Source organism: Marinobacter sp. V34, from assembly GCF_055524115.1.
Genome location: NZ_JBUPZY010000010.1, coordinates 57,238 through 114,908 on the forward strand (window position 1 = coordinate 57,238; position 57,671 = coordinate 114,908).

The window sequence follows — 57,671 nt, forward strand, 5'->3', positions numbered from 1 at the left end:
GAGTCAGCAATCTGAGGGACTATGCCCGGGTGAATGGCATTCTTAAAAACCTGTCGCCGGTGGTTGATGCGGGAGCAACCAGAGCGAGGAAGGACCAACTGACACTCCGGGTCGCGTTTTCAGGGGAAATGGAGCAGCTGAAGCAGTACATTGCCCTGGACCCGCGGCTGGTTCCGCTTTCAGACGCCGAGATCTCCCGCATGCCCACCGGTGATGAGAGTCAATCCGGCGGTCAGCCGCAGGCGCAACCGGTACAGCGGTCGCCGGAGGGTGGTATTGCACTGGCGGAACAAAGCACGGAAAGCGCTGCGGCCTCAGCAAACCCGCTGTTCGTCTACCAACCTCTGCTGGCAAACGAGGAAGAATCAGAGCAGGCGTTTGAGTCACTCTATCAGGTGCTTCATTATCGCTGGCAGCCTGCCTCCATCGTCGAGTCGGGAGACGGGGAATAATATCGCGGTGTTCGGTATTGGGGGAGTCATGTCATGACGCACCGCTGGCGCTGGATTCCAAATGCGCTGACTTTTTTGCGCATTTTGTTGATTGCTCCCTTTGCCGCAGCCCTGATGGCCAAGGAATACCGTTTTGCTCTGGTGATATTTTTTCTGGCATCCGCAACGGATGCCTTTGACGGGTTCCTGGCTCGCCATTACAACTGGCGAACCCGGCTTGGCGCCATTGCCGACCCACTCGCCGACAAGGCGCTGCTGATCACCGCTTATCTGATGCTGGTGCTGACTGGCGTACTTCCAGCCTGGCTGTTCTGGTTGGTGCTGGGCCGGGATCTCCTGATTGTCTGTGGCGGGCTGGTGTTTCATTACGGTGTCGGTCGCTTCGAGATGCAGCCAAGCCTACCCGGTAAACTCAATACTCTGATCCAGATTCTGGTCGCCCTCGCGATCATCATTCTGCTGGCGGATCTGCCGATGCAACCCTGGGTTATGGAGGTTGGCATTCTGCTGGTGGCGGCTTCAGCCATATTCAGCGGCGCTCACTACATTGGCGTGTGGAGCCTGAGAGCATGGAGGGTAAAAAGACAGTGAGTGCGTCACAGCTGGTGTTAGGGGTCAAGCTTCGAGACGACGCCCGTTTCGACAATTTTCATGGCAGCCGAAATGCAGATGCTGCGGCGAGGCTTAAGTCCGCCTGCGAACAGGTTGGCGCTGTACCCGTCATCGCCGTCTGCGGCGACGCTGATACCGGCAAAAGCCATCTGTTACAGGCGGCCTGCCATCTCGCGGAGCAAAACCAGCGGAGCGCCGTTTGTGTCAGCATGGAGGAGTTGTTGCCCCTGGGCCCTGACTCGCTCTCAGGGCTTGAAGGCCAGTCCGTCATCTGCCTGGATGACCTGGATCTCATAGCGGGCCAGGAACACTGGGAAGAGGCCATCTTCCATCTGTACAATCGAGTGAGTGACCACGGTAATCTGATGGTCGTCAGCCTGTCGGAGCTCCCGGCGTCGCTGCCATTCGGGCTGCAGGATCTGGTGTCCCGGTTGAGCCATGGGCTGACCATTCAATTGGGGATCCATCGCGACGATGATCGCCTGAGGATACTGATGGCGCGGGCTGAGCAGCGCGGCCTTGTCCTCAGTGATGATGTGGCTGTATTCATACTCAGGCGAGCACCCCGAAAGCTGGCTGATCTACTGGCGATTCTGGATCGTCTGGATGAGAACTCATTACGCGCCCAGCGGCGGCTGACGATTCCGTTCGTTAAGTCGGTGTTGGGCTGGTAAGGCGTTATATTCGCAGGGAAACTGTCAGAGGAAGCAACATGAGACGAGTAGTGTTTAACCAGAAAGGTGGCGTCGGCAAGTCCAGTATCACCTGTAACCTGGCCGCGATCAGCGCCGCCCGGGGCAAACGAACACTGGTTGTCGATCTTGATCCCCAGGGTAATTCCACCCACTACCTGCTGGGTAAGCCAGCAGGTGAGCTCAAAGATACCGTCGCCGACTATCTTGAGCAGACGGTGGCGTTTACCGTGTTTAATCGGCGCGCTGACGAATTTGTCCACGCCTCTCCCTTCGACAACCTCTTTGTCATGCCTTCCAGTCCGGAGCTGGATTTTCTGGAGCGTAAACTGGAAGCCAAGCACAAGATCTACAAGCTGCGGGAAGCGTTGAAGAAACTCGGTGAGTCGTTTGACGAAATCTACATTGATACGGCGCCGGCGCTCAATTTCTACACTCGATCGGCATTGATTGCGGCGCAGCGTTGCCTGATACCCTTCGATTGCGATGATTTTTCCCGTCAGGCCCTCTACAGCATCCTTCACGAGATTCAGGAGCTGCAGGAAGACCACAACGAAGACCTCGTGGTCGAAGGTATTGTCGCAAACCAGTTCCAGCCACGCGCCAGCCTGCCAAAGAAACTGGTACGCGAGCTGCTGGAAGAGGGGCTACCGGTACTGCCGGTGAGGTTGTCCAGTTCCGTGAAGATGAAGGAGTCGCACCAGAGCCGGCAACCGTTGATCCATATGGCACCGAAACACCCACTGACACGGCAGTATGAAGACCTGTACCGAGTGCTTCATGGCGAATCCGTTGAACTGGAACCCCTGGCAGATTGAGAGTGAGCGTAACTATGGCGAATTCGTCCGACCATACCACCCGTGTCGCGGACAGCCTGCTTCAGATAGAGATTGAGTTGCGTCGGATCGATGCATGGGAGAGTGAGCCGCCACCGCCAGAGGCGCTGCAGAGCGCCCAGCCGTTTGCCGTGGACACCCTGGAATTTACCCAGTGGCTGCAGTTCGTCTTTGTTAGCCGGATGAAAGAGTTGATTGAGGGCGGTCACCCCCTGCCTCAGGTGTCGGGTATGGCGTCGATGGCGGAAGAGCACTTCCGGGGCAGGGGAGAGTCCGGGGCCGGCCTGATTGGTGAGCTGGCGGAAATGGACCGCCTGCTGTCCGGTCAGCCCTGAGTGGATAGGCTGGTTCCCCGGCAGAATCAGTCGTGGGTATCCAGGCGCATGGACAGGTCCACTGCCCGGACATCCTTGGTGAGTGCTCCGATAGAGATATAGTCAACACCGGTCTCGGCAATCGGTACCAGCGTCTTGCTGTTGATGCCGCCGGACGCTTCCAGCTTTGCGGTGCCGGCCGTGCGGATAACCGCCTGACGCATGTCCTCCAGTGAAAACTCATCCAGCATAATGATATCCGCGCCTGCGGCCAGGGCCTGGTCCAGTTCGTTCAGGTTTTCGGTTTCCACTTCCACCGGTCGGCCAGGGGCAACGCGGCGGGCCTCCCTGACTGCATTGGCAATGGAGCCACAGGCGGCGATGTGATTTTCCTTGATCAGGAAGGCGTCCCACAGGCCAATGCGATGGTTATGGCAGCCACCACAGGTGACCGCGTATTTCTGCGCAAGCCTTAGGCCTGGCAGCGTCTTTCGGGTATCCAGTAGCTGAACATCGGTATGGGCTACCCGGCGGGCATAGCTGGCACACGTGGTGGCAATGCCGGACAGCAACTGCAGCCAGTTCAGGGCTGAGCGCTCGGCGGTGAGCAGGCTCCGGGCGGGGCCCTCCATGACGAACAACGACTGATTGGGGTTCGCTTCGTCTCCGTCCTGCACGTGCCAGCTCAGGCTGACTCCCGGATCTACCTGCCTGAACACCTCTTCTACCCATGCCCGCCCAGCAATGGTTGCGGCATCACGGGTAATGACATGGCCGCGACTGATACGCTCCTGTGGAATCAGCATGGCAGTGATGTCGCCATCTCCAATGTCTTCACGCAGGCTTTGTGCAACGGTTTCGATGCGGGACTGACGAAGCAGTTCGGCTGGGATCATGGCAGAGTTTCCGGTCGTTCAGTGGCGGTTTGGAGGCACATTTTATGCGCGGATGTGATTCTATAGGCCACAGCCAGATTCGCCAAACGTGGATGGGTGGGGGTGCTAAACTGTGACGACCATCACTTAAACACAAAAGGTGACAAATTCTGACACAAGGTGACGTGTGTAAGGCCTAAGATGTGCAATAACACATTTCTCCAGATACCACCCGGAGCAGCCGAATGGCGCAGGATAACAAGGTTGTAAGTCTCAAAAGCCAGAAGCTTCCTGACAGGTTTTCCCTGCCGGGCTCTCTGGTACGCCTGCGTGACGTATCGGGTCAATCACTGAAGTCTGTGCTGTCTGGTTTTTTCGACAAGGCAGATGACGCGCTTTTTGAGCTGGCGGACAAGGCTGGAAGCAACCAGGATCAGACCGCGTACTTTGACGCCATGCGTGAGTTGAGGCTGCGTCGCAAGAATATGACAGTGTCGGTGCTGCAGTATGTCAGCCGCGCTTTCAATGACATTGGCTCGTTCAAGCCGGGCGGTGGCAGTGGCACCCTGGATGAAGTGGACCAGGACTCGCTGGAGTTGCTGGACCATTCCGATCTGGAGCAACAGGTCGCCATCGACAACCTGATAAACAAACTGCGTAACCAGCATGCGGACGTTATACGTCTACTGAATGTGCGGGTAGCTCACCTGCTGCCCTCGGTGCGTCTGGAGGACAGCCAGATGCCCTTGAGCCCGGAGGTAATCTGCGGGGGGGTTGCGGAAGCCTGTTCTGACCTGGATATCGATATCCGTGCCAAGCTGGTGGTGCTTAAACTGTTCGACCGCTTGCTGGTGGGTGTCCTGGGCGATTTTTACAAGGACGCCAACAAAACACTGATCGCCGAAGGGGTGCTGCCCGACATGCGTCGCCCGCCGGTTGGTGGCCAGGGTGCGTCTGGCAAGTCTGCCCCTGCTGGGGGACGGACCACCGGCGCGCTGTCAGCAAGCTCGGAATCGGATGCGTCTGGGCCTCTCACTGCGCCGTCTGACGATGTGCGGGCAACATTTTCCGAACTGAGTGCTCTGTTGCACCAGGGGCAGAGCTCGACGGAGCACGGCACGGAGAGCGGTGGTGTGCCGAGCGCCGGCGCGCTCGATACCCGCACACTGATGACCAGGCTTCACGAAATCCAGTCTCAGTCTGTCCATTGGGGGCAGGGTGAGGTTGTGCCCCTGTCAGAGCAACTACAGCAGGTGTTCCGGTCGGAAACCGGGAGAAAACATGACGTCGGCCAGGTGGACAGCGACGTCATCAACCTGGTGTCCATGTTGTTTGATTTTATCCTGGAGGACCGTCAGCTCCACCCGGTGATGAAGGCTGTGATCGGGCGCCTTCAGATTCCCGTACTCAAGGTGGCTCTGAGCGACAATAATTTCTTTAATCGGGGTGGGCATCCTGTACGGAAGCTGTTGAATGAGCTGGCCATGTCCGCTATCGGTTGGACCGAGAAGAAGGCCGGCCAGCGTGATCCGCTAAGGGACAAGATCGAGTCGGTGGTCGATCGCGTGCTGAATGAATTCACCGACAACGTCGATATTTTCAGTGAGCTGCTCAGCGATTTCGGTCATTTCATGGATCTGGACCGGCGTCGCAGGGAGCTTGTGGAGCAGCGCCTGCGTGATGCAGAGGAAGGCAGGGCAAAGCAGGAGAGGGCATCCAAGGCGTCTGAGAACCTGCTGAATGAACAGATTACCGGTCGGGATTTGTCTCCACCGGTTGTCACGCTGTTGAATGAGGCGTGGGCCAAGTATTTGCAGTGGATTGTGCTGCGTGAGGGTGAAGACAGTGAACGCTGGGCTGAAGCATGTGATCTTACCCGGAAACTCATATGGAGTGTTGATCCCAGGCCCGTTGAGGACAGCACCCGCAGCGAGCTGTTGAGGTCGATTCCAGGAATCGTCGACGGTCTGAGAAGTGCCCTGCAGGAAATCTCGTGGGACCCGTTTGCGACCGACGCCGCCATAAGAGACCTTGAGCTGGCCCACGTGGACGTGTTCCAGCGCCTTGTCACCACGACACGACCTGTCGTGGCGCCCGAACCTGAACCTCAGACTGCGCCCGAAAAGGTAGCGGCAGAACCGCCTGTGATCTCCAGGGGTGTGCCGGATGCAGCGCCCAAAGCTCCGGAAAAAGTGGAGCCACCTACTGAGGGCGTAGTGTCAGGCGCCTCCGAGCCCTTGGATACCGCCGTGTCTGCATCAGCGAGCCCCGCGGCAAGCCCTGAAGAGCCGGCGACAGAGGCCCCGGCCCCGGTGGAGACCTCCGGGGCAAGTGTCGAGCCTCAGTGGCTGGAGCGGGCTGACGGCCTTCGTGTTGGTTCCTGGATCGAGCTGACCCGTGATGGCAGCAAAACCCGCTGCAAGCTGGCGGCGTTTATCAAGGCGACGGGCAAGTACATCTTCGTAAATCGCAGTGGTGCCAAAGTGGCCGAATATCAGCGTGAAAACCTGGCACTGGCACTCGCAGCGGATGAGATCTCCATGTTGGACGACGGTCTGATATTCGATCGAGCGCTGGAATCCATCATCGACAACCTTCGCAGTAGCCGCAAGGACTGATCGTATAGCAAGACCGGGGACTTTGTGCTTCAATCAGGAGCATCAAAGCAACAATGACGAACGTATCGACTATACGGTCCGTTCGACACCGGCCTGTTGGAACGACATTGTCTGAAACCATTCCTTCCCGTAACACCATTGACCTTTCGCCACCGGCTGTCGCCGGATTACGGACGACCGGTCGGGTAGCCGGCGCCCGTTGGTGCCCGTCTCCAAATTTTGGCAAACGCCCCGAAGGGGCGGCAATATCCCTGCTGGTTGTTCATAACATCAGCCTTCCTCCTGGGCAGTTCGGAGGCGATGCCATCGAACGGTTTTTTTGCAACCAACTGTCCCCCTCAGAACACCCCTATTTCGAGACCATCGCCGATATGAAGGTTTCGTCACACCTGCTGATACGACGGGATGGCGCATGCCTTCAATTTGTCAGCTTGTTGGACCGCGCCTGGCATGCGGGGCGGTCCTGCTTTCAGGGCCAAGAGGAGTGCAATGATTACTCAATCGGTATTGAGCTGGAGGGCGCAGACGACATCCCCTACACCGCGGCTCAGTATGAGGTACTTACTGATTTGTCAGTACTGATCATGAAGTCGTGGCCGACCATCACGCCAGAGCGGATCACGGGGCACAGCGATATCGCACCCGGTCGCAAAACCGATCCTGGCCCGGCTTTTGACTGGCCCCGATACCGGCAACTGCTTGGTCCCGGGCATGGCAACGGAGCGGATAACTGATGGTATTGGTGGTTTTCCTACTCGCCTACCTGGTCAGGCGCAAGCTGGATGCGGCGAACGCCTGGTCGTCTGAGCCGTTGTGGCGTTCCGCCTTTAACCGGGAGGATGCCGGAAGATCTGGTAGCGAGGCGAGCCGGTGGAAAGGGCTGGTTATTATTCTTGTGCCTTCGCTGATGTTGGCGGTTGGGGAGTACTATCTGCACACCATTGGCTGGCGCATGACTGCGTATCCACTGGAATTTTTGCTGATGGTGTTGTTGATGGGTGCGCCGGGTTGGCGTGCGCGCCTGGAGGTATACAGTCAATCCTGGGCCAGGGGCGACATGCAGTCCGCGTGGCATCACGTTAGGGATAGTTTGCCGGCCGAGGAGCGTGGCTCGGCAACGTCGCCTGATGAAATGCATCTGGTATTGTCACGTACGCTGATGGTCAACGTCTTTGAGCGCTTTTTTCTGGTCGCTTTCTGGTATGCCGTTGGCGGTATTGCGGCAGCCTTCTTTGCGAGGGGGATTATCGCATTGAGGGATCACTGGCCACATGCGGCGGCGAGGCCGGGGTTTTTCGTGCTGGCGGAGATACTCAACTGGCTTCCCTCACGACTACTGTCCTTCACGTTCGGAGTTGCGGGTGACCTCGCTGGTTGGATGAAAGAAGGAAAACGGATGCTGTTTGATTCCAGCCTCAGAACCAGCCAGCTATTGATGGGAGCTGCGAGCGCGGCGTTGACGGGTTATGCGCTCGACCCGGAACGGTTCTCCAGAATCCATCCAGATGAATGGGCCAGTTTTGGTGGCCGCAGCCTGGAGGCAATGCGGGATTTGTTGAACCGAAGCATGCTGGTCTGGATCTGCATCCTTGCGCTGCTGGTTATTGCTGGTGTGCTCTGATCGCAACATTTTGACAAAAATTACATATTTACGCCAAAAAACACTCAAGTTTGTAGTACTTTAGTCGTCAATATAAACAAATAGAATAAAGTTCCATCCTTTCGATGCTTTCTGTGGGGGTACACGTGAACCAGCTTATCAAGCCTGCAGTAGCGCTGATGAATCGGCTGCCGATGTTCTACAAGTTCAGCCTGATCAGTGTGTTGTTCCTGCTTCCCATTATTGCCCTTTCCTGGTTGGTCATCAGTGAGCTGAACCGGTCGGTTGATACCATGACCCGGGGCGTTGAGGGGTTGGAGCAGCTCGAAAAGGTGGATGCTCTGCTGGCAGAGTCCATGGCGTACCGGGACTTTCGCGCCCCTGGCAAGATCAAGGATGACAATGAACTGCTTTCGAAATCTGCAGAGTCGTCAGAAACGATTGATAGAATTCTCGAGGAACTTGTTAGCGCAGAGGCTCATTTTGATGCTTCCGGTAACTGGTCTCAGCAGGTAACGATGCTGCTGGAAGAGTGGCAAACGCTCAAATCGACTGACAGTTATCAGGGTAATATCGATCCCCAGTTCAAGTATTATCAGGAGTTCGTCCAGAAAGTGCGGGCGCTTTTGTCCGCGACCATTGAAATTTCTGGCCTGGGGCAGGACGCATCCCGGGAAAACCTACTGCTCCTGGGACTATTACGTGAATCGCTGCCTGATGCCCGTAGCATTATTGGTCGTGCAAGAACCTTCGGAATATTTGCGCTCCTTGATGGGCAGGTGGGCTACAACCTCAGTGACGGGCTCAATGAGATCTATGATGAGCTGACCAACCGCGCCTCGTTGCTTGGGCCTGCATTAACCGTATCGATGGACGCATCGCAGACCCTGGAAGACACGACAGGTAATGCTGTGGAGGGCATTCTCGAGAGTCTGGTGATTGTGCGTGACGAGTTGGATATCAATATCATTACGCCCATGCGCCTGGAGTTACCCTGGCAGGATTTCAACCGTACCATCGAAAACCAGCTTGCCCATTACGATGCGCTCAAGGCCGGAATTTTCGACGTCGTTGGCGCGAACCTTAACTCACGCCTGGTAGGTGAACTGCAGCAACGGCAGTTGATTATTGCCGCACTGGTGATTGTTCTGTTGGTGGTGGTTTACCTCTATGTCGGCTTCTTCATGTCGGTACGCACGGCTATTAACCGTTTCAGCACGGCCGCAAGATCCGTGGCTGAAGGCGATATGACGACTCACATTCAATTGGATAATCGTGATGAGCTGGGTGAGCTGACCACCGAGTTTAATAACATGACGGACCGGATTGCCGAATTGATCCGCTCGGTGACCAGTACGACTTCAGACGTGGACCGGCAGGCCACTCGTGTCAACGATACGGCAGCTGCGAACAGCGAGGCCGTTGCGCGGCAGATGGAGGAGTCCGGCCAGATCAACGAAGCCATGAACCAGATGGTGGAAGCGGTCAACGAGGTCACCGAGAGTGCCCATCGAGTGTCCGACAGCGCTGGCGCGGCTGAAGAGGATACCGAGAGAGGTCGCGGAGTGGTTGCGGATACCGTTGCCACCATCAACCGTCTTGCCACCGAAATCTCCGGTGCGGTTGAGGTCATCAACCGGGTCAACGCCGATAGCGATAACATCAGTCAGGTTCTGGTCGAAATCAAGGCCATTGCGGAGCAGACCAACCTACTGGCATTGAATGCGGCCATCGAGGCAGCGCGTGCAGGTGAGCAGGGTCGTGGCTTTGCGGTGGTGGCAGACGAAGTGCGCTCGCTCTCACAACGTACCCATAAATCGACAGAAGAAATCGAGGGTATGATCAGTCGCTTGCAAAGTGGTGTTAAGGAAGCCGTTGCTGCCATGACCAATAGCCATGAGGTGACTGAAACAACGGTCAAGAAGTCGGCGGAAGTGACGGAAGCGCTGGATCGGATTGCTCAGGGTATTTCGACCATTGTTGATATGAGCCATCAGATTGCACAGGCGGCGGAGGAACAGTCTGCCGTGGCGAAGAACGTCAATACCAACGTTGAACAGATCAGTGTCTTGGGTGAGAAAACGGCAGATAACGCTGAGGAAACCCTGGCGTCGTCACGGGAAATGTCACAACTGACAGCGTCACTGCAACGTCTTGTGGAAGCGTTCAGAGTCTGAAGGATGTGCCTCCTGACATCTACGGCGACAGCTGTTTGATCCGGTCCGTCAGCATCTGGTTTATCGGAACGTCAATGCCCAGCGCATGCCCGCGCCTGACGATATACCCATTGATAAAGTCAATCTCGGTGGTGCGGCGTTGCTGCCTGTCGCTGCGCATGGACGAGGTATTCCGCGCTGTTCTGCGGGCAACGGTTTCAATGCGTTCGCGGACCGTGATTGAGGACAGAGCTTCCCCGATGTCATCCTTCATCACCTTTGCGATTTCATCGCATAGCTCATCGATGTGTTCCAGATAGAACCGGTCCGTGAGGATGTCACCGTTCGGGCAGTCGAGGATTGCCGTAAAGGCATTGATGCCCGCGTTGATGATCAGTTTGTCCCACAGCCTCCTCTGAATGTCTTGCTCCGCGTGAACGGTTAACCCACTGCTGCCAAGCGCCGTTACTACCTGTTTCAGATGCGTCTCCGCACTCCTGGTTAGTGGACCAACCCAGGTTTCGCCTTTGCCGGCGTGAACTGTACAGCCTGGTGCTGGTCGGTTCGCCCCTTCGGTGGTGCTGGCGGCAAGGATCGGTCGTTGTGGCCAACGTTCGGCGACAGCTTGCTGGCAGCCCATGCCGTTCTGGAACAGGACAATGGGGGTGTCCGGAGAAACGTAATGGAGGTTGGATTCAACGGCACCAAGTGCATCGCCCGCCTTCGTGGTGACCATCAACAGTGAAGGGCGTGCCTCTGCGGCGAGCAGATAGGGAACCGTCACCGTTACCTCCGGGCCCTCGAACGGCTGGAACGTGTAGGTCAGTGAGGGGGGGTGATCTGCTTCTGGGGTAACCTCGTGACGAGGAAGAAACATGACCGTGCCGGCTGTCAGGTAACCCGCCCAGAGTTGCCCCTGGGAGCCTGCTCCGAGAATGGCGATGTGGCCATTCTCGGGCAGATCTTTATTCTTCGCTGGCCCGGTCATGGGCTACATGGCCTCGATGGCAGCTCGCTGCTCGCTAAGCCGGCTCATGCTGCCTTGGGCGTCGTTTAGCTTTTCCTTCTCTTTTTCCACCACCTCGGCTGGTGCCTTGGCCGTGAATTTTTCGTTGCCGAGCTTTCCTTCAAGTCGACCGACTTCTTTTTGCAGTCGCTCTAGCTCCTTGTCCAGTCGCTTGAGTTCGGCATCCTTGTCGATCAGGCCGGCCATGGGTACCAGCACTTCCATCTCGCCAACCAATTGGGTGGCCGACATGGGGGCTTCGCCTTCGGTGAACCACTCCAGGTTGTCCAGGCGCGCCAGCGATGACAGAAACTGCCGGTTCTCATCCAGCCGGCGCTTGTCCTCCGAATCCTTGCCGCGAAGCAGGACCGGGATGGCTTTCGCCGGGGAAATGTTCATTTCACCACGGATATTTCGTACCGCTACAATCACCCCTTTCAGCCATTCAATATCGGCGGCCACGGCGGCATCCTGCTTGTTAGTGTCGGGCTGAGGGTAGGGCTGAAGCATAATGCTTTCACCGGTTTTACCCGCCAGGGGCGCGATGCGCTGCCAGATTTCCTCGGTGATAAAGGGCATGATTGGGTGCGCCAGGCGCAGAACCGCCTCAAGCACCCGGACGAGGGTGCGGCGGGTTCCGCGTTTGGCTTCTGTGCTGGCGTTGTCGTCGCTCAGTGCGGGCTTGGAGAGCTCAAGGTACCAGTCGCAGTATTCGTTCCAGATGAACTCGTACAGGGCGTAGGCGGCCAGGTCGAAACGATACTGGTCAAGATGACGGATGACGTCCTGCTCGCAGGTTTGCAGCTCGCTGATGATCCAGCGGTCTGCCAGCGACAGCTCCACGGCCTCACCGTTAACACCACAATCCTCACCCTCTGTATTCATCAGTACATAACGGGCGGCGTTCCACAGCTTGTTACAGAAATTGCGATAGCCTTCCAGGCGTTTCATGTCCCAGTTGATGTCGCGACCAGTGGTGGCCATGGCTGCCAGCGTGAAACGCAGGGCGTCGGTACCGTGGGCGGAAATGCCTTCCGGGAACTCCTTCTGCGTGCGCTTGCCGATTTTCTCGGCCAGTTTGGGCTGCATCAGGTTGCCCGTGCGCTTTTCCAGCAGCTCGTCCAGGCCGATACCGTCAATCATATCCAGGGGATCGATGACGTTGCCCTTGGACTTGGACATTTTGTCGCCGTGCTCATCACGGATCAGGCCGGTCACATACACGGTTTTGAACGGTACCTGAGGCGTGCCGTCTTCATCTTTCATGAAGTGCATGGTCATCATGATCATCCGGGCCACCCAGAAGAAAATGATGTCAAAACCGGTCACCAGAACGTTGGTGGGGTGGAAGGTTTTCAGCCGCTCGGTGATTTCCGGCCAGCCCAGGGTGCCGAAGGTCCACAAGGCGGAGCTGAACCAGGTGTCGAGCACGTCGTCGTCCTGATTCAGCTGCAGGTCGGCGGCAAGATTGTGCTTCTGGCGGACTTCCTCTTCGCTGCGGCCGACATAAATATTGCTCTCGGCGTCGTACCAGGCGGGAATTCGATGGCCCCACCACAGTTGGCGAGAGATGCACCAGTCCTGAATGTCCCGCATCCAGGCGAAGTACATGTTCTCGTACTGCTTGGGCACGAACTGGATACGACCATCTTCCACCGCTTCGATCGCCGGCTTCGCCAGGGTTTTGGCATCGGCAAACCATTGGTCGGTAAGCATGGGCTCGATGATCAGGCCGGAGCGGTCGCCCCTTGGCACGCTCAGCACGTGGTCTTCCACTTCCTGTACCAGGTCTTCGGCGTCCATGTCGGCCACGATCTGCTTACGGGCCTGTTCGCGAGTAAGGCCGGCGTACGCAGCCGGTAAGCTTCCGTCCACATCGGTGTTTTCAGTGCCATCGGCGTTGATCACTTCGGCGATATCGCGGATGCAGGCGTCCTGGGTCATGACGTTGATCATCACCAGGTTGTTGCGCTTGCCTACGGCGTAATCGTTGAAGTCATGGGCCGGGGTGATCTTGACGCAACCGCTGCCTTTTTCCGGGTCGGCATGGGTGTCTGCGAGGATCGGAATGCGGCGGCCCACCAGGGGCAGGTCAACGAATTTTCCGATCAGGTGCTGGTAACGCTCATCATCAGGATGTACGGCCACGGCGGTGTCGCCCAGCATGGTCTCCGGGCGGGTAGTGGCCACAACCAGATAGTCTTTACCGTCCTGCGTCTTTTCGCCGTCAGCCAGAGGATAACGAAGATGCCAGAAGAAGCCTTTTTCTTCCTTGTTCTCGACCTCCAGGTCGGAGATGGCAGTGTGAAGTTTCGGGTCCCAGTTGACCAGTCGCTTGCCGCGATAGACCAGGCCTTCGTCGTGCAGGCGGATGAACACTTCCTGTACCGCTTTGTAGAAGCCGTCATCCATGGTAAAGCGTTCATGGTCCCAGTCCACCGAGTTACCAAGGCGGCGGATTTGGCCAGTGATGGTGCCACCGGAATGTGCCTTCCAGTCCCAGATGCGCTTGATGAATTCTTCCCGGCCCAGGTCATGACGGGTTTTGTCTTCCTCGACCGCGAGCTTGCGTTCTACCACCATCTGGGTGGCGATACCGGCATGGTCGGTGCCTACCTGCCAAAGGGCGTTGCGGCCCTGCATGCGCTTGAAGCGGGTGAGCGTGTCCATGATGGTGTGCTGGAACGCATGACCCATGTGGAGGCTGCCGGTGACGTTGGGCGGCGGGATGGCGATGCTGAAGGATTCGCCTTCGCCCCCCTCCGCCTTTTCTGAACGGGGGCGGAAGTACCCTTTGGATTCCCAGTTTTCGTACCACTGGCGCTCGATGTTTTCTGGCTGGTAGGTTTTTTCCATGGGTTTCTGCTGGTGACCGTTTGGTTGATTCACAAGGGAAAATTAAGATGCTCGATTATACATGCTCCTTGGGTTCTCGGCGAACCAAGGGGGAGGGGTACGGGGGTGGTTTGAATTTCAGGCGGGAAAAGAACTCGCTTCGCTCAGACACCTTTTCTCGCCTGAAATTCAAACCACCCCCATACCCTTATGGAGTCCGAGTTGTCTCGGCTGTGTTCGATGGTTTTACCTGGGTTTGATTGTGAGTCTGTTTTTACCTATCCCGCTTTCAGATAAAACACAGACAGATCCCGCGCCGTTCTGGAGATACCCGGCAGGCCTATAAGAGTGGGGTGGTGATATTTATGTCCCGCCAGGAAAAGGTGTCCGAGCGCAGCGAGTTCTTTTCCAAGGGAAATAAATATCACCACCCCGCTCCTCCACCGAAACCGGCCGTCTTACAAAAGCTAAAAGGAAAAATCTCACCGCTTCCTCTGATCATGCACCCGAGGCTCAATTCCCAGCGCCCGCAACTGCTTAAAATGCGACCGCGCCTGACCAAGAACGGCCTCGTCGTTGTGGGCCACCAGAGCTAACCGCTTAAAGCGGTCCGCATCCGCCGGCAAGGTAGCCGAGAGGATAATCACGGTGTCCCAGTCCTCCGCCACCGGTTGGCACAGCAGTATCCCGACGGGATCGGTACAGGTCGCGGCGGAGTCCGGCACGATGCTGTGGGGGATAAAGGCTTCGGGGCTGAAGTTCCAGAGCAGGTCGTCCAGTTCCTGAGCCTGTTGCATAGTGTCGCAGACGACGCCTACGCGGTCTCCCTGCTGGCGTGCCTTGTCCACCAGCTTGGCGGCATGGAGGTTCCGAGCCGCAGGGGTGTTCTGGGCGAGGATGTGGAACCAGTAGGACTGGTTCCGTTCATCCTGTGAGCCCGGATTACTTTCCTGCATGAGACATCAGGTAGTCGACCAACATGGGTACCGGGCGGCCGGTGGAGCCTTTGGCTTTGCCGGAGTTCCACGCGGTGCCGGCAATGTCCAGGTGGGCCCAGGGGTAGTCCTTGGTGAATCGGGACAGGAAACACGCGGCGGTAATGGTGCCGGCGGGGCGACCACCGATGTTTTGCATGTCGGCAAAGTTGCTGTCTAACTGACTCTGATATTCATCCCACAGAGGCAGACGCCAGGCGCGGTCACCCGCTCGCTCACCTGCAGCGAGCAAGTCGTTGGCCAGATCATCGTTGTTGCTCAGCAGACCGGTGGCGTGGCTGCCCAGTGCAATGATGCAGGCACCGGTGAGCGTGGCCATGTCGACGACCACTTCAGGGTCGAATTTCTTGACGTAGGTCAGGGCGTCGCACAATACAAGACGGCCTTCGGCGTCGGTGTTAAGGATTTCGATGGTCTGGCCGGACATGGAAGTGACGATGTCACCCGGGCGTGTCGCGGTGCCACTGGGCATGTTCTCGGCGGCGGCAACAACGGCGACCACGTTGATGTTCGGTTTGGTCTCGGCGATGGTTTTCATGGCGCCGAACACAGCGGCGGCGCCGCCCATGTCGTACTTCATTTCATCCATGCCTTCGCCGGGCTTGAGGCTGATACCGCCGGTGTCGAAGGTAATACCTTTGCCCACGAGGACGTAGGGCTTGTCTTTCGCCTTGCCGCCGCGGTATTCCATGACAATGAGTTTGGCGGGTTGGGCGCTTCCGGCAGACACTGACAATAGGCTGTGCATTCCCAGCTTCTTCATCTGCTTTTCGTCAAGGATGTCGGTCTTGATGACGTCGTTGTCCTTGGCCAACTGCTCTGCCTGCTCGGCGAGCCAGGTAGGGTGGCATACGTTCGGTGGAGTGTTGCCCAGATCGCGCGTGAAGTTCATGCCGCGCCCCGTAGCCAGGCCAAGATTGAAGGCGTCCTTCAGAGCTCTGCCGGCGGATGATACGGCAACGGTGACTTTCGCAAGCTTGCGATCTGACGGCTTTTCACTCTTGAACTCGTTGAAACGGTAGAACTGCTCCTCCAGGGTGCGGCCGATCAGGTTCAGGCGTGCCGCTTCCGAACTGGTGGCGTCATCGCCAGAAATGAGAGTGTCGCTCAAACCAATCAGTACGTGCTTGGAAGGGGCGTCCTTGACCTGCCCGGCCATGGCAATCAGGGCCTTGCGATAGCTGGCTGGCGTGCGGTCCTTGTCTGTTCCGGTGCCAATCAGCAGAAGACGAGCCCAAGGCTGACCCTCAAGAGGAATAAGTTGGGTAGTTGCGTTTTTACCGGTGGCGTCCCCGTTTTTCTGCAATGTTTTGATCAGTCCGCCCAGCGCTTCGTTCGCTTGTGTGGTGGAGGCGGGCCAGTCACCTTTTTCGGGCAGGGCAACAACAAGGCAATCCGCTTTGGTATCGGAAATGGGCTTACTGCTCAGAGTAAAGTTCATAGCAACTCCCGTTGGTTATTCTGGTGGAGGACAGGCCCGGCCCCGGGCTTGTTGTCCGAATGCCTATAGCATTGGGGTTCGGGGGTAAATTATCAAGCGCTGACAGCTTGTTAACCTCTTTGTTAACTTCCGTGCTCTGTCATTCGGCCCCAAGGTTACTTAGAATACGGCGAATCCCGATTTCCATCGATTCCGGTCGCATCCGGCTCTGAGAGACCGATTTGAATATCGTTTTTCGATACCTTACCCGTCAGGTGATCATCAGCATGCTTGCCGTATCCGGCATTCTGCTGCTGGTGTTCATGAGCGGCCGGTTTATCAAGTATCTGGCTGACGCTGCTGCCGGGGAACTGGCCGGAGACGTGCTGTTCCAGATTATGGCCTACCGTTTCCCGGGTTTCCTGGAGCTGATTCTACCCCTGGGCTTTTTCATTGGCATTCTGCTGGCGTATGGGCGCATGTACCTGGAAAGTGAAATGACGGTGCTGTTTGCCTGCGGTGTGAGCGACAAACAGCTGCTGATGAAAACACTTCTTGGCAGTATCCCGGTGATGTTGGTGGTGGGTGCCATGAGCCTCTACGTGTCTCCCTGGGGCATGAAGAAAGTCGAGGGAATATTCAACGAACAGCGCCAGGCGACGGAATTTGAAATGTTGGCGCCGGGTCGCTTCCAGTCGTTGTCGTCTGGTGAACGTGTGACTTATACGGAGGCGTTGAGTGAAGACAAGCGTCGGCTCAAGGGTGTGTTCATTGCCGAGCACAGTGACAATGGCAAGGGCCTGTCGATCATTACAGCCCGCGAAGGTTCTCAGCTTGTTGACGAGGAAACGGGCAGTCGCTTCCTCGTTCTTGAAAATGGTGCCCGTTTTGAAGGGTTGCCGGGTCAGTTGGCGTACGACGTAACCGGGTTCGAAGCCTATGGGCTCAAGATCCGCAGTGGCAGCGCGGGCGACAAAGAGTTGGAGGAAGGGCTCGCGACCTCGGCCCTGATGGCGTCGGACGATCCGGAACATCGCGCCATGCTGCACTGGCGATTCACGCTGCCGCTTATCGTGCCGATAGTGACGCTGCTGGCGGTGCGCCTGAGCCGAGTCAATCCCCGTCAGGGACGATTTTTCCACCTGCTGCCGGCCATGCTGGTCTATATAACCTACCTTGGCTTGCTCATCGTGGCCCGTGATGCCTTGGAAGGGGGCAAGGTGCCAGAATGGATCGGGCTACTATGGGTGCACGCCCTATTTCTGGCTCTGGGGCTGTGGCTGCAGTTCGGACCGGCCTGGCTCTACCGTCGGCGCCTGCTGAAGGAGGCGCGGCAACATGCGTAAGATTGATCGCTATGTGATGAGCACAGTGGGTGGCGCCATGTTCCTGGTGATGCTTGTGGTGCTGTCCCTGGACCTGATCTTCGCGTTTATTGCCGAACTGGACGACGCTGAGAACGACTACCAGACGCTGCAGGCTTTGCTCTACGTGCTCATGACCCTGCCGCGGCGCATCTATGACTATCTACCCCTTGGCGCGTTTATGGGCTGCCTGGTTGGTCTCGGCACCATGGCGAGCTCGTCGGAGCTCACGGTTATTCGAGCCGCGGGCGTTTCCCTCAAGCGGATTGTCTGGTCCGCTATGAAGCCGACCCTGGTGGTGGTTATCCTCGGCGTGCTGATTGGTGAATACATTGCGCCACCGGCCGAGCGCATGGCTCAGAGCCAGAAGACCGTTGCTCAGGGTGCCGGCGAAAGCATTGCGTCTGCCTCGGGCATCTGGCACCGGGAGGGTGATGTGTTTATGCATTTGAATGCGGTTCAGCCCAATGGTGTGCTACACGGGGTGTCGCTGTTCCGATTCGATGAGGGCCGCTGGCTGGTCTCCGCCAGCTTCGCAGAAAGAGGGATCTATCAGGGCGATCACTGGTTGTTGGAAAATGTGGCCACCACCAGGCTTGGCGATGAAAAAACCACGCAGGAAACGCACCGGGCCCTGCGCTGGGAAACCGGTCTGTCACCCAGTGTTCTCAGTGTACTGATTGTAAAGCCCGAGGATCTTGCGATCTCCGGCCTCTATACTTACGCGAGCTATCTGGGAGAGCAGGGCCTGAATGCCGCCAATTACTGGCTGGCGTTCTGGAAGAAGGTGCTGATGCCGTTGGGCACCGCGGTCATGGTGTTGGTCGCCATCTCGTTCGTTTTCGGCCCGCTCCGGTCGGTGACCATGGGGTTCCGGGTTTTCACTGGCCTGATCGTGGGGCTGTTGTTCAAGTACATGCAGGACCTGTTGGGCCCCATGAGCCTGGTGTTCGGTTTCAACCCGGTTTTGGCAATCATCCTGCCAATAGCGATTAATGCGATGGTTGGGGCGGTGCTGATGAAGAGGGCCGGTTAGCTACTTCTTTTTTACCTCTTTGGGGATCGTGGCAACGATACTGCCGGAAGCGCGGTCGGTCAGCGATAGCCCGTTGATCGGATAAAACAGAGCCAGGATCGCCGGGATGGTCACAAACAGGGTGGCTGCGTTCAGGTAATAAGCACCCAGCAGCGCTACGAACAGAATGGCCGCTGCGGCCACATAGCGCTTCAGAGCCTGTGTCCAGGACACGGAAGTGCCGTCCATATTCTCGATGCGAATGCGCCACACCTGCATGCCCAGTGTCTGGCCGTTCCTGGTCCAGAAGTAACCAAAGAACAGATACAGTGCCAGGAATAGTACGAATGTAAGTAGTGGGTCTGCCTTCAGAGTACCCGCTTCCGCCATCGCTTCATATTGATCCCACCCGGTCACCCAGCCCGCCACAAGGGTATACATCCAGGTGGTCACCAGTAGCACCGCTATGCTGATCAACGAATCGTAAATCACCGCCATCAGTCGCTTGATGAATGCAGCGGGAGGAAGGAGTTCCTCAGCGGTATGAAAGCGGCGGGGCATGGCTTCTCCTGTGATGTTTCACGTTTTTCCTGTTCTCGGCGTGTGCTAGAGTAGCGGATTTGCAAGCGCATGTAAGTATGTGTCTTTAAACGTGGACCCCGACGGGTTTATAGAAGGGTATCAAAGGGCTATGAAAACCGCAGAGTTGCGACAGGCGTTTCTCGATTACTTCAAACAGCAGGGCCACACCATTGTTTCGAGCAGTTCACTGGTGCCGGCGGACGACCCGACCCTGTTGTTTACCAACGCGGGGATGAATCAGTTCAAGGATGTGTTCCTGGGCCGTGAAGAGCGTGACTACAGCAGGGCAACCACCACACAGAAATGCGTGCGTGCCGGCGGCAAGCACAACGACCTCGAGAACGTGGGCTATACCGCGCGCCACCATACTTTTTTCGAGATGCTGGGTAACTTCAGCTTCGGTGACTACTTTAAGCGTGAAGCCATCAATTTCGCCTGGACCTTCCTGACCGGCGATGACTGGCTGAAGCTGCCCAAGGAAAAGCTCTGGGTCACTATTTACGCCTCTGACGATGAAGCTTTTGATATCTGGAATCAGGAAGTCGGCGTTCCGGCAGATCGAATCGTACGGATTGGCGACAACAAAGGCGCTCCATACGCATCTGACAACTTCTGGCAAATGGGCGATACCGGTCCCTGTGGTCCCTGTACCGAAATCTTTTACGACCACGGTCCCGATGTAGATGGTGGTCCTCCCGGTAGCCCGGAAGAAGACGGTGACCGCTACATCGAAATCTGGAACGTGGTGTTCATGCAGTACAACCGACAGGCGGACGGTGAGATGCTGCCCCTGCCCAAGCCCTCGGTGGATACCGGCATGGGGCTTGAGCGTATAACAGCCGTACTGCAGGGCGTACACAGCAACTACGAAATCGACCTGATGCAGGATCTGCTTAACGCAGCTTCCGACATTCTCGGTGGCGTTGAAACCACGGAAGCGTCTTTACGTGTGGTGGCGGATCACATCCGCTCCTGTGCTTTCCTGATTTCTGACGGTGTGATGCCATCCAACGAAGGACGTGGCTTCGTACTGCGCCGCATCATCCGCCGCGCTGCTCGCCATGGCAACAAATTGGGTGCCTCGCAGCCTTTCTTCCACAAGTTGACTGGGGCATTGGTTGAGCTGATGGGCGACGCCTTCCCGCAACTGGTCAGCAGCCGCAAGCAGATTGAAAAAGTGTTGCTGCAGGAAGAAGAGCAGTTTGCCAAAACACTGGATAAAGGCCTACGCCTGCTGGAGCAGGACATTGCAGCGCTCAAGAGTTCCGAGATTCCGGGTGAAACTATCTTCACCCTTTACGACACCTACGGTTTCCCGGTTGATCTAACCAACGACATCGCCCGTGAGCGCGGCCTGACACTTGACTACGACGGCTATGAAAAAGCCATGGAGCGTCAACGTGAGCGCGCTCGTGCAGCCAGTAAGTTCGGTATGGATTACAACGCCGCCGGTCTGAACATTGACGGTTCTACTGAGTTTACCGGTTACGAACATATCGACGGCCATGAAACCATTCGCACCGTGATCGTGGGTGGTGAGGAAAAGACGGCCCAAGCAGGGGATGAAGCCGTTCTGGTGCTGGAACGCACGCCATTTTACGCGGAGTCTGGCGGCCAAGTGGGCGATACCGGCCTGCTGACCTGGAGCGGTGGCCGCTTTAAGGTGACAGATACCCAGAAAGAGGGCAGCAACCACCTGCATATCGGCACCGTGATCGAAGGCGAACTGTTTCCCGGGCTGGAAGTGGATGCCCGCATTGATCACGCCCGCCGCGAACGGACCAAGAAGAACCACTCGGCGACCCATCTGATGCACGCCGCGCTCCGCAACGTGCTGGGCGAACACGTTACGCAGAAAGGCTCGCTGGTGGACCCGGAAAAACTGCGGTTCGACTTCTCCCATTTTGAGGCGGTAACACCGGAACAATTGCGGGAAATTGAGCGCCAGGTTAATGAGCAGATACTGGAGAATACCCCGGTAGAGACCGAAGTCACCGATATGGAACAGGCCCAGGCCAAAGGGGCTATGGCGTTGTTCGGTGAAAAGTACGGCGATACTGTTCGGGTGCTTAGCATGGGCTCTGATGCCTATTCGGTGGAGCTTTGCGGTGGTACCCACGTCGTGCGCACCGGTGATATCGGGCTATTCCGGATTACGTCGGAAAGCGGTATCTCCTCGGGTGTTCGCCGTATTGAGGCGGTGACTGGTTTTGGTGCCCTTGAATGGGTTGAGGAAACCGAGCAAACCCTGCGGGAGGCTGCGAAGCTGGTTAAAGGTTCCCGGGAGACGCTACTGGAGAAAGTTCAGCAGACCCTGGATCGTAATCGACAGCTGGAAAAAGACATCAATGCGCTGCAAGCGAAGCTGGCAAGTTCTGCTGGTACCGATCTGGCAGGCTCCGCCGTGGACGTGGCTGGCCTTAAAGTGGTGGCCTCTGAAATGGAAGGCGCGGATCGCAAGGCGCTGATGGAAACCGCCGACCAACTCAAGAACAAGCTGGGCGAGGGTGTTGTGGTGCTGGCCAGTGTCGAAGACGGCAAAGTGACTCTTGTGGCTGGCGTAACAAAATCAGCGACTGGCAGGATCAAAGCCGGAGACCTGATGAAGCATCTGGCGGCTCAGGTTGACGGTAAAGGGGGTGGTCGTCCGGATATGGCTCAAGGTGGCGGCAACGACCCCTCCAAACTGGCGGATGCCCTTGCTGGCGTTCCTGCCTGGGTTGAGAAAAATATTGCTTAGATAACTGTATCGAAAATGGGCAGATGTATATAATCTCGCCCGTTTGGTCCTCTGAGGTGGGGGGGTAGCCCTGCCGTTTGTCCACGTTTGGTATCGGGAAAGAAATGGCGCTCTTGGTTCAAAAATTTGGTGGCACCTCGGTGGGCACCACGGAAAGGATTGAAGCGGTTGCTGAGAAGGTATGCCGCTTCCGCAAGGAAGGTCACGACGTGGTGGTTGTGGTGTCTGCCATGAGTGGAGAGACCAACCGCCTTATTGGTCTGGCCAACGACATCATGGAAGAACCCACGCCCCGGGAAATGGATGTGCTGGTTTCCACCGGTGAGCAGGTGACCATTGCCCTGCTGTCCATGGCGCTGCAAAAACGTGGCTGTGATGCGCGCTCCTATACCGGCTCCCAGGTTCGAATTCTGACCGATAGTAGCCATACCAAGGCGCGCATCAAGCAGATTGACGAGCAGCGCATGAGGGAAGACCTCAACGCCGGCCGTGTGGTTGTGGTTGCAGGATTCCAGGGCATCGACGAGAGCGGCAGCATCACTACACTTGGTCGTGGCGGGTCTGATACCACCGCCGTTGCCCTTGCTGCGGCATTGAAGGCTGACGAGTGCCAGATCTACACTGATGTAGACGGTGTCTATACCACCGATCCACGGGTAGTGGACAGCGCGCGTCGGTTGGAGCGGATTACGTTTGAAGAAATGATTGAGATGGCCAGCCTGGGCTCAAAGATCCTTCAGATTCGTTCTGTGGAATTTGCAGGTAAATACAATGTCCCTTTAAGGGTGCTTTCCAGCTTTCAGGAAGGCGAAGGTACCCTGATTACACTTGAGGATGAAAACGCCATGGAACAACCGGTTGTCTCCGGCATAGCCTTTAACCGTGATGAAGCCAAGCTAACGATTGCCGGCGTGCCGGATACACCGGGCAGTGCATTGCGCATTCTTCAGCCTGTCAGTGATGCTAACGTCGAAGTCGACATGATTGTTCAGAATGTGGGTGCGGACAACCGCACGGACTTCACCTTTACAGTGCATCGCAACGACTTCAAGCGTGCCCAGGCTATTCTCCAGAGGGTATCGGATGAACTTGGTGCCCGCGAAGTTAGTGGTGACAGCAAAATAGCAAAGGTCAGTATCGTGGGTGTTGGCATGCGGTCTCATGCCGGTGTTGCAACTAAAATGTTTGCAGCGCTGTCCAACGAAGGGATCAATATCCTGATGATCTCCACGTCTGAGATTAAAATCTCCGTGGTGATTGATGAAAAATATCTTGAGCTGGCCGTTCGAGCGCTGCATAGTGCGTTCGAACTGGACAAGCCCGGGGTAGAGGAAGCCTGAAAATACGCGGACTTAAAAAGTCGGTTCGCATTGGTTTTCCGAAAAAGGGCACCATTTGCAGGCTTTTGCTTTCGTAAGTACGTATAAGTGATTGTGCGGCTTTTGATTGGCAAGTGATCCCACTATAAAAGTAAGCAGTATACATTTGTCGGAACAGGTAGCTCTGGATAAGGGAGTAAAGGACATGTTGATATTGACCCGCCGTGTTGGCGAAACCCTGATGGTCGGTGATGAGATCACCGTAACCGTCCTTGGGGTCAAGGGGAACCAAGTTCGCATTGGTGTAAACGCCCCCAAAGAAGTGGCGGTTCACCGCGAGGAAATCTATCAGCGGATTCAGAGCGAGAAAGGCTCTGGAGAGCCGGAGCCCGGCAACAGCTGAGAGTGACCAAAAGCCGTTTGAGGGAAACCCAGGCGGCTTATTTTTTGCCTCCCGAAGGGTTTTTCTGAGCCTATAGGAGCGGGGTTTGAAAAAACTCGTGTCAACCCTATGAAAACAGAAATATTATGGTAGTATACGCCCCGTTCTCAAGGAGAGGTGGGTGAGTGGCTGAAACCAGCTCCCTGCTAAGGAGCCATACGCATTGCGCGTATCGAGGGTTCGAATCCCTCCCTCTCCGCCATTCTTTTCGGAGAAAAAGAGAACACTGCTGAATCTGGAAGTATGAATGCGCGGCTGTAGCTCAGCTGGATAGAGTACCTGGCTACGAACCAGGCGGTCGGAGGTTCGAATCCTCCCAGCCGCGCCACTTATACCAAGTTTCCCGTTTTCAGTAGGCACAATTTTTAGCGGCTGTAGCTCAGCTGGATAGAGTACCTGGCTACGAACCAGGCGGTCGGAGGTTCGAATCCTCCCAGCCGCGCCATATCAAACAGAGAACCCCGCCCTTGAGCGGGGTTTTTTGTTGCATTACCACATCAAATCATCTGGAATCTCGTAACCCGCATAAGGGTCATCATCCCCCTGGTCGTCGCTCTTGCGATCATGCAGTACCACAACGGCACGTTCGTCCCGCTCCATGATCTTGCGGGCCACGCCTTCGGCAACAACCTCGTAGGCGTCGTTCACGAAAACGATGGCCAGTCGTCCCCGAGACAGCTGGTCTACCATAGTGTCGTCCACGAAGAGCTTTTTGATTTTCTTGTCGTGGACAAACTGATAAGAAGTCTCACCTCGCGAGCGATCAAGGCGATTGGTCTCCACCAGTTGCCTGATCTGGGCTTGGATGGCCTTTTTTTCGGCCTGTTTCTGGCGCTCGAGGTTCAATAGCCGGTCCCGTTCTGCTTTCTCTTCCCGTGCCTGGCGGGCACGGATTTCCGCTTCGTTGACCTCAACGGCCCCTTTGGGCTGTTGTTTGCGCTTCTTATGTTTCTCGTTGCGAATGGCCTTAGCCTTTTTTTCGTCGGCCAGGCCGGCTTTTAACAACTGATCCTGTAGTGATGGCATGAACGGCTCCGTGAGTGTCTTCTATTTCTGGTAAACTTTGCGCTAAGTATACGCCCGCAGCGCTGCTGGTCGAACCCATCCTTTATTATCCATTTGCCCCCGGGAATTTCCTTTATGCCGTCATTCAGTCAGTTGGGCCTTTCCGAGCCAATGCTCGCGAACCTGTCGAGGCTTGGTTTTGAAAATCCGACACCGATCCAGTCTGGCGCCTTGCCTCATGCTTTGGCAGGTAAGGACCTGATCGCCATGGCGCAGACCGGAAGTGGCAAGACGGCGGCATTTGGTATCGGCCTCGTGGAACGGCTGAATCCGCGCCGCTTTTCGGTGCAGGGGTTGGTACTTTGTCCCACGCGTGAGCTAGCGGACCAGGTGTCGAAGTCACTGCGAGAGCTGGCAAGGGCCCGTGACAATGTAAAGATTCTGTCGCTTTGCGGTGGCGTGGCTATTGGCCCTCAAATCGGGTCCCTCAGCCATGGTGCTCATATCGTGGTAGGTACTCCAGGGCGTATTCAGGATCATTTGCGCAAGGGCACGCTGAAGCTGGACCAGCTCACAACCCTCATCCTGGATGAGGCTGACCGGATGCTGGATATGGGGTTCCAGGACGCGGTGGAAGACATCATCAGCCAGGCGCCCGAAAAAAGGCAGACCCTGATGTTTTCGGCGACCTGGCCTGACAATATCCGCAAGCTCAGCGAGCAGTACCAGCATGCGCCCGCGGATGTCCGGATTGAGAGCCAGGCTGTTGAGTCCGATATTACCGAACGATTCTACGAGATTGCGCCCGGGCAGCAGGTTCAGGCTGTTGCCGCGTTATTGTCGTTGCACCAGCCAGCGTCCTGTATTGCCTTCTGTACCACGAAACAACAATGTGACGACGTCGCCAGTGAGCTGAACGACCTTGGGTTTTCGGCGCTGCCGCTTCATGGTGATCTGGAGCAACGGGATCGTGACAGTGTTCTGGTCCGTTTCGGCAACCAAAGCTGTTCCGTGCTTGTGGCAACCGACGTGGCGGCCCGCGGGTTGGATATAAAGTCTTTGCCGTTGGTGGTTAATGTGGAGCCGGCGAGGGACCCGGAAGTGCATACCCATCGCGTCGGTCGAACCGGCCGGGCCGGGGAGCAAGGGCTGGCGGTCACCTTCTGCATACCGTCTCAGGCCCATAAGATCAACCGGCTGGAATCCGGGCGTAAGCAGGCCGTGGCCTGGGGTGATACGGGAGAGCTGCTGACAACAGCGTTGCATCCGCTGAAGCCGGCAATGAGAACCCTGTGTATCGCGGGTGGGCGAAAAGACAAAGTCAGGCCGGGTGACGTGCTTGGCGCGTTAACGGGTGAGGCGGGGCTACCCGGGGCAGTTGTGGGAAAGATCGATCTTTTCGATTTCCAGTGTTTTGTGGCGGTGGAGAAGGCATCAGCAGCGACGGCGCTGAAAAGGCTGGAGCAGGGGCGTATAAAGGGCCGGAAAATGCGTGTGCGCTATGCATGAATGAGAATGATTTTTGCCTGCCGGGAGCCCGTCAGTACGGGCCAGAGAGCTCGGAAACCACCTATTGAAACCGCCAATTAGGTTGCTCAGTGAGTCGGAAAACGGTAAATTACGCGGGATTTTGCCCCCCGAACCGTCTGGATGGCTGGTAAAACCACGCTCCTGGCGCGGCTTGGCCAACGGCTCGGGAAAATCAACAACTCAATACAGGTAGCTATTTGTTATGAGTGAGCTAATGTCACAAGCCATCGATCTGATGGTCGCAGGCATGGGGTTTGTCTTCGTATTCCTGGTCATATTGGTGTTTGCAACCCTGCTCATGTCAAAACTGGTCCACCGGTTCGGCCCGCCTGAACCTGCTGCTCCGGCCCGTACTCCACGTGCAAGGCCTTCGGCGCCATCGTCGGTTGATCCTGACACCGCTGAAGCAATTAAAAAAGCGATTGCACAATACCGGTCACGCCACAAGAAGTGACCTGGCAGATAGATTAGAACCTTTAAACAGAAGGCTGACACGATGACTGACACAAAGAAACCGCTGGGGATTACGGACGTTATCCTGCGTGACGCCCACCAGTCCCTGCTTGCCACCCGCATGCGGCTTGACGACATGCTGCCCATTGCCGAGAAACTCGACAAGGTTGGTTTCTGGTCTTTGGAATCCTGGGGCGGAGCTACCTTCGACTCCTGCATCCGTTACCTGGGCGAAGATCCCTGGGAGCGCATCCGTGAACTGAAAAAGGCCATGCCCAACACCCAACAGCAAATGCTGCTGCGTGGCCAGAACCTGCTGGGTTACCGTCACTACGCCGATGACGTGGTCGACCATTTCTGTGAGCGTGCCGCCGAGAACGGCGTAGACGTGTTCCGGATTTTCGACGCAATGAACGATCCGCGTAACCTGGATCGTGCCATCAAGGCCGTTCGTAAGACTGGTAAGCATGCCCAGGGCACCATCGCCTACACCACCAGCCCCGTGCACACTATCGAGATGTGGGTTGAGATGGCGAAAGAAGTTGCCGACATGGGCGCGGACTCCATCGCCATCAAGGACATGGCCGGTATCCTTAAGCCTTATGTGGCTTTTGATCTGGTCAGCCGTCTGAAGAAAGAGCTGGATATCCCCATCCACATGCAGTGCCACGCGACCACTGGCATGTCTACCGCCACCGCCATCAAGGCCGCGGAAGCCGGTATCGATAACGTGGATACTGCGATTTCTTCCATGAGCATGACCTATGGACACTCGCCCACCGAGGCGGTCGTTGCCATTCTGGAAGGTACAGACCGTGACACCGGCCTGGACTTGACCCTGCTCGAAGAAATCGCCAGCTATTTCCGCCAGGTGCGCAAGAAGTATGCGAGATTTGAAGGCAGCCTGCGTGGCACCGATTCCCGCATCCTGATTGCTCAGGTACCAGGCGGCATGCTGACCAACATGGAAAACCAGCTGCGAGAGCAGAACGCGAGCGACAAGTTCGACGAAGTTCTGGATGAAATTCCCAAGGTTCGCGAAGACCTGGGCTTCATTCCGCTGGTCACTCCGACTTCCCAGATCGTGGGTACCCAGGCGGTACTGAACGTTCTGACCGGTGAGCGTTACAAGTCCATCTCCAAGGAAACCTCCGCCATCCTCAAGGGTGAGTACGGCGCTGCGCCGGCACCCATGAATAAGGAACTGCAGGAGCGCGTTCTGGATGGCAAGGAAGTGATGACCTGTCGTCCGGCGGATGTGCTTGAGCCGGAAATGGACAAGCTGACCGACGAGCTGAAGAAGCTGGCGGACGAGAAGGGCATCAAGCTGGCCGATAACGTTGAGGATGACGTGCTGACCTACGCTTTGTTCCCGCAAATTGGTCTGAAGTTCCTCGAAAACCGTGACAACCCGGATGCATTTGAGCCGGTTCCGAGCGCTGAAGATGCAGCGCCTGCGAAGAAAGCTGAAGGCCCGGAAACGTACACTGTCGACGTTAATGGCAAGAAGTATGTTGTTGCGGTATCCGAAGGCGGTGAAATTAGCCAGATTCAGGGTGAAGGCGGTGCTGCATCCGCACCAGCTGCCTCCTCTTCCGCACCGGCACCGGCTGCGGGTGAAGGTGAACCTCTGGTGGCGCCCCTGGGCGGCAATATCTTTAAGGTTCTGGTATCTCCCGGCGACGCCGTGGAAGAGGGCGATGTGCTGATCATTCTCGAAGCCATGAAAATGGAAACCGAGGTTCGGGCACCGAAAGCCGGTACCATCGGCGAAGTCTTCATCAAGGTCGGTGATGCCGTCTCCCCTGATGATGAAATGCTGACAATCGCATAAGGGCCAGCATTCCATGGATAAATTAATGACACTCTGGACAGGTAGTGGCCTGTTCAATATAGAGATCGGCCAGGTGATTATGATCGCCATTGGCCTTCTTCTTCTGTTCCTTGCGATTCGCAAGGGGTTTGAGCCACTGCTGCTGGTCCCCATCGGGTTTGGCGGTATTCTGGCGAATATTCCTGAGGCAGGGTTAGCCCTGACTGCGGCGGAAAACGCTATCCACTTTGCCCTGAAGAGTGACGCTACGCAGGTGTTGGCCGCGCTGGCTGCACCGCTGGATGTTGCCTATCAGGCCGGACAGGCGGTAACGCCCGAGTTGAAAGAAGCCTTCAAGGTTGCTGTCAAAGAAGCCAGCTACTCTGACATGGCGATGGCAAACGCTCTTGCCCAGGACTTCGGCTACGGCCACGGTATGTTGTATAACTTCTACTCGGTGGTTATCGGCAGCACCATTGGTCCTCTGGTTATTTTCATGGGTGTCGGCGCGATGACGGACTTCGGCCCGCTATTGGCTAACCCCAAGACGATGCTGCTTGGCGCTGCTGCTCAGTTCGGTATCTTCGGAACCGTTTTGGGTGCTGCATTGCTCGATTGGCTGGGTATCCTGGACTTCACCATCCTTGAAGCCGCCGCAGTCGGTATTATCGGTGGTGCGGATGGTCCTACCTCCATTTATGTGTCCAGTGTTCTGGCACCGCATCTGCTCGGCGCAATCGCGGTTTCAGCCTACGCTTACATGGCGATGGTGCCGATGATCCAGCCGCCCATCATGAAGGCACTGACCAGCCAGAAAGAGCGGGCCATCAAAATGTCCCAGCTCCGCCCGGTGAGCAAGAAAGAGAAGATCGTGTTCCCGCTGGTGGTACTGATTGCCGTGGTTCTGTTCCTGCCGGACGCTGCACCGCTTCTGGGTATGTTCTGCTTCGGTAACCTGATGCGTGAGTGTGGTGTGGTCGAACGCCTGAGTGACACTGCTCAGAACGCTCTGATCAACATCACAACCATTTTCCTGGGCCTGTCCGTGGGCTCCAAGCTGATGGCCGATAAGTTCCTGGATGGCCAGACACTGGGTATCCTGGGTCTGGGTATTGTGGCCTTTGCTGTGGGTACTGCGTGTGGTGTTCTGATGGCGAAGCTGATGAACCGCTTCACCAAGGAGGCTATCAACCCGCTGATTGGTTCCGCTGGTGTCTCCGCGGTACCGATGGCAGCGAGGGTGTCCAACAAGGTAGGCCTTGAGGCCAACCCGCAGAACTTCCTGCTGATGCACGCCATGGGTCCGAACGTGGCCGGTGTTATCGGCTCTGCGGTGGCTGCGGGTGTGATGATCAAGCTGCTTAGCTGATTGTTTTACTCAAGCACCTAAGAAAGCCCCGCCTTTGCGGGGCTTTCTTGTTTCGTGGTCTGTGATTTGAGTGATGGCGCCTCATCAATGAAAATCCCGCGAGTTAACGGGCAACGCCTGAATCAGATGGCTCAAATCCGACAACCTTCCTGCCATCACGTGAACAATATCCCCCTCTCTTTCCAGAACCCCCTTCACATGTAGAAGTCGAGCGGTTATTAACGGTTTGCGCTGCCGCCGCGCGGTTTCCAGCCACACCACCACATTTACATTACCGGTTTCATCCTCAAGGGTGACAAAAGTAACACCGGAGGCGGAGCCGGGGCGTTGGCGGCCAGTAACCAGGCCTGCAACCTGAACCGGTCGGCCAGGCTGGATATTCTTGAGTTGTTCGGCGTTAAGACAAAACTTCAGGTGGCCCTGTTCCCGGAGCAGGGCCAGTGGATGGCGCTGCAGGGTCAAACCCTGGCTGGCGTAGTCGGCCAGAACGTTCTGGCCTTCCGTGGGTTCGGGCAATTGGAAACAGTGTTCTGTCTGGTAATGAGCCGGTGCTTCTCTGGCAAAGAGCTCTGCGGGCTGTTCATGCTCAAGCAGTTGCCAGTAAGCTTGATGGCGATTAGTGGTGAACGCTGGCATGGCGTTAGCGCCGGCGAGCAGTTCCATGTCGCGTTGGTTCAGGCCGGCCAGGTGACGCAGTTTAGCGGTGGACCGGTAACCTTCAGCAGGGCGCTTGTTGTGCAGACTCTCGGCGCCGCTGGCAGAGAGGCCCTGTATGAGCCTGAGCCCCAGACGCAAATGGCGGTTGGGCGACTCCAGGGTGTGATTCCATTGGCTGTGGTTTACATCCGGTGGTAGTACGGTAACGTCATGACGACGGGCGTCCTGGACCAGTTGTGAGGGTGAGTAGAATCCCATGGGCTGGCTGTTAAGCAGGGCGCAGTAGAAAGCGGCTGGATAGTGGCGTTTAATCCACGAGGACACATACACCAGCAGCGCAAAACTGGCGGCGTGGGATTCTGGAAAACCGTAACCTCCAAATCCGCAGATCTGCAGGTATAACCGTTCGGCAAAATCGGCATCGTGGCCCCGTTCCAGCATGCCGTTGATCAATTTGTCCCGAAACGGTGTCAGGTCGCCGTGGGATTTCCAGGCAGCCATCGCACGGCGGAGTTGGTCGGCTTCACCGGCAGAGAAACCAGCGGCCACCATGGCCAGCTTGATCACCTGTTCCTGGAAGATAGGCACGCCCAGGGTGCGTTCCAGAACGTTCCGTACGGCATCGTTGGGATAGTCCACTGGCTCCAGACCATGCTTGCGACGCAGATAGGGATGAACCATGTCTCCCTGAATAGGGCCGGGGCGGACGATGGCCACCTCGATCACCAGGTCGTAGTACTTTTCCGGTTTCAGGCGCGGCAACATATTGATCTGGGCACGGGATTCCACCTGGAAGACGCCGATGCTGTCGCCTTTTTGCAACATGGCATAGGTGTCCGGATCTTCTTGGGGGATATCCTGCATGGAAAAGGGGGCTCCCTTTTCCTCACTGATCAGGTCCAGGGCCTTGCGGATGGCCGTGAGCATGCCCAGGGCAAGCACATCCACTTTCATCAGGCCCAGGCTTTCCAGGTCATCCTTGTCCCACTGGATAATCGTACGGTCAGCCATGGCGGCGTTCTCTACTGGCACCAACTCGGCCAATGGCCCGGCACTAATGACAAAACCACCGACATGCTGGGACAGGTGGCGAGGGAAGCCCAACAGGGTATTCACCAGAGTAAAGAACTGGTCGGCCACTTTCGGGTTGCGGGTGAGGTGTTTGTCGAGAATCTGCTGGCGCCAGTTGCTGGCCTTGTCCCGCCAATCGATGCCTTCCAACAGCTGTTCCACCATGGCGGGATCAAAGCCCAGGGCCTTGCCCACATCCCGGATGGCACTGCGTGGCCGATAGCGGATCACAGTGGCGGCCAAGGCTGCGCGTTCACGGCTGTAGCGCCGGTAGATGTACTGGATAACCTCTTCCCGCCGCTCATGCTCGAAATCCACATCGATATCGGGTGGTTCTCCGCGATCCTTGGAGATGAAACGCTCGAACAACAACTCCACGCGAGCCGGGTTGACCTCGGTGATGCCCAGGCAGTAGCACACGGCAGAGTTGGCGGCAGAGCCCCGACCCTGGCACAGAATGCCCTGGCTGCGGGCAAAGGCGACAATGTCCTGGATGGTGAGGAAGTAGTGCTCGTACTGCATTTCCGAGATCAGCGCCAATTCCTTTCGAATCAGCCCCTGAACCTTCAGCGGTGTGCCTCCGGGATAACGCCGGCGTTCGCCCTCCCGGGTGAGCCTTTGCAGGTAGGCCGCCGGTGATTCGTTGCTCGGCACCAGATCGGGTGGGTACTCATACCGCAGGCTGCCAGGCTGAAACGTGCATTGCTGTGCAATCGCCAGGGTTTCCCTAAGCCATGGTGCCGGGAATAGGCGCTGCAGAACCGGCAATGGCCGTAGGTATCGCTCCCCGTTCTGGAACAGACAATGGCCGGCGTTCTCCAGGTTGGTGTGATTGCGCAGGGCCGTGAGTACATCTTGCAGCGGTTGTCGCTCGCGGCTGTGCATGTGCACCTCACCGGTGGCGGCTATCGGGCAGCGCAAATAGTCTGCCAGCCAGCGTGCCCGGGCCAGTTGCTGCTCCTCTCCGGATTCAAGGGTGCGGGCTGCAGCTATCCAGAGGTTCGGCTCGAACAGGCGCTGGAGCCATTCACCACAGGCCAGGGCCTGGTCTGCATTTGCCACGATGGGTGAGGGGGGCAGCCACAGGCACACACAATCATTCAGTGAATGGGTTTCAATATCCCGGAAGAACAATCGGTACTGGCCTTTCTCTGCCTGTCGGCGGCCAGTGGTGATCAACTGGCAAAGCTGGCCATACCCCTTGCGAGTGCGGGCTAGCAGGATAAAGCGGGGTGTGGCCGCTCCGGGCGGGGCATCCTCAAGTTCAAACCAACTGCCGGTGATCAGCTTAACCGGGCTGTCTTTCAGTGCGGCCCAGGCTCGAGGAATGCCAGCCACAGAGCAGGCATCTGTGATTGCCAGTGCGGAGTAGCCCAGCTCCAGCGCACGTTCGGCCAGTTCATGGGGGTGTGAGGCCCCGGTCAGGAAGGTGAAATTGCTGAAGCAGAAGAGTTCGGCATAGATGAATTCGCTCATCAGCCAAACCACCCATGCACAAACCAGCCATCCCGCACATCCCGGAACACCCAGGCAAGCTGACCGGTGGACAGCTGGGCAATGTAATAATCCCGGTGTACCCGCTGGCCATCCCACCAGCCACCACTGATCCGTTCCGGGCCCGCAAACCACATGGCCGGAGCTTCGGCCAGCGGTTGTGGCCCTTTGAGTAACCATAAAGGGCGACGGGGTAACTGGCTGGGAGAAAGAAGGCGGGTATGATTTTTTCGCTGCACCTCGGAGGCCGACCAGGCCCGTTCGGGCCGGTGATCCGCCTGCGGCGATAGCTGTCGCAATGAATGTCCACCAAGCCTTGCCTGTAAGCGGCTGATCAGAGTATGCCAGGCTTCGTTCAGATCCTGCGTTTCACCCAGGAGATCCTGGCCAGAGGCCTCTTCCCGCCCCAGGAAGCGTTTAACCGACAGCACCAATGAGATCACCGGGGCCCTTAACGGGTGCTGCTCAAACCGTAGACGAAAGAGGTTCAGGAAGGCCTCGGCTCGATGCTCGGGACCGGAGGTACGAATCCGAATGCGGGTAGGTTCCTGGTGTCGGTGCTGCAGGACCAGCAACAGACTGTCGGTATCCTGCTGTCTCCAGCACAGGTCTTCCTCCAGTTCTGACAGAATGCGTTGCAGGGGGAACAGCAGTCCCTGAGACTGCTCAATCTCCTGCACAAAATCCGCTTGTTGGCGAAAGGTGTGGGGCGGTTGCCAGGGTGTTTGTGGGTCTGAGCGGTTACCCTGGATTTTCTGCACATACGCGAGGGTTTCCGGCGACAGACGACGGGCCAGTTCACCGACAGGCAGCGCGAAGACCTCATCAAGAGTGTTCAGGCCGATTCGTTGCAAACGTGTGCAGGTTTTGTCATCAAACTCCGCAGCCAGCAGGGACATCTGCCCCAGTGTGCGAAGGATATGACCTCTGTCTGCCGTGCATTCGCCTTTGCCGGCCCGGGCAATCAGCCGGGCGGCCAGTGGTGTGTGGCCGATGCCTATCCAGGCGTTAAGCTGGCGTTCATCCAGCCCTTGCTCCACAGTCTGCCAGACGGCGGCCAGCCCGCCATAAAGCCGCTTCAGGCTACCCACTTCCGCCAATAGGCCATCCGGGGGTACCAGTACGATATGAGCCGCATACCGGTATAGCCAGCGCGCCTGGTCTTCCAGTATCCGGCCTTCCTGTTGGTGATCTGCCCTTACTATACCGAGTTCCGGTACCAAGCTGATGGCGGTTTTCAGGCGCATGCCAGCCTGTACTCCTTGGGCACAGGCTTCCGGGCAGGCCTGGATAACCTTCTGGCCAGAGCCTTCCACAATAGCCAACGCCTCCTGAGTTTCATGGGAGCGGCGAATATGGTCCAGCAACAGGTGAGGAAAGTGCAGATACAGCCAGAGCATGGTACGCCTTACCCGGACTTGCCGGCCCAGGGGCCCTGGACCACCCGGGGAGCTTCCCGGAAGGCCAGGTCTGCCCGGTGATCCATGGCTACTGAGCAACATTGGCCGGGCCAGCTGCCGCGACGTTTCAGGACATTGATCTTGAGCGCCTGCTGACTTCCCGCGGTCAGATCCAGGCGTAGCGCCGCCGGAGAGTTCTGTTCGGCATGGCGACGTTCGCGGAACAGCACGCACACATTGCTACCGGCTTCCGCAGCTAGTTGCAAACGCCGTATGTCCCGGGCTGCCAGTTTTCCAGGCCAGGCCATCACCAGGCCAGTGACCGGTGAGCGCAGGCAGTTTTCCAGTGTCCACAGGAAGTCGCCATCGTCTTCGGTGTTGATCAGTATGACCTGATCCAGGTTGACCCCTTCACGGGCCAGGGCAGGGGCGTAGGGTGTATGGGGCGGGTTCAGCCAGAATACGGTTTTGCCCGCTTGGGAAAGCCGTTGCATCAGGGGAAGCAGCAGGTGCAGTTCACCAATGCCGGGCTCATCCAGCAGGCACTCACTCAACGCCCCACGGGGCCAGCCAGCACCGCCGAGCTGGTTGTCCAGCACCTGATAACCGGTTGGCTCTGTTGGTCGGCTAGTGCGGACATGGTGCTGACCCTGCCACACACGGGCGTCCTGCATCAGCGTGTTCAGAATTTCGCTCATGGAAAGTTCTCTGTATACTGTTTAAATATACAGTATTCTGAAAAAGGCAGGATTTCAAGCGGTGGGTTGATAATGTGGCGGAACGGACCCACGCTTGTAGTACAGCCATCAACCATGGAGGTTGAAATGAGTGAACTGACGAAACAAAGCTGCGAAGCCTGCAGCGCAGATGCACCTAAAGCCACTGCTGACCAGAAGCAAACACTGGGCAAGGACGTACCAGACTGGCAGTTAGTTGAATTGGACGGGGAAGAACAGCTACAACGAGTGTTCAAACTCAAGAATTTTGCCCAGGCCCAAGCATTCACCAACAAGGTGGGCGACTTGGCCGAAGAGGAAGGGCACCACCCTGCCATCCTGCTGGAATACGGTAAAGTCACCGTACGCTGGTGGACTCACAAGATCGGCGGCCTGCACAAAAACGATTACATCATGGCGGCACGCACCGACGCAGCCTACAAAGAAATGCAATAACTCAGCAAACCCCATCGGAAACAGGATGTGTAATGGCTGAAGACCGTACAGACAACCCACTAACCCTTCGATTTGGCCATGAAGAACTGGTTATACGGCGCCGTTACGAAGTGTTCAGTATCATCAATGATTTTCTGATCGCCATCTGGTTTCTGGTGGGCAGCATCCTTTTTCTGTTTCCTGAACATGAGAAGGCGGCCATTTGGCTGTTCATTATTGGCAGTTTCCAATTCCTGATTCGCCCCACCATTCGCCTGATCGGACATATCCACGTACAGCGTATCCCCGAAAGCCGTTGGGAAAGTTAGAAGGCGTCGTCTACCCCCAAAGCCTCCTTTGCACACGACATGCGTGTAGATCTCTGTGGTGCGGATATCCGCATGGCCCAGTGATTTCTGGATTGTGCGAATGTCATACCCAGCTTCAAGCAAGCGAGTAGCGAAGCTATGCCTGAAGGTATGACTGCTTGGCAGAGTTTTGAACCCCCTCTCCATAACCTCAACTTCACCGAACGGCATCCTCAATACCGCTACAATTCAAAATTTTATCCAACCCTGCCTCAACCCTTCTGAGCGTTCTTACCTAGTTCGCGATCAACGCTACGTAATAACTAAAAATTTTAACAAAAATATTATTTATTCGTTCGTAATATGAACTAATCTTCCACGACCTATATTAAGTCCATGTAATGGCAGGATGTGTTTGGTCGAATATTGGCCAGACATGAGTGGTCGGAAGGTTCAGCCGAGAGCGGCGGCCTCGCCCTGGTGATTGGTGGCTCAGCAATCTGACACGTTCGCCAGTTTATTGTAACAAGGAAAAAAATATGTCCCGCGCTGTTCGTTTCACCACGCCAGTTTGGCTAGCATTGCGTCCCCTGCTCATATTTCTTCTGCTCGCTGTTGGTTACGCGGGTGCTGCTTCCGCACAAACGGTGAGGCTAAATAGCGACCCGGTCAGCGCCGGGGGTGTAACGTTTGATACAGATATCACTAGTTCCATTTTCGGAAGCTTTGACTTTGATGCACTCAGTGTTGGCAGCGGTGCTTCTCAACCGCTTACAGGGAGTGGTACGAGCCTTTCTGTGGCGCTGAGTCAGGAAGTCACAATTAACAGTGTCAGCATTTCATTCCAAACCAATGCTCAGGGCGTCGTGATCGAATTTCTCTCCGGTGGTTCTGTCCAGAAAACCATCGGGCCAAATCTTAGCGGTACCCAGACAGTTGCAGCCTGCGCTGATCAAATCCGCATTGTTGATCGCTTTGCTAGCAGCAGCGGGGGGCTCGATCTACAGGACGTCGACTTCACGATCGGCGCGTGCGTGTCTAACTCGGCGCCAACCGACATTTCCCTCAGCTCCACCAGTGTTAATCAAAGCAGCGGCTCCAACGCGACAGTAGGCAATCTCAGCGCGACAGATGCGGATGGAGACAGCCAGACGTACACACTGGTGTCTGGCACCGGCGATGGCGACAACGCCAGTTTTAATATCAGTGGCAGTAGCCTGAGGGCTGATAATGCTTCGTCATTGGCGCCAGGCAACTACGCCGTTCGCATCCAAACAAATGATGGCGCCGGCGGCACTTATGCGGAAGCTTTCGCGATTACGGTTGTGGATGATGTCGCGCCCGGTTATCAGAACAGCACGCCATCTGTCTCCGGGACAACAGACAGCCAGACAACATTAACGGTCAGGCTCAATGAAATTGGTACGGCCTATTACGTTGTTGTAGCCGATGGTGCCGGGGCGCCGTCGAGTGCTCAGACCAAAGCCGGGCAGGATAGCAGCGGCAGTGGCGCATTGGTCAGCGGCAGCATTAGCGTATCGAGCGCCGGCCAGAATGTTACAGGTACCGTCACCGGTCTGAGTTCCGCAACGGCTTACGATATATACGTTGTGGCAGAGGACGATGAGGGAACGCCGAATCTCCAGGCCAGCCCTACATCCGTCAATGTGACGACTGACATTCGGCCAGACAGCGATGGCGATCTGACGGCCGCAGGCGGTGTCAGCGAGCCGGTCGTGTTGCCTACAACCGCAAACACCGTGGGTGACAGCGTCAGCGTCTTTGATTTTACGTTGAGCGATGGCGGCACCAGCGACGGGCTTGCCTTGGCAGTGTCGCAGGTTGTGGTAAACGTTTCAGGTACTAGCAGCGATGCGGACCGCAACAAGATTACCTGGCGCTTGAACGGCAACGACGCTACCAATGTAACGGGTACCTACAATGCGGGTGCCGACACGGTTACGTTCTCAAGCCTCAGCATTTCTGTTGCTGATGGCGCCAGCGAAATCTACACCGTCAACGCCTACTATAACGACAACACCAATGTTATGGATGGCAATACTGTTGTTCTATCAGTGGATGGCGATACAGGCGTAACCGTGGACGGGTCGGGTACGGCCATGGGGTCGACCGTCGCCGTCAATAATGGCAGCGGCAGCACGATTGGCGTGACCGCGACAGGACTTGTGTTTACCACCCAGCCTTCAGGTTCCGTTTCCGGCAGTGCTTTGACGACCCAGCCGGTCGTGACGGCCCGGGACAGTTTCGGCAACATTGATGTGGATTTCTCGGAAACTGTCACGTTGACGGAAGCTAGTGCCGGTAGCCTGTCAGGTGATGTGGATGTTACGGCGGTTAATGGTGTCGCGACGTTTACGGATGTGATTTACAGCGCTACGGCGGACCAGCAGAGTTTTACGCTGACGGCGAATGATCAGGATGGCGTTGGTGCCAACCTGGCCACAGTAAATGCCAGCTCAGTTACTGCTGATGTGGTTGCCACCAAGTTGGCGTTCAGTGCTGAACCCAGCCCAACCTATGTTCCCAGCGGCAGTGCTACCAGCTTTACCACGGTACCTGTCGTAAACGCTGTGGATGCCGACGACGTTGTTGATACGGGGTACAGCACCGGTGTGACGCTGTCCGAAGTTAACAGTGCGGGCTCGGTTTTGTTGTCGGGAACCGGGGATACGGACGGCAGTGGCAGTACCGTCTCTTTGACGCCAACGGCGGGAGTCGCCGCGTTCACAGGGCTTCAGATCACTTATACCGCGAGCGGGGCGGGCAGCGAGACATTCAACTTGCGTGCTTCGTCGGGCGGGCTTTCGACGGCAGACAGTACCCAGCTCACCACCAACCAGGTACCCTCGTTTGACGAAGGCGCCAGTACGAACCTGGCAGTTAATGAAGACGACAGCGCCACCAGTATCAGCGATTTGCTGGCGACAACCGATGGGGATTCCGGTAATACGCTGACCTGGACGGCGACATCGTCACCCAGCAAGGGCTCACTTGCCGGATTGCCCGCCAATGCAACGTCTACGGGTGGCTCGGTAACACCGGGTAGCGTGACCTACGCCCCGACGGCAGATGCCACAGGTGCAGACAGTTTCGTGATTCAGGTCAGCGATGGCCTGAACACCGACACGCTGACGGTCAATGTCACCATCAATCCACGACCCACGGTTGCATTGACCAGCGCGGAGTCCGGTTCGACCAATGCATCACCCTTTGAGGTAACGGCCACGTTCAGTGAATCAGTGACCGGCTTTGATAGCGGCGATGTCGTGGTTGGTAATGGCAGCATCGACAGTGTTACCGGTGCGGGTACCACGTACACGATTGCGATCGCACCCACGACTGAAAACTCGGTTACGGTGGATATTCCAGCCAATAGCGCCACGGATGCAGGCGATGCCGGCAACGAAGCTGCTGTTCAGTTCTCAGTAGGCTATGACGTCACAAACCCCACGCTTTCCGCTGTGGACCTGGTGGCTGCCTCGGATACTGGCGTCGATAACGACGATGTGACCCGGGATACCACGCCGACCATCAGCTTTACGGCTGACGACGCCTCCCTTGAAATTGACTGGGACGACGGAAATGGCTTTGCAAACGCGGGAACCGCTACGGGTAACCGTCAGCAAGTTACACTCGGTACGGCATACAGCGCCGACGGTGACAAAACGATTCAGGTGCGCGCGACGGATGATGCCGGTAACAGTGCCACAGAATCGCTGACCATTACCCTGAATACCGCGCCGCCCAGTGCCGTGGCGGACACGGTCAGCCTGAATGAAGACACCGCACTGGCGATAGATGTGCTGGTCAACGACACCAATGCCGCTGGCACCATCAACCCAGCCAGCGTCTTCGTGGCGAGTCAGCCAACCAATGGTAGTCTGACACTGACTCCGGCGACCGGTACGCTCACTTATGTACCGGACGCTGATTTCAGCGGCAGCGATAGCTTCACGTATAACGTTGAGAATCTGGCCGGAACCGTGTCGAACACCGCGACCGTCACCATTGCCGTGAACGCCGTGAATGATTCGCCGGTGGCGGTTGACGACCTGGCCAACACGGCACAGGACAGTGCACAAACCATTGATGTTCTGGCTAACGACGGTGATGTGGATGCCGGTGACGCACCGGACAGCAGCACATTAACGCTAACCGGGACGCCGTCAAACGGATTGGCAACCGTTCAGGCCGGCATGATTGTCTATACACCGGGCACCGGTTTCAGCGGCAGTGACAGCGTCCAGTACCGTGTCCGCGACAACGACGGCGCCTACTCCAACGAGGCCACTGTCTACCTCAATGTCAGTGGTGCCAACAGTCGGCCGACGGCGGTTAACGACAGCGACAGCGTGGACGAAGACAATCCGGTGACGATCGATTTGCTGGCCAATGACAGCGACTCCGACGGAACCCTGGACAGCGAATCGGTACGCCTGGTCGGCAGCCCCGGCAATGGTGCGGTAACGCTTAACAGTGGCAGTGCGACGTATACGCCGAACGCCGATTACAGTGGCAATGACAGCTTCAGCTATGTTGTTGCTGATGACGCTGGTGCGCTGTCTGCCATCGCGACCGTATCACTAACCATCAATGCGGTAGATGATGCCCCACGGGCCGCAGATGATGTGGCCAGAATCCTGGGCCAGGTTGCCCATAAAGTGAATGTGCTGGGCAACGATACCGATGTCGACGGCACTCTGAACGCCGCCACTGTTGCTATTGTTGATGTGCCGGTAGAAGGCACCACAGCCATTGATCCGGTCACCGGTGCGATCAGTTATACACCGGGTGGTGGCTTTGCCAACGAAGACAGCCTGACTTACACGGTTCAGGACGATAATGGCAACGTTTCAGAGAAGGCGACGCTCACGCTCCGGCTTGCAGGTTTGAACGAAGCGCCTCAGGCGACTGACGACACGGCAACGCTGGACGAAGACCAGTCCGTAACGGTCTCAATTCTCGATAATGATACCGACGTCGATGGCAACATCGATGTATCCACCGTCGTCATCACCACGGCACCGTTTCATGGTTTGGCGAGCGTGGATAGCACTGGCGAGCTTAGCTTCCAGCCGGATGCCAACTACCATGGCAGCGACCAGCTACAGTACACCGTGGCGGATGCTGCGGGCGCTGTGTCCAGCCCGGCAATTGTGGTGTTCACGATTGATCCGGTGAACGACGCGCCGACGATCAGTGGCTCGCCGGCCAACGAGGTATTCGAAGGTGTCGCCTACAGCTTTACACCCAATATGGCTGATCAGGAAGGGGATACGCTTACAACAACGGCGACAGGCCTGCCGGCATGGCTGTCTCTGGACAGTGATAGCGGCTTGCTCGAGGGGACACCGCAGCGGGAGGATGCCGGCACAAGCAGCAGCATTCTCGTGACCGTTTCTGATGGCAGTGCCAGTGCGCAACTGGCCGCTTATACGCTGACAGTGATCCCGGATCTGGATCGCGATGGCACCCGGGATAGCCAGGATGATGACATTGACGGCGATGGCCTTTCCAATGACTTTGAGAATCAGTATGGCCTGGATCCGGAGGATGCCAGCGATGCTGCCGGTGATCTGGACAACGATGGCCTGGACAATGCTGGCGAGCAGCAAGCCGGAACCGACCCGACACGGGATGATCAGCCGCCGGTGCTGAACCAGCCAGATACGCTGGTCGTTAACGCGACTGGCCTGCTGACAGCGATAGGCACGCCAACACCGCCGCAGGCAGCCGACGCGCTGGATGGTCCTGTTGACGTGACGTTGGTGACCACGCGCGCGCGCTTCCGCCCCGGCGTGCACACGCTCAAATGGGCAGCGCAGGACGCGGCAGGCAACAGCGCCACTATTGATCAGCGTCTTGAGGTCAACCCACTTGTTTCCCTGGCGAAAAATCAGGTGCAGGTGGAAGGTGCCACGGCGTCAGTCCGATTCCTGCTCAACGGTGATGCGCCGAATTATCCGTTCACCGTCAACTACGGCGTGGGTGGAACTACGGACGCAGGCGATCACGACCTGACTGCAGGTTTAGTGACGTTCACTGCCGGTGAGCTGGAAACCTCTGTGGCGGTTGCTATCACCGATGACGGTCAGCCGGAAGGACGCGAAACGCTGATTGTGCGCCTGGTAGACGACGGCAATTTTGGCGCCAAGCGCGAGCATGTGGTGACCGTTGTCGAGGAGAATATCGCGCCACGGCTCGATCTCTCCGTGACCCAGGACGGTCAGGAAGTCCGCTTGGCCATTCGTGGCGGCGAGCCATTGGTCTTTAATGCCACGGTTGTTGATGCAAACCCGGCCGACAGCCACTCCTTCGAATGGACGTTCCCGGAGGGTGCGGACTCTACCAACGACGACGATCCCATGCAGGTGCTGGACCCCTCCAGTCTGGAACCGGGCGTCTATCGCGCCAGGGTCACCGTTTATGACGACGGAAGCCCTGCCTTGAGCTCGTCAACCGTCCAGGCGTTCCGCATCATTGCGGTAGCACCGACGCTGAGCAGTACCAACGATAGCGATGGCGACGGCATTGATGATGCCACGGAAGGGCTGACGGATACCGATAAAGATGGTCAGCCGGATTACCTGGACGCGATTCCTCTCGCCAATGTGCTTAACGAGGCGGCGGGAGATGATAACCGATTCCTGGTAGAAGCCGATCCGGGCGTTGAACTGAAACTTGGCGAGCGTGCTCTTGCCAACAACGCTGACGGTGCTCTTCTGCTGAATGAAGAAGTCAGCGCAGACACAACAATTCCGGAAGACACCGTAATGAACGTCGGGGGTTACTTCGACATGATCGTGCGGGAGATGCCGACGGCGGGCGCCAGCGTTAACATCGTGTTTCCACAGCGCCTGCAGGTACCGGAGAACCCGTTATACCGTAAATTCATCGCTGGTGAATGGATCACCTTCATTGAAAACGGGCGCAACCTGCTGGCTTCTTCCGCGGGTGAAGAAGGCATCTGTCCGCCGCCGGGCTCTGATGCCTACGAGCCGGGCCTGACCGCAGGGCACTGGTGTGTGCAGCTCACCATTGAGGATGGCGGTCCGAATGACGCGGACGGCACCGTGAACAGTGTGGTGGAAGATCCAGGTGGTGTGGGTACCCAGGCGAACTACAGCCTGTCGTCAGGCAGTGGCGGTGGTGGTGCTATGAGCCCCTGGTGGCTCCTGCTGGGCCTGGCAGGCGCTATCCGCCTGCGGGGGCGAGCGTTGCTGGCGTTAGCCCTGTTGGCCGGCAGTGCATTGGCACAGGCTGATTCTTCGTGGTTTTCCCCGGATCGCTTCAGCGCATCAGCGCAGGCCATGTATGTGACGACGTCACAAGGTGAGGACGAGTTTCGCAGCGATCTGAGCAACGGTACGTTTGATCCCGAGATACGCAACTATGGCGAAAACCGGTTCGGTTACAGCCTGGAGGTGGGTTACCGCTATTGGCACCGATTCTCCGTTACCGCCGGTTATATCGATTTCGGCGACGTAGACGTCGACTTCAACACCCAAGGCAATGACACCGCCGCATTGCGTCGCGCGATTCGGGATGCTTACCCCATCAGCGGTGATGGTTGGACATTGGCGCAGGCATACGCTCATCCCGTGACTCAGCGCCTGAACGCGCGTCTGGAGCTGGGCTTGTTACGCTGGGATGGCGAAGTGGACGTGGGCAACGATAGGCTCAGCAGTGATATTGATGCCGAAACTGACGTTTTCTTTGGCTTAGGCCTGAATTACGAACTGCGGGATGGTCTGCGCACCGGTATACAAATCCGGAACTACAACGTTTCCGGTCAGGATCTGATGACATGGGGTCTGCGGTTCAGTTATAACCTCTAGTTCGCCAGGCCTGCGTCGGTGTTGATTGCCGGGCGGGCCTCCTCGAACGTTTCACCGCTGGCCATCAAATCCACAGTTAAAAGGCAAAGCATGAATTCACATCAATCGCGCCTGGTGGCAAGCTCTTGATACAGTAGACGCCTAATTAGCGTTACTGGACGTACCCTGCTGCACTGCAGCTCCAAAAAGACCGCCGGCACGCTGCAACGCCAAGGACGTTGGACGACATCTGCATTTCTACGTCGATATTGGCCCCAGGATTCGAGGAGCACGTCATGGTGAACGATGGAGAGATACAGCACCTGCGTCGGTGTATAGAGCTTGCAACTGAGGCTCTAGAGCTAGGTGACGAGCCATTCGGTTCGGTGCTTGTGGCAGCAGACGGGAAAGTTCTTTTTGAAGATCACAACCACGTTGCCTCAGGTGATCGAACCCGCCATCCGGAGTTCGAGATTGCGCGGTGGGCTGCAGCGAATATGACCCCGGAGGCCAGAGCAGAAGCAACTGTCTATACTTCTGGTGAGCATTGTCCAATGTGTTCCGCCGCCCACGGCTGGGTCGGCCTGGGACGTATCGTGTATGTGAGCTCTTCCGAGCAATTGGCGGCATGGCTTATCGATCTTGGAGTTCCAGCACCTCCCGTACGAGCGTTACCAATCCGAGAAGTCGTTTCAAACGTGGCAGTTGATGGCCCGGTTCCCGGTCTTGCCGAACAGGTGCGTGATCTGCACCGTCGTTTTCATAGCTCAACATAGTTGGCAGCAGCATTCTTCTGTCAGCGATGCCAACAGTCGTCACGCAGCTTCGCTCACCTAAGTAACCAGAGCCGATTCCGTACGTTTGGTCATGTGAGCAATCTTCTCGAGCAACGCTTCGGGTGGGGCAGGCCTGGCCAACAGATATCCTTGAAGGGTATTGCAACCAAGCTGGGTCAGTAACGCTTGTTGTTCTGCTGTTTCTACACCTTCTGCGACGATCCTCATGTCCAGCGTTTTGCCTAGAGCAATGATCGCCTGGATGATTGCTTCATCATCATTATCCTGGGCCAGTTCGGTAATAAAGCCGCGGTCTATTTTCAGTTCGTTGGCTGGCAGACGTTTGAGATAGAGCAGGCTTGAGTAGCCGGTGCCAAAGTCATCGATGGAAATCGACACGCCCAGATCTGACAGTTTGTTCAATACGGTGAGGCTGGTCTCTGCGTTGCACATGGCCGTTGTTTCTGTAATTTCGAGCACCAGGTGCGAAGGGGCCAGGGAGTGTTTCCTCAATGCCTCGCGAACCACGTCAACCAGGCTGTGATGTTCCAGCTGAACCGCTGACAGGTTTACCGCCACACTCCACTCTCGATGGCCCTGATCGTACCAGGCCCGCATTTGCCGGCAGGCTTCTTCGATGACCCAGTTGCCAATGGGCACGATCAGCCCCGAGCTCTCCGCTAGCGGGAGGAAACGGTCGGGTGGCAGGAATCCGTGATCGGGGCTTTGCCATCTCAGTAGGGCTTCGAGTCCAGTCATGGGGCCGTCTGGTGCAACAAACTTGGGCTGATAATGCAGAACCAGCTCGTTGCGGCTGACGGCCTGTCGCAGATTCTGCTGCATTTGCATCTGTAGGTGCACATCGGCGTTCATGCCGTGTTCGAAAAAGCAGTAGCCGTTGCGGCCCTGTTTTTTGGCGTGGTACATGGCTGCGTCTGCATTCACCATCAGCTCATGTTCGGTTTTACCGTCCTGGGGGTAAATCGCGATACCGACACTGGTGGAGATGTGAAGGGGAATACTAGAGGTTTCGTAAGGCTGCTCAATGGAATCAATTAACCGCTGCGCAAATACGGCGGAAGTTTCCGGTGAGCAGGGCTCCAACAAGAGTACAAACTCATCCCCTCCAAGCCTCGCGGCAGTGTCTCCCTCACGTTTGTTTGCAAGCAGGCGATTCGCCACTTCTTTGAGTAACTGATCTCCGACATGGTGCCCGTGCATGTCGTTGATCGCCTTAAAGCCGTCAAGGTCCAAAAACAGTGCGGCAAACCCACTGTTGTTTCTCTCAGCTCGGTGTATCGCCTGCTCCAATCGATCGCCCAACAGAACACGATTTGGTATGCGGGTCAGGTTGTCCTGAAGGGCGAGCTTGATGAGTTCGTTATTGGCGTCATCGAGTGAGTTGGACAGCTGGCTTGTGCGCACATCAAGCATTGACACGATTAGTGCAATGGCGAACACCGCAAGGCTGACAATGATGACCAGAACAGCCAGCCACTTTGTATCGATCCCGCTGTTGGCCGCGCCACAGATGCTGTTGATCGGGAATTTGGAAGCTGCCATTCCCGTATAGTGCATGCCGATAATGGCGCATCCCATAACCAGGGACGCTCCAATGCGGCCGAAGGTAGTGCGCTTGGTTTCCTCCCGCAGACGAAAGGCCAGCCAAAGGGCTGCTGTTGACGCAACGATAGCGATAACGATGGACAATCCAACCAGCCAGGGTACATAAAAAATGTACGGATGCATGAGCAATGCTTCCATACCGATGTAGTGCATGCTGGCTACACCCAGGCCCATCAGTAGGCCACCCGAAACCAACCGGCTCAAGGGCAAGGTGTCCTGGCAGACCAGATACAGTGCGAAAGCAGAACACGCGATGGCGATGAGCAATGAAATCAGGGTGAGGGGAACGTCGTAGCCTAATTCGATGGGAAGGCGAAAGGCGAGCATGCCGATAAAGTGCATGGACCAGATGCCAAAACCCATGGCGATGGAACCGCCAATCAGCCATAGAACGGCAGATCGCCCCGATGCGCTGGATACACGGCTGGCCATATTCAGGGCCGTGTAGGATGCAAGGATGGCAATTATAATAGAGCAGGCGACCAACGCCTCATTGTAACTGCTCTCTAACATCGAAGACTCGCTTAATGTATTGGCGGGTTAAGTGAATTGCAGTCGCCTGATGTTGAGCGCCGCCTGCCAGTTGTTGCCTAAATATCCATTTTATTTCAGAAGCTTAGTTTCTAAATAGTGCCAAATTGTTACGTTTTATGTCGTGATGAGCGTGCTCTTAGTCCCATCGGGCCAATATTAAGTAAGCAGTAGGGCGGCAATTCTTTCCAATTCAATCATTTCCTTTATGTTTTCCAATAACGCTATTACCTATCAATTTTTAGGACAATTTGTTCTACGGGCATTTATTGAAATGACAGAGTGTCACGTCTAGCTTCGATAAGATGGGGTTAAGTTCGATGACGGCGTACGCCCCAATAACAACAATCAAGGAGGGATACCTGTGAAAACCAGCATCAAGAACCAACTGCTAGCTGTTCTTATTCTATTGGGCGTCACTGGCCCTGCAATGGCGGAACTGGGCGACTACGGATTCTGGCGAACACTCGGAAACCTGGTTAATCCGCCGTCTGCGGATAACCCGGTTACTGCAGCACAGCGTCAGGGTGACTACCCTTTACTTGCCAACCCTCCGGGGTTTAACGATGGTTTTTCGCCAGGCAACTATTACGCCTGGCAAACCATTCCTCTGGCGCCTGAAACCGGCGCTGTCTGCGGTAACGGCTCTGAGTACAAGTTCTTCGTGAATCGGGTACCGAATACCAGCAATACAATTATCTATCTGGAAGGGGGCGGTGCCTGCTGGGATTATGAAAGCTGCTCTGGCCAGACGGGGATTCGAGGCGCTCGCAACCCGGATGGTATTCCCGATGACTACATGAGCCTGACGAACCCGAGTGCCAGCCTGGTCAGCCCGTTTGTGGTGCGCCTGAATCCACTGACATCAGTCAAGACCCAGAACTGGAACATGGTTTATATTCCGTACTGTACGGGCGACGTCTACTCTGGTGACAAGGTGGCCGTGTACGAGGACCCCGAAGGGGAGGCGGAGCCATTGATCTGGCATCACAATGGCCTTCGCAACACCCGCGCAGCCATTTCGTGGGTGAAGGATAATCTGCAGCGGCCCAAGCAGTTGCTGACGACGGGGTGCAGTGCCGGTGGCCTGGGTAGTTTGACCAATTACCACCCGACCCGTCGTGATATGGAGCCGAACCGGGGGTACATGATCAACGATTCGGGGCCGGCTTTCAGTGCACCTTCCGGAGCGGATCCAGACGTTTATCCTTCGGTATTGCTGCAGTCGTTTATCCGTGATGCCTGGGGCCTGGACCAGTCCAGCGGTCCGTTGGAATACCTCAGCGACGGGCTGCCACTGATGAACCTGAATGATCTCGGCTCTTTGTATACGGCCCTTTCTGCGGAGCTGCCGAATGATCGGATGGGGCACACACATTTCTGGCAGGACCTGAATTACTCTTCATACTCCTATGAACGCTTTTATCCGGAGATTGAGAATGCGCCGGATCAGGCCACGAAGGAGGCGTTGATTCATGAGCGTTGGTATACGGATACAGAGCGCCTGAAAGGCACTCTGTCCAATCTGAGTAACTTTGGGTACTACCTGCCATGGTTCCGCGATGTGAACGAGAGCCACTGCACCACAATCATCGAATTCGCCAATTCGGACATCCAGGAAGTCGGGTTGGAACTGGATGACTTTGTGGCCAACGTGTTGAACGGAAGTGGCGCTGTGATGCAGGCCTCTGAAACCGATCAGCAGGCTGACTATAACAAGCCGTTCAATCCGCTCTATTGGGCACTTGATCAGCTTTTGTAGCAAATTGGGTCTCAGGTTCTTCGGAATCGGGGAGCTGACTGGAACGGCGATGCGTTATTGTGGCGCATCGCCGTTTTTGTGAGCGGCCACGCGGGCTTCCAGCAATCGCTGGCGTAAGTATTCGTTGCGGGTCATCCCGGAGGGCACTTTGGCCATAGCCATTACCTCTTTTACGATCTGTTTTTCCTGCTGCTTATAGGCTTCAAACTCCGGCTTGGGTTTGGCCAGCCACTCTTCCTTGCGAGCCTTCGCAGCGGCATTCTGCCGGTCAATCAGGCCTTGCAGCGCCCGCTTTTGTTCGGCTTCGTCCTCAATGGTGAGTTTCGTCATGGCAATGCGAACCATCAGGCTCTCTGCTGCGCTGACCTGTCCCTCGCGCTGATACTCGGTAAGGCGCTGTTCCAGCATTGCGGCCTCCGCTGCGCGCTCTTCCGAAGACAGGCCCTCAGCGTTCGCGAAAAAAGTGTGTAGTTCTTCCTCAAAGTCGAGCCGGTTGGCGAGTTCCAGTGTTTCCGGGTTCTCCAGCAAGGCCTGTTGCTCGGGTGTGAGCCTGCTGTTTTGGCTCTGGCTTGACGATGTAGGTTCTTGAGGCCGTACTTGGATAGCTTGAGGGGTGCTGATGGATCTTGTGTTGTCGGTTGGGGAGTCAGTTTGGCCCAGCCAAAAAGAAACACCGACCGCAACGGCCACGATACCGATGGCAGGCACGAGAACAATTCGTTTCATGGCAGTTCCCCTTGTCTATTGTCTCCCTGATTCCAATTCGGGCTTGGTCAGCTCCGGAAACCGAGGCTGACAATCATCATATTAGCTCAACCTTAGCTGCCACAAACCCCTTGTGTCGGGCAGTATTTTATTGCTTTATTAACTTCCTGACATAAACTTCAGTAGTTTGTCTTTTCTGGATAGTCTTCGTTGTGAGGCGGACGCCTGAGTTTGAAATGCAACGAATCACATATAACTGGCTTTGTATTATCAAATAGGGATTATGGAATGCGAAAGTTCTTTGTTCTGGCGTCTACGCTTGCGGTGTCGTTACCTGTCTTGAGTCACGCGGATGAGGTCGTTCTGGATGATATGATCGTGCAGGGAAGTCTGTGTGCAGGCGAGGACTGTGTTGCCGATGCTGAGTTTGGTTTCGACACGCTCCGGCTACACTCACCAACGCCCCAGATCCTGCTACAGGACACCAGCGTATCGGCGAGTTTCCCGACACAGGATTGGTTGTTGGGCATCACGGACGGTGGCTCGGCATTGCCGTCGTCGTTCTTTATCAGGAATTTAACCAGCCAGCTTGATTCTGTAGTGCTCTCTGCAGAAGGCGACGTAGCCTTGGGAGCCGGCGCGGAAGTGGTGGCGGATGCGATCTCGGTCGGTGATTTGGGCACCGAGCGCCGGGTAACGTTTGTGGCGGATGCTGTGGACGATAGTGATGCGGTAACACTGGCGCAGTTCAACACATTCAAAGCGACAGCGACAGACTCGGTGTCTGATGACGTGGATGCCCTGGATGCTCGTCTGGCCGGCCTAGAATCCCGCCTGACTGACCTGGTTGATCGACTTGAGGCTGTTGCGGCCCAGATTGACTAACAACACTTGCTCAGCTGGGAACCATCAATCATGAAATTGTTCAAATACAGCTTTCTTGTAGTGTGTGCAGCCATGGCTTCAGCGTCTAATGCTGATCAAATCACGGCGGATGATATGGTCGTGCAGGGCAATCTGTGCATCGGTACGGATTGTGTTAATGGCGAGGACTTCTCCAGTGGCGTTCTTAAACTCAAGGAAAACAACCTCCGTATACGCTGGTACGATTCAACAGCAACGACTGGAGGGCCGGTTCGGCAAACGTTCCCCGGCACGTATATAGACGGTGAAGTCGGTCAATCCTGGCGCTTGGACGCAAATCAGACTTCGAATGGAGGCGATAATGGGCTTTACATCAGTCAGATGAGCCTTGTGGATTACCCGGTATACAGTGATGGAAGTGCACCTGACTATGACTGCTCTGGTGCTTCTGCTAACCCGAGACCCATTATCGGAACCATTCCCGAAGGTGATCCTGCCGAGGACTCATTAAATTGCTCACCGTATAGTGAGTTTTTACAGTTAAACGTACTCGCCATGAATGGTAGCTTGAACGGTGGAGTTTCCCTAGGTGCAGGCGCGGAAATTGCGGATGGTGAAGTGCGCTTAGGCAACGATGATCTCAAGCGTCGACTGGTCCATGTGGCCAGAGCGATTGCGGATAGCGATGTGTTGATCAAAGAGCAACTGGATCAGGGACTGTTTCAGGCGCAACAGATTCGGATGAATGAAATCGAAGCATTGATGACCATGGCTGAAAATGAGCTGGAGGTTCTGGAACAAGAGGTGGCGACAAACGGTAGCAATGGCAGTGGCAGTGGCAGAAGCGGTGGCGGTGGCGCAGCCGGTTGGCTGTTGTTACTGCTACCATTGGCCGCATTGAAATTCCGCAATCGCAAGGCACTTGCCTGATCTACTGGTTAGCCTTGTTGATTGGAGTTAACCTTTCCAGTCAACAGGGCTGCACCGATTCCTGATATGGTCCATCTGGGCTAGCGTTTACGCCCAATCCGTCCGGGACGACCACGCAATTCACGCACCAACAACGCTTGGTGTTTTCGGGAGTAAAACCTCATGAAGCCAACCCTATGCACTTTTGTCTTTCTGGCGGCGCTTAGCGTTAATAGCTGGGCCCAAGAGGTGGATTACGATAAACGCAACCTGCACATCTTTTGCGCCTCACATCTGAAGTTGCTCAGCGGCACGCTTGATGATGGAGGCGATGAATATAAGGCGCTAATGTTTATGTCCGGTGTTCACCGGGACGAGGCAACCGGGATGGGCGCCACTGAAAAGAACTTCAGCGATGTGAACACTTATCTGAAAAAAGTACGCAACACCAGCAAACCAAAGTGGAGCAGCCTGACGTCCCGAAGCAAGGAGCTGTGTTTCCCCCGGTCCTGACGACAGGGTTGGCCCACGGGATCTATAGTTAACGGTATGAAGGTCTGAAATCTGGCTCGCATGGAGGTCATCCGATGACGAAACAGACAAAGAAGCAACCGCGTAGCGTCGCCACTAAGCTGATCGAGTCACACCTGGTGTCGGGAACGATGAATGTTGGCGAGGAAGTCGGGCTGAAGATCGATCAAACGCTGACCCAGGATGCGACCGGCACCCTGGTCATGCTTGAACTGGAGGCCATGGGCCTCGACCAGGTCAAAACCGAGTTGTCCGCGCAGTATGTTGACCACAACCTGCTGCAGACCGACAACCGCAACCCGGACGACCACGTGTTTCTGCGCGGCGCCTGCGAAAGGTTTGGCATCTGGTTCAGCCCGGCCGGGTCAGGGGTAAGTCATCCTGTACACATGGAGCGCTTTGGCAAGCCGGGCAAAACCCTTCTTGGTTCGGACAGCCATACCTGCGCAGCCGGTTCTCTCGGGATGCTGGCAATGGGGGCTGGCGGTCTGGCTGTGGCCATGGCCATGTGTGGAGAGCCGTTCTATCTCAACATGCCTAAGGTCATGGGCGTGAAGCTGACCGGTCAACTGCCTGACTGGGTAAGCGCCAAAGATGTGATTCTGGAAATGCTTCGCCGCCACGGAGTGAAGGGCGGTGCCGGGAAAATTATCGAGTATTACGGGCCGGGCCTGAAAGGGCTGTCCGCGATGGACCGCCATGTGATCGCGAACATGGGGCAGGAGATGGGACACACCGCTACGGTGTTCCCGGCGGACGATGCGGTGCGGGATTTTCTCCGGCAGCAACAGCGGGAAGACGACTTCCAAAGGCTGGAAGCCGACCGCGGCGCCACCTACGATCTGCATGACGAGATCGATCTGGGCAAGCTGGAGCCGTTGATTGCACTCCCCAGTAGTCCCGGGAAGGTGTTCCCGGTGCGGGAAGTGGCTGGCGAGACTATCTACCAGGCCTACATTGGGTCCTCCGCGAATCCTGGCCTGAGGGATTTCGCAGTTCCTGCGATGATGGTGAAGGGCCGTCAGGTTCGCGAGGGAGTATCTTTCGATATCAACCCCACGTCGCGTCAGGTTCTGGAAAACCTGGTAGAACTGGGTCATCTTACCGATCTGCTCAGCGCTGGGGCGCGCCTGCATCAGACCGGCTGCAATGGCTGCATTGGCATGGGTCAGGCACCGGCAACGGATCAGATCAGCCTGCGCACCGTTCCACGGAACTTTGCGGGCCGTTCGGGTACCGACGAAGACAAGGTCTGTCTCTGCAGCCCTGAAACAGCCACGGCGTCTGCGTTGACCGGCGTGATTACAGACCCTCGTGATCTGGACATGGCCTATCCTGTGTTCGACGAGCGCAGCACCTTTTATGTGGACGATCGCAATATCCGTCCGCCGGCGAAGCATCCGGAACTGACGGTGGTTGAGAAGGGACCGAACATCAGCACCCTGCCGACGTTTGAGGCGCTGCCTGACTCGTTGAAGGCACCGGTTCTGCTCAAGGTTGGTGACGATGTTTCCACCGACGACATCCTGCCTGCCGGCTCCCGGATACTGCCGTTCCGCAGTAACATTCCTGCCATCAGCGAGTTCACTTATATCCGGCTGGACCCAACCTATCCGGAACGGGCAAAAGAGTATCAGGGCACCGGGTCTCTGATCGTTGGCGGTGACAATTACGGCCAGGGGTCAAGCCGTGAACATGCGGCGCTGGCGCCCCGTTATCTGGGCGTGCGAGCAGTGATTGCCAAGAGTTACTCGCGCATACACTGGCAGAACCTGTCCAGCTTTGGTGTGTTGCCTTTGAGCTTTGTCACTCCGGAGAACTTCGATAGCATCGAGCAAGGCGATGAGTTATCGATTGAGGGGCTGGTTGAAGCGTTAAAAGCCGGGGACAGGATTGTTGCGAAAAATACCCGGAACGGCGAACGTTATGAACTGACGCATGAACTCAGCGAGCGTCAGGTCCGTATGGTTATCGAAGGCGGACTGCTGAACATGATGCGCCAGGAACTGGCCGCGTGAGGCCTTGTTACCCATAGATCCACTAAATTGAGGAAGAATGAATGACCGATGATACCTACACGCCCCCGAGAGTCTGGAAATGGGATGCCGAGAGCGGCGGAGCCTTCTCGCAAATCAATCGCCCGATTGCCGGCCCCACTCACGAGAAAGAATTGCCGGTAGGGGAGCACCCGTTTCAGGTTTATTCACTGGCGACCCCGAATGGCGTGAAGGCCACGATCATGTTTGAGGAACTCTTGGCCAAGGGCGTCAAGGAAGCGGAATACGACGCCTGGCTGATTCGTATCACCGAGGGTGAGCAGTTTGGCAGTGGTTTCGTAAAGGCAAACCCGAACTCCAAGATCCCGGCAATGATGGACCACACCCACAAGCCGGCCGTCCGCGTGTTTGAATCCGGCTCCATCCTGCTTTACCTCGCTGAAAAGTTTGGCGAATTTCTGCCGACGGACATTGTGGCGCGCACGGAAACCATGAACTGGTTGTTCTGGCAAATGGGCAGTGCGCCGTTCCTGGGGGGTGGCTTTGGCCATTTCTACGCCTACGCACCGGAAAAATATGAATACCCGATCAACCGCTACACCATGGAAGTGAAACGCCAGTTGGATGTGCTGGACCGCCAACTAGCTGATAACCGCTACATCGCGGGTGATGAATACACCATCGCGGATATGGCGATCTGGCCCTGGTACGGTGCGCTGGTGAAAAACAAGGTATACGACGCGGCGGAATTCCTGGAAGCGCACACCTACAAGAACGTGATGCGTTGGGCCGATGAAATCGCAGAACGCCCGGCGGTCAAGCGCGGACTGATGGTAAACCGCACCTGGGGCGAGGAGCACAGGCAGTTGCACGAACGGCACGACGCCAGTGACTTTGAACTGCGCACCCAGGATAAGCTGGAGTCTTCCGGAGAGAAGTAATGGCAGCATCGGTCGGTTGGAGGGCAGTGGTGTTGGCGTTCATCGTAGCGTTGATTGCTGGCTCTGTGCTGGGTAGCCTCGTGCAGACCCAGTTCAATCTCCAGGCGCTGGAAGGCCTGGGGGTCGAAATCAGTATGGGAGCCCGTCTGGAAACCACAATTCAGGATTTGCTGAACTTTGCACCCTTGTACGCCATCCTCTTTGGGCTCAGTTTCCTGTTTTCCCAGGGGGCTGCTTCTATTGTGGCCCGGCTGATTGGTCATTCCGGCCGTTTATGGTTGTGCCCGCTTGCCGCGGCGGTGGGACTCTGGGCGACCTTGCGGATTGTGGATGTATTGGCGCCCATGCCTACGTTAATCGCTGCCACACGTGATCTGGTCGGCCTGTTCGCCATGCTGGCAACGGCTGCTTTTTCGGGTTGGCTGTTTGCTGTTCTGGTTTCGCGTCTGCCCCGTAGAAATGGCAAAGCCTCAGCCGCACCTGTTGCGATGTTGCTGATGGTTGGCGGGCTGGCGCTGCCTGATTCTGATGCCTTGGCGGATCAGGCGCCGGGTTACACGATTGAAACCGTGGCCAGTGGCCTCGAACACCCTTGGTCGTTGGCCTTCCTGCCCGACGGGCGAATGTTGGTTACCGAACGGCCGGGGCGGTTGCGAATGCTGGCGGCCAACGGCGACCTGATGCCGGAACCGCTGGGCGGTGTGCCGGAGGTTTTCGCATCCGGCCAGGCGGGTTTGTTTGAAGTGCTTCCTGCCAGAAATTTCGAGGACAGCCGCCAGATCTATCTAAGCTATGCCTGTGGCACCATGGACGCCAATCACACCTGCCTGGCAAGGGGGCGGCTTGGCGAGCAGGGCCTGGAGAATGTGAGCGAACTATTCCGGGTACAACCGGCCAAGAAGGGCAATGCCCACTATGGTGGGCGGATGGCGTGGTTGCCGGACAATACGCTGGTGTTAACTCTCGGAGATGGCTTTGATTACCGGGAACAGGCCCAACGGCCCCAGAACCACATTGGCAGTATTGTGCGCCTGAACCCCGACGGCAGCGTTCCGGATGACAACCCTTTTGCAGGGCACGATTCGTACCAGGGTGAAATCTACAGTTTTGGACACCGCAATGTGCAGGGGCTGGCCTATGACCGGGAACGTGGCAAGCTCATTGCCCACGAACATGGTCCTCGTGGTGGTGACGAAATCAATGTTATCCGTCCGGGTGCCAATTATGGCTGGCCGGTCACCACTCATGGGCTGGATTACACCGGCGCCCGGGTAACGCCGTTCAAGGAGCGTGAGGGCATTGTAGCGCCAATGTTGCACTGGACGCCGTCCATCGCCCCGTCGGGTATGACCGTTTATTCAGGTGATCTGTTTCCTCAGTGGCAAGGCGATCTGCTGGTGGGCGGGCTGGTGACCCGGCAGGTGCATCGTGTCCGGTTGGTGGATGGTGAAGCAGCGGAAGTGGGAACCTTGTTCGGCGATCTGGGCGAACGCATCAGGGCCGTAGTAACGGGCCCTGATGGTTCGGTTTACCTGCTAACGGACAACGCTGACGGGCGTGTTCTGAAAGTCACGCCAGACTAGTGCGAGTGTCCAGGTCTGGCGCCAAAATGCCCTAGCGTGGCCTGCGGTCGCCTTCCATGATCTTGGCTACAAACACCGCCTTCCCGTACTCTTCGAACGACCATTTCATGGTGTCTGAGAGCACACGCATTACCTCATCGTACTCACCGAACATTTCAGTGCTCATACGGCCCGGATAGATCTCCAGGCCTGTTTTTTCAAGCCGTTCAATAAGGGCGCGAATGGGCGGCTTGTAATCATCGGAAAGTGGGTAGCAACTCAGTTGAACGGATAAGAACATAAAACCTCCCGGGGCTGTGTGCCCCTCAGTAGCCCATGGCTGAGGATGTGCTGCGGCGCGGATCTGCGCCACCATAGAGGGTCCCCTCAGTATCTATCAGTATGCTCTGGATGGCGCCCATGGCTCTGCCCGTCACCACATTGTGGCCCTTTTCTTTCAGCAGCCGCACGGTATCCGGGCTGATGCCCTGTTCGATGCGGATCTCGTCTGGCAGCCATTGGTGGTGAATCCTTGGGGCGCTTACCGCAGACTGAATGTTCATGCCATGGTCAATCACATTCAGCAGTACCTGCAAGGTTGTAGTGATAATTCGGGACCCACCGGGGCTTCCCGTAACCATATAATTACGACCATCACGCCTGACAATGGTCGGAGACATGGAGCTCAGCATGCGTTTACGGGGCTCCACTTTATTAGCTTCGCCGCCGATCAGTCCGTAGGCGTTGGGTTCGCCGGGTTTCGCGCTGAAGTCATCCATTTCGTTGTTCAGAAGGAATCCTGCACCGGCCACCGTGATGCCCGAGCCATAGCTGAAATTGATGGTGTACGTATTGGAAACCGCATTGCCCCAGCGGTCGACAACGGAGAAGTGGGTGGTTTCCGGGCTTTCATAGGCGCCTGGATTGCCGGCCTGGATCTCGGAGGACGGTCGTGCTTTGTGTGGATCGATGTCGTGTCGCAGCCGTTCTGCATAGGACTTGCTGGTGAGTCCGTTCAGTGGCACTTCCACAAAATCCGTATCGCCGAGAAACTGCGCCCGGTCGGCATAGGCGTATTTCATGGCCTCTGCCATGTGGTGAATGCTGGCGGCGGAATTGTGGCCCAAGTCGCCGAGCGGGTAGCCTTCAAGAATGTTAAGAATCTGCACGATATGAGTGCCACCGGAAGAGGGCGGCGACATGGAATAGATGTCGTGGCCCCGGTAGGTGCCATGAACCGGCTGGCGAATCCGGGGCTGGTAGTTTTTCAGATCCTGCAGGGTGATCAGCCCGTCGTGACGTTCCATTTCGTCTACGATGAGTTGCGCGGTTTTGCCCTGATAGAAGCCATCGATGCCTTGATCGGCAATGCGCTGAAGGGTATTGGCGAGTTCCGGTTGCCGAAATCGCTCGCCTGGTTGCCACGCAGAGCCATCCTCTTTATAGAAGGTTGCGAGAGTCGCCGGCCAGCGCTGCAGTCGTTCCCGAGCCTGTTCCAGGCCTTC

The 57,671-nt window shown here is 56.6% G+C and carries 43 protein-coding genes, 3 tRNA genes and 1 pseudogene (2 of these 47 only partly in view); 32 read left to right on the plus strand and 15 right to left on the minus strand.

Going from position 1 to position 57,671, the window contains the following annotated elements; translation table 11 throughout:
- The 5 genes in view from AC0B60_RS16055 to AC0B60_RS16075 are tightly spaced (at most 38 nt apart) and all read left to right on the plus strand, a layout consistent with a single transcriptional unit that may run on beyond the window.
- Positions 1-452, plus strand: partial view of a DUF2066 domain-containing protein gene (locus AC0B60_RS16055; RefSeq protein WP_465086906.1) — the final stretch only. It extends 847 nt beyond the left edge of the window; only the last 452 of its 1,299 coding nucleotides appear in the window; its start codon lies off the left edge, out of view; it ends in the stop codon at positions 450-452.
- A 33-nt stretch (positions 453-485) separates the two neighbouring features.
- The gene (locus tag AC0B60_RS16060; RefSeq protein ID WP_465086907.1) at positions 486-1,043 is read left to right on the plus strand and encodes a CDP-alcohol phosphatidyltransferase family protein; all 558 of its coding nucleotides are present in this window, start codon (positions 486-488) and stop codon (positions 1,041-1,043) included.
- Positions 1,022-1,738 (plus strand): DnaA regulatory inactivator Hda, encoded by a 717-nt coding sequence (gene hda / locus AC0B60_RS16065; protein WP_465086909.1) that lies wholly within the window; start codon positions 1,022-1,024, stop codon positions 1,736-1,738. The genes AC0B60_RS16060 and hda overlap by 22 nt, the downstream gene beginning before the upstream one ends.
- Positions 1,739-1,776: 38 nt before the next feature.
- On the plus strand, positions 1,777-2,574 hold the full coding sequence (locus AC0B60_RS16070; RefSeq protein WP_465086911.1) for a ParA family protein: 798 nt from the start codon (positions 1,777-1,779) through the stop codon (positions 2,572-2,574).
- Between the two features lie 14 nt (positions 2,575-2,588).
- Entirely contained in the window at positions 2,589-2,927 is a 339-nt protein-coding gene (locus AC0B60_RS16075; protein ID WP_465086912.1) for a YqcC family protein, read from the plus strand.
- A 26-nt stretch (positions 2,928-2,953) separates the two neighbouring features.
- On the opposite strand, the gene nadC is transcribed toward AC0B60_RS16075, so the two are convergent.
- Complete coding sequence (gene nadC / locus AC0B60_RS16080; protein ID WP_465086914.1) at positions 2,954-3,802, minus strand: carboxylating nicotinate-nucleotide diphosphorylase; 849 nt, start codon at positions 3,800-3,802, stop codon at positions 2,954-2,956.
- Positions 3,803-4,026: 224 nt separating this feature from the next.
- Between nadC and AC0B60_RS16085 the strand changes: the two genes are divergently transcribed.
- The 4 genes from AC0B60_RS16085 (at position 4,027) to AC0B60_RS16100 (ending at position 10,176) form a co-directional block, all read left to right on the plus strand.
- Positions 4,027-6,399: a DUF1631 domain-containing protein gene (locus AC0B60_RS16085; RefSeq protein ID WP_465086915.1), complete on the plus strand. Its 2,373-nt coding sequence runs from the start codon at positions 4,027-4,029 to the stop codon at positions 6,397-6,399.
- Positions 6,400-6,452: 53 nt separating this feature from the next.
- Entirely contained in the window at positions 6,453-7,133 is a 681-nt protein-coding gene (gene ampD / locus AC0B60_RS16090; RefSeq protein ID WP_465086916.1) for a 1,6-anhydro-N-acetylmuramyl-L-alanine amidase AmpD, read from the plus strand.
- Entirely contained in the window at positions 7,133-8,020 is an 888-nt protein-coding gene (locus tag AC0B60_RS16095) for a histidine kinase (protein ID WP_465086918.1), read from the plus strand. Before ampD ends, AC0B60_RS16095 begins: the two co-directional genes overlap by 1 nt.
- A 125-nt stretch (positions 8,021-8,145) precedes the next feature.
- Positions 8,146-10,176: a methyl-accepting chemotaxis protein gene (locus tag AC0B60_RS16100; protein WP_465086919.1), complete on the plus strand. Its 2,031-nt coding sequence runs from the start codon at positions 8,146-8,148 to the stop codon at positions 10,174-10,176.
- Between the two features lie 19 nt (positions 10,177-10,195).
- Here AC0B60_RS16100 and AC0B60_RS16105 read toward each other — a convergent pair whose 3' ends face one another.
- The 4 genes from AC0B60_RS16105 to AC0B60_RS16120 form a co-directional block, all read right to left on the minus strand.
- The gene (locus AC0B60_RS16105) at positions 10,196-11,143 is read right to left on the minus strand and encodes a ketopantoate reductase family protein (RefSeq protein ID WP_465086920.1); all 948 of its coding nucleotides are present in this window, start codon (positions 11,141-11,143) and stop codon (positions 10,196-10,198) included.
- 3 nt (positions 11,144-11,146) lie between these two features.
- Positions 11,147-14,017, minus strand: coding sequence for a valine--tRNA ligase (locus AC0B60_RS16110; RefSeq protein ID WP_465086921.1), 2,871 nt, complete (start codon positions 14,015-14,017; stop codon positions 11,147-11,149).
- Between the two features lie 461 nt (positions 14,018-14,478).
- Positions 14,479-14,952, minus strand: a complete 474-nt coding sequence (locus tag AC0B60_RS16115; protein WP_465086924.1) for a DNA polymerase III subunit chi — start codon at positions 14,950-14,952, stop codon at positions 14,479-14,481.
- The gene (locus AC0B60_RS16120) at positions 14,939-16,432 is read right to left on the minus strand and encodes a leucyl aminopeptidase (RefSeq protein ID WP_465086925.1); all 1,494 of its coding nucleotides are present in this window, start codon (positions 16,430-16,432) and stop codon (positions 14,939-14,941) included. Before AC0B60_RS16120 ends, AC0B60_RS16115 begins: the two co-directional genes overlap by 14 nt.
- Positions 16,433-16,653: 221 nt before the next feature.
- Between AC0B60_RS16120 and lptF the strand changes: the two genes are divergently transcribed.
- Positions 16,654-17,757 carry an LPS export ABC transporter permease LptF gene (gene lptF / locus AC0B60_RS16125; protein ID WP_465086926.1) on the plus strand — a complete coding sequence of 368 codons (1,104 nt, stop codon included), beginning with the start codon at positions 16,654-16,656 and terminating at the stop codon, positions 17,755-17,757.
- Positions 17,750-18,811 (plus strand): LPS export ABC transporter permease LptG, encoded by a 1,062-nt coding sequence (gene lptG, locus AC0B60_RS16130; protein WP_465086927.1) that lies wholly within the window; start codon positions 17,750-17,752, stop codon positions 18,809-18,811. The genes lptF and lptG overlap by 8 nt, the downstream gene beginning before the upstream one ends.
- Here lptG and AC0B60_RS16135 read toward each other — a convergent pair whose 3' ends face one another.
- Positions 18,812-19,351 (minus strand): RDD family protein, encoded by a 540-nt coding sequence (locus AC0B60_RS16135; RefSeq protein ID WP_465086928.1) that lies wholly within the window; start codon positions 19,349-19,351, stop codon positions 18,812-18,814.
- Between the two features lie 130 nt (positions 19,352-19,481).
- Between AC0B60_RS16135 and alaS the strand changes: the two genes are divergently transcribed.
- The 6 genes from alaS (at position 19,482) to AC0B60_RS16165 (ending at position 24,318) form a co-directional block, all read left to right on the plus strand.
- On the plus strand, positions 19,482-22,112 hold the full coding sequence (gene alaS / locus AC0B60_RS16140) for an alanine--tRNA ligase (protein WP_465086929.1): 2,631 nt from the start codon (positions 19,482-19,484) through the stop codon (positions 22,110-22,112).
- Between the two features lie 104 nt (positions 22,113-22,216).
- Positions 22,217-23,452, plus strand: a complete 1,236-nt coding sequence (locus AC0B60_RS16145) for an aspartate kinase (RefSeq protein ID WP_465086930.1) — start codon at positions 22,217-22,219, stop codon at positions 23,450-23,452.
- Positions 23,453-23,636: 184 nt separating this feature from the next.
- Positions 23,637-23,834, plus strand: a complete 198-nt coding sequence (csrA, locus tag AC0B60_RS16150; RefSeq protein ID WP_465086932.1) for a carbon storage regulator CsrA — start codon at positions 23,637-23,639, stop codon at positions 23,832-23,834.
- Between the two features lie 150 nt (positions 23,835-23,984).
- Positions 23,985-24,075: transfer RNA gene (locus tag AC0B60_RS16155), tRNA-Ser, on the plus strand.
- 49 nt (positions 24,076-24,124) lie between these two features.
- Positions 24,125-24,201 (plus strand) — tRNA-Arg (locus tag AC0B60_RS16160).
- 40 nt (positions 24,202-24,241) lie between these two features.
- Positions 24,242-24,318: transfer RNA gene (locus AC0B60_RS16165), tRNA-Arg, on the plus strand.
- 44 nt (positions 24,319-24,362) lie between these two features.
- On the opposite strand, the gene AC0B60_RS16170 is transcribed toward AC0B60_RS16165, so the two are convergent.
- Positions 24,363-24,899, minus strand: coding sequence for a DUF2058 domain-containing protein (locus tag AC0B60_RS16170; RefSeq protein ID WP_465086934.1), 537 nt, complete (start codon positions 24,897-24,899; stop codon positions 24,363-24,365).
- 114 nt (positions 24,900-25,013) lie between these two features.
- Between AC0B60_RS16170 and dbpA the strand changes: the two genes are divergently transcribed.
- The 4 genes from dbpA to AC0B60_RS16190 all read left to right on the plus strand — a co-directional run bounded on the left by dbpA (position 25,014) and on the right by AC0B60_RS16190 (position 30,043).
- Complete coding sequence (dbpA, locus tag AC0B60_RS16175; protein WP_465086935.1) at positions 25,014-26,387, plus strand: ATP-dependent RNA helicase DbpA; 1,374 nt, start codon at positions 25,014-25,016, stop codon at positions 26,385-26,387.
- Between the two features lie 223 nt (positions 26,388-26,610).
- Positions 26,611-26,862: an OadG family protein gene (locus AC0B60_RS16180; protein WP_465086937.1), complete on the plus strand. Its 252-nt coding sequence runs from the start codon at positions 26,611-26,613 to the stop codon at positions 26,860-26,862.
- 42 nt (positions 26,863-26,904) lie between these two features.
- On the plus strand, positions 26,905-28,695 hold the full coding sequence (oadA, locus tag AC0B60_RS16185; RefSeq protein WP_465086938.1) for a sodium-extruding oxaloacetate decarboxylase subunit alpha: 1,791 nt from the start codon (positions 26,905-26,907) through the stop codon (positions 28,693-28,695).
- A gap of 13 nt (positions 28,696-28,708) precedes the next feature.
- Positions 28,709-30,043, plus strand: coding sequence for a sodium ion-translocating decarboxylase subunit beta (locus AC0B60_RS16190; protein ID WP_465086940.1), 1,335 nt, complete (start codon positions 28,709-28,711; stop codon positions 30,041-30,043).
- An 84-nt stretch (positions 30,044-30,127) separates the two neighbouring features.
- Here AC0B60_RS16190 and AC0B60_RS16195 read toward each other — a convergent pair whose 3' ends face one another.
- From AC0B60_RS16195 to imuA, 3 genes are read right to left on the minus strand one after another with little or no spacing between them, the layout of a single operon-like run.
- Positions 30,128-33,247 carry an error-prone DNA polymerase gene (locus AC0B60_RS16195; protein WP_465086941.1) on the minus strand — a complete coding sequence of 1,040 codons (3,120 nt, stop codon included), beginning with the start codon at positions 33,245-33,247 and terminating at the stop codon, positions 30,128-30,130.
- Positions 33,247-34,665 carry a Y-family DNA polymerase gene (locus tag AC0B60_RS16200; RefSeq protein ID WP_465086942.1) on the minus strand — a complete coding sequence of 473 codons (1,419 nt, stop codon included), beginning with the start codon at positions 34,663-34,665 and terminating at the stop codon, positions 33,247-33,249. The genes AC0B60_RS16195 and AC0B60_RS16200 overlap by 1 nt, the downstream gene beginning before the upstream one ends.
- An 8-nt stretch (positions 34,666-34,673) precedes the next feature.
- The gene (imuA, locus tag AC0B60_RS16205; RefSeq protein ID WP_465086943.1) at positions 34,674-35,363 is read right to left on the minus strand and encodes a translesion DNA synthesis-associated protein ImuA; all 690 of its coding nucleotides are present in this window, start codon (positions 35,361-35,363) and stop codon (positions 34,674-34,676) included.
- Between the two features lie 126 nt (positions 35,364-35,489).
- Here imuA and AC0B60_RS16210 point away from each other — a divergent pair, with 126 nt between their 5' ends.
- Both AC0B60_RS16210 and AC0B60_RS16215 read left to right on the plus strand, forming a co-directional pair.
- Positions 35,490-35,837 (plus strand): 4a-hydroxytetrahydrobiopterin dehydratase, encoded by a 348-nt coding sequence (locus AC0B60_RS16210; RefSeq protein ID WP_465086945.1) that lies wholly within the window; start codon positions 35,490-35,492, stop codon positions 35,835-35,837.
- 32 nt (positions 35,838-35,869) lie between these two features.
- Complete coding sequence (locus AC0B60_RS16215) at positions 35,870-36,145, plus strand: YrhK family protein (RefSeq protein ID WP_465086947.1); 276 nt, start codon at positions 35,870-35,872, stop codon at positions 36,143-36,145.
- 9 nt (positions 36,146-36,154) lie between these two features.
- On the opposite strand, the pseudogene AC0B60_RS16220 reads toward AC0B60_RS16215, so the two are convergent.
- Positions 36,155-36,367, minus strand: a pseudogene (locus tag AC0B60_RS16220) (tyrosine-type recombinase/integrase); the annotation flags it as partial.
- Positions 36,368-36,921: 554 nt separating this feature from the next.
- Here AC0B60_RS16220 and AC0B60_RS16225 point away from each other — a divergent pair.
- Together AC0B60_RS16225 and AC0B60_RS16230 are read left to right on the plus strand one after the other, a co-directional pair.
- Complete coding sequence (locus AC0B60_RS16225) at positions 36,922-43,983, plus strand: beta strand repeat-containing protein (RefSeq protein WP_465086949.1); 7,062 nt, start codon at positions 36,922-36,924, stop codon at positions 43,981-43,983.
- A 275-nt stretch (positions 43,984-44,258) separates the two neighbouring features.
- Entirely contained in the window at positions 44,259-44,738 is a 480-nt protein-coding gene (locus tag AC0B60_RS16230) for a nucleoside deaminase (RefSeq protein ID WP_465086950.1), read from the plus strand.
- Positions 44,739-44,795: 57 nt separating this feature from the next.
- Here the strand turns inward: AC0B60_RS16230 and AC0B60_RS16235 are convergent, their stop codons facing one another.
- The gene (locus tag AC0B60_RS16235) at positions 44,796-46,877 is read right to left on the minus strand and encodes a putative bifunctional diguanylate cyclase/phosphodiesterase (protein ID WP_465086951.1); all 2,082 of its coding nucleotides are present in this window, start codon (positions 46,875-46,877) and stop codon (positions 44,796-44,798) included.
- Between the two features lie 376 nt (positions 46,878-47,253).
- Between AC0B60_RS16235 and AC0B60_RS16240 the strand changes: the two genes are divergently transcribed.
- A complete protein-coding gene (locus AC0B60_RS16240; protein WP_465087067.1) occupies positions 47,254-48,657 on the plus strand; it encodes a pectin acetylesterase-family hydrolase in 1,404 nt (467 codons plus the stop codon).
- 54 nt (positions 48,658-48,711) lie between these two features.
- On the opposite strand, the gene AC0B60_RS16245 is transcribed toward AC0B60_RS16240, so the two are convergent.
- Positions 48,712-49,383, minus strand: a complete 672-nt coding sequence (locus AC0B60_RS16245; protein WP_465086952.1) for a hypothetical protein — start codon at positions 49,381-49,383, stop codon at positions 48,712-48,714.
- 267 nt (positions 49,384-49,650) lie between these two features.
- Here AC0B60_RS16245 and AC0B60_RS16250 point away from each other — a divergent pair, with 267 nt between their 5' ends.
- The 6 genes from AC0B60_RS16250 (at position 49,651) to AC0B60_RS16275 (ending at position 56,187) form a co-directional block, all read left to right on the plus strand.
- Entirely contained in the window at positions 49,651-50,247 is a 597-nt protein-coding gene (locus tag AC0B60_RS16250; protein WP_465086953.1) for a hypothetical protein, read from the plus strand.
- Positions 50,248-50,277: 30 nt separating this feature from the next.
- Positions 50,278-51,156, plus strand: a complete 879-nt coding sequence (locus tag AC0B60_RS16255; protein WP_465086955.1) for a hypothetical protein — start codon at positions 50,278-50,280, stop codon at positions 51,154-51,156.
- Between the two features lie 162 nt (positions 51,157-51,318).
- The gene (locus AC0B60_RS16260; protein WP_465086957.1) at positions 51,319-51,648 is read left to right on the plus strand and encodes a hypothetical protein; all 330 of its coding nucleotides are present in this window, start codon (positions 51,319-51,321) and stop codon (positions 51,646-51,648) included.
- Between the two features lie 74 nt (positions 51,649-51,722).
- Positions 51,723-53,684 carry an aconitate hydratase gene (locus AC0B60_RS16265; protein ID WP_465086958.1) on the plus strand — a complete coding sequence of 654 codons (1,962 nt, stop codon included), beginning with the start codon at positions 51,723-51,725 and terminating at the stop codon, positions 53,682-53,684.
- Positions 53,685-53,725: 41 nt separating this feature from the next.
- Positions 53,726-54,604 carry a glutathione-dependent disulfide-bond oxidoreductase gene (yghU, locus tag AC0B60_RS16270; RefSeq protein WP_465086959.1) on the plus strand — a complete coding sequence of 293 codons (879 nt, stop codon included), beginning with the start codon at positions 53,726-53,728 and terminating at the stop codon, positions 54,602-54,604.
- Complete coding sequence (locus AC0B60_RS16275) at positions 54,604-56,187, plus strand: PQQ-dependent sugar dehydrogenase (protein WP_465086960.1); 1,584 nt, start codon at positions 54,604-54,606, stop codon at positions 56,185-56,187. The genes yghU and AC0B60_RS16275 overlap by 1 nt, the downstream gene beginning before the upstream one ends.
- A gap of 31 nt (positions 56,188-56,218) precedes the next feature.
- Here the strand turns inward: AC0B60_RS16275 and AC0B60_RS16280 are convergent, their stop codons facing one another.
- Both AC0B60_RS16280 and ggt read right to left on the minus strand, forming a co-directional pair.
- Complete coding sequence (locus tag AC0B60_RS16280; RefSeq protein ID WP_465086962.1) at positions 56,219-56,467, minus strand: thiamine-binding protein; 249 nt, start codon at positions 56,465-56,467, stop codon at positions 56,219-56,221.
- A gap of 25 nt (positions 56,468-56,492) precedes the next feature.
- On the minus strand, positions 56,493-57,671 hold the 3' portion of the coding sequence (gene ggt, locus AC0B60_RS16285; RefSeq protein WP_465087069.1) for a gamma-glutamyltransferase. It continues 519 nt past the right edge of the window; the window shows 1,179 of its 1,698 coding nt (coding positions 520-1,698); its start codon lies off the right edge, out of view; its stop codon occupies positions 56,493-56,495.

Bases quoted from the DNA above. Each gene is read 5' to 3' on its own strand.
- AC0B60_RS16060 (WP_465086907.1), top strand. From the start codon at position 486: ATGACGCACCGCTGGCGCTGGATTCCAAATGCGCTGACTTTTTTGCGC.
- hda (WP_465086909.1), top strand. From the start codon at position 1,022: ATGGAGGGTAAAAAGACAGTGAGTGCGTCACAGCTGGTGTTAGGGGTC.
- AC0B60_RS16070 (WP_465086911.1), top strand. From the start codon at position 1,777: ATGAGACGAGTAGTGTTTAACCAGAAAGGTGGCGTCGGCAAGTCCAGT.
- AC0B60_RS16075 (WP_465086912.1), top strand. From the start codon at position 2,589: ATGGCGAATTCGTCCGACCATACCACCCGTGTCGCGGACAGCCTGCTT.
- nadC (WP_465086914.1), bottom strand. From the start codon at position 3,802: ATGATCCCAGCCGAACTGCTTCGTCAGTCCCGCATCGAAACCGTTGCA.
- AC0B60_RS16085 (WP_465086915.1), top strand. From the start codon at position 4,027: ATGGCGCAGGATAACAAGGTTGTAAGTCTCAAAAGCCAGAAGCTTCCT.
- ampD (WP_465086916.1), top strand. From the start codon at position 6,453: ATGACGAACGTATCGACTATACGGTCCGTTCGACACCGGCCTGTTGGA.
- AC0B60_RS16095 (WP_465086918.1), top strand. From the start codon at position 7,133: ATGGTATTGGTGGTTTTCCTACTCGCCTACCTGGTCAGGCGCAAGCTG.
- AC0B60_RS16105 (WP_465086920.1), bottom strand. From the start codon at position 11,143: ATGACCGGGCCAGCGAAGAATAAAGATCTGCCCGAGAATGGCCACATC.
- AC0B60_RS16110 (WP_465086921.1), bottom strand. From the start codon at position 14,017: ATGGAAAAAACCTACCAGCCAGAAAACATCGAGCGCCAGTGGTACGAA.
- AC0B60_RS16115 (WP_465086924.1), bottom strand. From the start codon at position 14,952: ATGCAGGAAAGTAATCCGGGCTCACAGGATGAACGGAACCAGTCCTAC.
- AC0B60_RS16120 (WP_465086925.1), bottom strand. From the start codon at position 16,432: ATGAACTTTACTCTGAGCAGTAAGCCCATTTCCGATACCAAAGCGGAT.
- lptG (WP_465086927.1), top strand. From the start codon at position 17,750: ATGCGTAAGATTGATCGCTATGTGATGAGCACAGTGGGTGGCGCCATG.
- AC0B60_RS16135 (WP_465086928.1), bottom strand. From the start codon at position 19,351: ATGCCCCGCCGCTTTCATACCGCTGAGGAACTCCTTCCTCCCGCTGCA.
- alaS (WP_465086929.1), top strand. From the start codon at position 19,482: ATGAAAACCGCAGAGTTGCGACAGGCGTTTCTCGATTACTTCAAACAG.
- AC0B60_RS16145 (WP_465086930.1), top strand. From the start codon at position 22,217: ATGGCGCTCTTGGTTCAAAAATTTGGTGGCACCTCGGTGGGCACCACG.
- csrA (WP_465086932.1), top strand. From the start codon at position 23,637: ATGTTGATATTGACCCGCCGTGTTGGCGAAACCCTGATGGTCGGTGAT.
- AC0B60_RS16170 (WP_465086934.1), bottom strand. From the start codon at position 24,899: ATGCCATCACTACAGGATCAGTTGTTAAAAGCCGGCCTGGCCGACGAA.
- dbpA (WP_465086935.1), top strand. From the start codon at position 25,014: ATGCCGTCATTCAGTCAGTTGGGCCTTTCCGAGCCAATGCTCGCGAAC.
- AC0B60_RS16180 (WP_465086937.1), top strand. From the start codon at position 26,611: ATGAGTGAGCTAATGTCACAAGCCATCGATCTGATGGTCGCAGGCATG.
- oadA (WP_465086938.1), top strand. From the start codon at position 26,905: ATGACTGACACAAAGAAACCGCTGGGGATTACGGACGTTATCCTGCGT.
- AC0B60_RS16190 (WP_465086940.1), top strand. From the start codon at position 28,709: ATGGATAAATTAATGACACTCTGGACAGGTAGTGGCCTGTTCAATATA.
- AC0B60_RS16195 (WP_465086941.1), bottom strand. From the start codon at position 33,247: ATGAGCGAATTCATCTATGCCGAACTCTTCTGCTTCAGCAATTTCACC.
- AC0B60_RS16200 (WP_465086942.1), bottom strand. From the start codon at position 34,665: ATGCTCTGGCTGTATCTGCACTTTCCTCACCTGTTGCTGGACCATATT.
- imuA (WP_465086943.1), bottom strand. From the start codon at position 35,363: ATGAGCGAAATTCTGAACACGCTGATGCAGGACGCCCGTGTGTGGCAG.
- AC0B60_RS16210 (WP_465086945.1), top strand. From the start codon at position 35,490: ATGAGTGAACTGACGAAACAAAGCTGCGAAGCCTGCAGCGCAGATGCA.
- AC0B60_RS16215 (WP_465086947.1), top strand. From the start codon at position 35,870: ATGGCTGAAGACCGTACAGACAACCCACTAACCCTTCGATTTGGCCAT.
- AC0B60_RS16230 (WP_465086950.1), top strand. From the start codon at position 44,259: ATGGTGAACGATGGAGAGATACAGCACCTGCGTCGGTGTATAGAGCTT.
- AC0B60_RS16235 (WP_465086951.1), bottom strand. From the start codon at position 46,877: ATGTTAGAGAGCAGTTACAATGAGGCGTTGGTCGCCTGCTCTATTATA.
- AC0B60_RS16245 (WP_465086952.1), bottom strand. From the start codon at position 49,383: ATGAAACGAATTGTTCTCGTGCCTGCCATCGGTATCGTGGCCGTTGCG.
- AC0B60_RS16250 (WP_465086953.1), top strand. From the start codon at position 49,651: ATGCGAAAGTTCTTTGTTCTGGCGTCTACGCTTGCGGTGTCGTTACCT.
- AC0B60_RS16255 (WP_465086955.1), top strand. From the start codon at position 50,278: ATGAAATTGTTCAAATACAGCTTTCTTGTAGTGTGTGCAGCCATGGCT.
- AC0B60_RS16260 (WP_465086957.1), top strand. From the start codon at position 51,319: ATGAAGCCAACCCTATGCACTTTTGTCTTTCTGGCGGCGCTTAGCGTT.
- AC0B60_RS16265 (WP_465086958.1), top strand. From the start codon at position 51,723: ATGACGAAACAGACAAAGAAGCAACCGCGTAGCGTCGCCACTAAGCTG.
- yghU (WP_465086959.1), top strand. From the start codon at position 53,726: ATGACCGATGATACCTACACGCCCCCGAGAGTCTGGAAATGGGATGCC.
- AC0B60_RS16275 (WP_465086960.1), top strand. From the start codon at position 54,604: ATGGCAGCATCGGTCGGTTGGAGGGCAGTGGTGTTGGCGTTCATCGTA.
- AC0B60_RS16280 (WP_465086962.1), bottom strand. From the start codon at position 56,467: ATGTTCTTATCCGTTCAACTGAGTTGCTACCCACTTTCCGATGATTAC.